The organism is Mycobacterium sp., assembly GCF_050700595.1.
Lineage (GTDB): Bacteria > Actinomycetota > Actinomycetes > Mycobacteriales > Mycobacteriaceae > Mycobacterium.
Map to the genome: position 1 here is coordinate 1 of NZ_JBOHHI010000127.1, position 43,212 is coordinate 43,212.

A 43,212-nucleotide genomic window follows, 5' to 3' on the forward strand; every position below is an offset into this window, starting at 1 on the left:
AGGTGGTGGCCGGCGAGGCCGCGCTGGGGGCGGTGATCAAGGAGGCCAAAGAACAGCTTCGGGCGCTGCCGGATGGTTTGACCTATGGGCTGCTGCGCTACCTGAACCTCGAGGTGGACCTGGCCGGACCTGACCCGGCGATCGGGTTCAACTATCTGGGGCGGCTGGGCGGCCCGGCGGCCCAGGTATCCGGTGATCTGTGGCGGATCAGCCAAGAAGGCGTGTCGTCAACCGACGCCACAGCTGCGGCGCCCGTGCCGCTGGCGCACACCGTGGAGCTGGACGCTGTCACCGTGGACACCGATGCCGGCCCGCGCCTGCACGCCGAGTGGACGTGGGCGCCCTCGGCCCTCGATCGCGCGGCGGTCAGCCGGCTGGGCCGGTTGTGGTTTGAGGCCCTTGCCGGTATCTGCGCGCATGTGCGGTGCGGTGGGGGTGGGTTGAGCCCGTCCGATATCGCCCTTGCCGGTCTTAGCCAGCGGCAGATCGACGAGCTCCAGCGCCAGTATGCGGATCGCTGATGTTTTGCCGCTGACCCCTCTCCAGCGGGGGCTGCTGTTTCATGCCAGCACCGCGCAGGGCAGCGACGATCTGTATGCGGTGCAGCTGGAAATCACCGTGACCGGCCCACTCGATCCACACCGGTTGCGCGATGCGGTACACGCGGTCATCAACCGGCATCCGAACTTGGTGGCCCGATTCTCCGAACAGTTCGACGAACCGGCGCAGATCATCCCGGCTGATCCCGTGGTGCCCTGGCGGTATGTCGAGCTGGACGTCGACGTCGATGTCGATGAGGAGATCCAGCGGGTGTGTGCTGCCGAACGCGCCGCGGTCTGCGACCTGGCCGAGCAACCAGCGTCTCGGGCGGCGTTGATCCGCACCGCAGCAGATCAGCACCGATTTGTGCTGACCTTTCACCACATCGTGCTTGATGGCTGGTCGATGCCGATCCTGTTGGGGGAAATCTTCGCCAGCTATCACGGGCAGCGACTGCCCGCGGCAGTGCCTTACCGCAGGTTTGTTACCTGGCTGGCCGATCGCGACCGTGAGGCCGCCCGCGCGGCCTGGCGTGAGGTGTTCGCCGGTTTTGACACCCCGACACTGGTGGGCTCGTCGGGCGGCGTGGGTCTGGGGCGGCGAGGCGTTGCATCGTTTCGGGTGCCTGAACAGACCACACAGGCCGTTAGTGAGCTGGCGCGCTCGCACCACACCACCGTCAACATCGTGTTGCAGGGCGCTTGGGCGCAGCTGCTGACCTCGCTGACCGGCCAGCATGATGTCGCCTTCGGTGTCACGGTCTCGGGTCGGCCCGACGAGGTGGCCGGCGCGGAATCGATGGTGGGCCTGTTGATCAACACGGTGCCGGTACGGGCGACCATCACGGCGGCAACCACCGTCGTCGACTTACTCGATCAACTGCACCGCGCCCACAACCACACGCTCGAGCACCAACACTTGGCGCTGAGTGAGATCCACCGCATCACCGGTCAGGAACAACTGTTCGACACCCTTTTCGTGTACGAAAGCTACCCAATCGACACCGCCACATTGTCGGGTGTCGACGGGTTGGCCATCACCGAGTTCACCAACCGCGAATACAACCACTACCCGCTCGCGGTGCAAGCCCTGCCGGGCAGCGAACTGGGCCTGCGCGTCGAATTCGACACTGATGTGTTCGACGTGGCCGGTGTTGAGGCGTTGATAGGGCGGTTGCAGCGGGTGTTGGTGGCGATGACGGCTGATCCGGGGCGGCGGTTGTCGTCGGTGGATGTGCTGGATGCCGGTGAGCACGCCCGGTTGGAGGGGTGGGGTAACCGGGCGGTGCTAAGCGCGCCGGCACCCACGCCGGTGTCGGTTCCGGTGTTGTTCGCCGCGCAGGTGGCGCGCGTTCCGGAGGCGGTGGCGATCAGTTTTGAGGGCCGCTCGATGACTTATCGGGAGTTGGAGGAGGCCGCTAACCGGCTGGCGCACCGGTTGACCGCTCACGGTGCGGGCCCCGGGCAGTGTGTGGCGCTGCTGATGTCACGCTCGGCCGAGGCGATCGTGTCGATTTTGGCGGTGTTGAAGACCGGGGCGGCGTATTTGCCGATCGACCCGGCGGTGCCGGCGGCCCGGATCGAGTTCTTGCTTTCGGATGCCGGGCCGGTCGCCGCGGTGACCACGGCTGGGTTGGTTGATCGGTTGGATGGGCGTGATCTGGTGGTCATCGATGTCGATGACCCCCGCATTGATGCCCAGCCCGTCACGGCGTTGTCGGCGCCGGCTGCCGAGGACATCGCGTATTTGATCTATACCTCGGGCACTACCGGTGTGCCCAAGGGGGTGGCGATTACCCACCGCAATGTGGTCGAGCTGCTGGAGGCTGCGGGCGAGGACCTGGAGTTGGCCGGGCAGGTGTGGTCGCAGTGGCATTCGTTGGCCTTTGACGTCTCGGTGTGGGAGATGTGGGGGGCGTTGTTGCATGGTGGGCGGCTGGTGGTGGTGCCCGAGTCGGTGGCGCGTTCGCCAGAAGAGTTCCATGCGTTGTTGGTTGCTGAGCAGGTCAGTGTGTTAAGTCAGACTCCGTCGGGGTTTTATGCGTTGCAAACCGCCGATGCGCTTGCACCTGAGTTGGGTCAGCAGCTCAAGCTGCAGACGGTGGTGTTTGCCGGTGAAGCGCTAGAGCCCCGGCGTCTTGAGACGTGGCTGGATCATCATCCGGGGTTGCCGCGGCTGATCAACATGTATGGCACCACCGAGACGACGGTGCACGCCTCGTTGAGGGAGATCGTCAACGGCGACGTCGACAGCACTGTGAGCCCTGTCGGGGTGCCGTTGGCGCAGCTTGGTTTTTTTGTGCTGGATGGGTGGTTGCGTCCGGTGCCGGCCGAGGTGGTCGGTGAGTTGTATGTGGCCGGTGCCGGGCTGGGGTATGGGTATTGGCGTCGGGCTGGTTTGACCGCGTCGCGGTTTGTGGCGTGTCCGTTCGGCGGTGCGGGAGCGCGGATGTATCGCACCGGGGATCTGGTGCGGTGGCGGGCCGATGGGCAGCTGGATTATCTGGGGCGCGGTGATGACCAGGTCAAGATCCGTGGGTATCGCATCGAGTTGGGTGAAGTCGCGGCGGCGTTGGCCGGCCTGGATGGGGTGGGTCAGGCGGTGGTGATCGCCCGCGAGGACCGTCCCGGGGATAAGCGGTTGGTGGGTTATGTCACCGGGACCGTGGACGCGGCCACGGCGCGCGTGAAGCTGGCCGAGCGGCTGCCGGCGTATATGGTGCCGGCGGCGGTGGTGGGGCTCGAGGCGCGGCCGTTGACGGTCAACGGCAAACTCGACAAACGGGCTTTGCCGGCTCCGGAGTATCAGGATGTCGGTGGTTATCGGGCTCCGGCCACTCTCACCGAGGAGATTGTGGCCGGTATCTATGCCCAGGTGCTGGGGCTGGAGCGGGTCGGGGTCGATGAGTCGTTCTTCGATTTGGGGGGGGATTCGCTGTTGGCGATGCGGGTGATCGCCGCGGTCAACAAGTCGTTGGATGCCGGTGTTTCGGTGCGCGCCGTGTTCGAGGCGCCCACGGTTGCCCAGTTGGCGCCGCGTATCGGTGCCGGTGGGGGTGGGCTGGAGCCGTTGGTGGCCGGCCCGCGGCCGGCGGTGGTTCCGTTGTCGTTTGCCCCGAACCGGTTGTGGTTTTTGGATCAGTTGCAGGGGCCTTCTGCTGTGTACAACATGGCGGTGGCGTTGCGGCTGGACGGGCGGTTGGATGCCGAGGCGTTGGGTGTCGCGCTGGCCGATGTGGTGGGTCGTCACGAGAGTCTGCGCACCCTGTTTGTGGCGCCCGACGGGGTCCCTCAGCAGGTGGTGATGGCGGTTGAGCGGGCCGACTTGGGTTGGCAGGTCATCGATGCCAGCGGCTGGTCGGCGGCCCGGTTGGAGGAGGCCGTCGGCGCGGCCGCACGTCACACCTTTGATCTGGCGACCGAGATCCCGTTGCGGGCACGGCTTTTCCGCATCGCCGAGGACGAGCATGTGCTGGTGGCCGCGGTGCACCATATCGCCGCCGACGGCTGGTCGGTGGCTCCGCTGGCGCGTGATCTGGGTGTGGCTTATGCCAGCCGGTGCGTGGGACAAGCCCCCGGGTGGTTGCCGTTGGCGGTGCAGTATGTCGATTACACGCTATGGCAGCGCGCGCAATTCGGTGAGTTCGACGACAGCCGCAGTCGCATCGCCGGACAGCTGGCCTATTGGGAGGATGCGCTGGCCGGGATGCCCGAGCACTTGCAGCTGCCCACCGATCGGCCCTACCCGGCGGTTGGCGATTACCGGGGCGCCCGTGTGGCGGTGGAGTGGCCGGCGGAGTTGCAGGCGCAGGTGCGCGGGTTGGCCGGTGAGCACAATGCGACCAGTTTCATGGTGGCCCAGGCCGGGTTGGCGGTGTTGTTGTCCAGGCTCGGCGCCAGTCCCGATGTGGCGGTGGGGTTCCCGATCGCCGGGCGCCGCGATCCCGCGCTGGATGAGCTGGTGGGGTCTTTCGTCAACACCTTGGTGTTGCGGGTTGACCTGGCCGGGGATCCCACCATTGCCGAGTTGCTGGCGCAGGTGCGGCAGCGCAGCCTGGCCGCCTACGAACACCAAGACGTGCCCTTTGAGGTGCTCGTCGAGCGGCTCAACCCCGTCCGAAGCCGGGCCCATCATCCGCTGGTCCAGGTGTTGTTGGCCTGGCAGAACAATGAGCCCGCGACGCTGAGTTTGGGTGATCTGCAGGCCACGCCGATGCCGGTGGACACCCACACCGCCCGCATGGACCTGGTGTTGTCCCTGGCCGAACGCTGGACCGAAGCCGGCGAGCCCGCCGGGATCGGCGGGGAAGTCGAATTTCGCACCGACATTTTCGACGCGGCCAGCATCGAGGCGCTGATCGAGCGGTTGCGGCGGGTGTTGATGGCAATTGCCGCAGACCCGACACGGCGGTTGTCGTCGATGAATCTGGTTGACGAGGATGAGCAAGCCCGCCTGGATGGGTGGGGCAACCGGGGGGTGTTGGCCCAGCCGGTGACGGCGTCGGTGTCGATTCCGGCGTTGTTCGCCGCGCAGGTGGCGCGTGCCCCGGAGGCGGTGGCGCTGACCTTTGACGGCCGCTCCATGACTTACCGCGAGCTCGATGGGGCCGCCAACCGGTTGGCACACCTGTTGGCTGCACAGGGGGCGGGACCGGGACAGTCGGTGGCGCTGCTGTTTTCCCGGTCGGCCGAAGCGGTCATAGCGATTGCGGCGGTGCTGAAGACCGGGGCAGCCTACATGCCGATCGACCCCGCGCATCCAGATGCGCGGATCAGGTTCATGGTGGCCGATGCCACACCGATCGTGGCGATCACCACTGCCGTGCTCGCCGACCGGCTGCACGGATGTGACCTGCCGGTCATCGATGTCAACGACCCCGTTGTTGACACCCAGCCCGGCACCGCATTACCGGCACCCGCTCCGGACGACATTGCCCACATCATCTACACGTCCGGCACTACGGGTGTCCCCAAAGGGGTGGCGGTCACCCACCGCAACGTGATCCAGCTGCTGGAGGTAGTGGATACATATCTGCCGATGCCGAGGGTGTGGACGCAGTGTAATTCCTATGGATTCGACACGTCGGTCTGGGAGATCTGGGGTCCGCTCCTGAGCGGTGGGCGGGTGGTGGTGGTGCCCGAGTCAGTGGCGGCGTCACCGGATGACTTCCACGACTTACTAGCTACTGAAGGGGTCAGCCTCCTTACCTGGACGCCGTCTGCGGTTGCGACGTTGTTCCCGCAGGGTTTGAGATCGATGGCGTTGGTGGTAGCCGGTGAGGCTTGTCCGGCTGAGGTGGTGGATCGGTGGGCGCCGGGGCGGGTGATGCTCAACGCCTACGGTCCGACCGAGACGACGATGGTTGTGACGTTCAGTGCGCCGTTGGCAGCGGGATCGGACGTGCCAATCGGTCCGCCGGTGCCCGGGGCGGCGTTGTTTGTTCTGGATGGGTCGTTGCGGCCGGTGCCGGCCGGGGTGGTCGGGGAGTTGTATGCGGCCGGGCACGGCGTGGGTTGCGGGTATCTGCGCCGGGCGGGTTTGACGGCGTCGCGGTTTGTGGCGTGTCCGTTCGGCGGAGCGGAGGCGCCGGGAACACGGATGTATCGCACCGGGGATCTGGTGCGCTGGGGCCCTGATGGGCAGTTGCAGTACCTGGGGCGTGCCGATGAGCAGGTCAAGATCCGCGGGTATCGCATCGAACTGGGTGAGGTCCGCGCGGCGCTGGCCGGGCTGGATGGGGTGGATGACGCGGCGGTGATTGCGCGCGAGGACCGCTCCGGTGATAAGCGCCTGGTGGCTTACATCACGGGTATAGCGGACCCGGCCACGGCGCGTACCGCGCTGGCCGAGCGGCTACCGCCGTATATGGTGCCGGCCGCGGTGGTGGTGGTCGACGCCCTGCCGCTGACACCCAACGGCAAACTCGACACCCGCGCCCTGCCGGCACCGGAATACCAGGATGTCGATACTTACCGCGCTCCGACCAGCCCCCCCGAGGAGATCCTGGCCGGCATCTATGCCCAGGTGCTCGGGCTGCAGCGCGTTGGGGTCGATGATTCGTTCTTCGATCTGGGTGGGGATTCGTTGTCGGCGATGCGGGTCATCGCCGCGGCCAACAAGTCTTTGGATGCCGGCCTCTCGGTGCGCATCTTGTTCGAGGCGCCCACGGTTGCCCAGTTGGCGCCCCGTATGGGCGAAGATGTGCGTGGGCTGGAGCCGTTGGTGGCCGGTGAGCGACCTGCGGTGGTCCCGTTGTCGTTTGCCCAGAACCGGTTGTGGTTTTTAGGTCAGTTGCACGGGCCCTCACCGGTTTACAACATGGCGGTGGCGTTGCGGCTGGGCGGGCGGCTCGATGCCGAGGCGTTGGGTGCGGCGCTGGCCGATGTGGTGGACCGCCACGAAAGCCTGCACACCCTGTTTGTCGCGCCGGAGGGGATCCCTCAGCAGATGGTAGTGGTGGCGCCCGAGCGGGCCGATTTCGGCTGGCAGATCGTCGATGCCGCCGGCTGGTCGGGGGCCCGGTTACAGGAGGAGATCGAGGAAACGGCGCGCCACCTGTTTGATTTGGCTACCGAGATCCCTTTGCGGGCACGGCTTTTCCGCATCGCCGAGGACGGGCATGTGCTGGTGGCGGTGGTGCACCATATCGCCGCCGACGGGTTGTCGGTGACTCCGCTGGTGCGTGATCTGGGTGTGGCCTATGCCAGCCGGTGTGCGGGGCAAGCGCCCAGGTGGTTGCCGTTGGCGGTGCAGTATGTCGATTACGCGCTATGGCAGCGTGTGCAATTCGGTGAGCTCGACGATCCCAACAGCCCGATTGCCGCGCAGTTGGCCTACTGGGAAGATGCGCTGGCCGGGATGCCCGAGCGATTGCAGCTGCCCACCGATCGGCCCTATCCGCCGGTTGCCGATCAGCGGGGGGCCACTGTGGCGGTGGACTGGCCGGCGGAGCTGCAGCATCGGGTGCGCCAGCTGGCCGGTGAGCACAATGCGACCAGCTTCATGGTGATCCAGGCGGCTTTGGCGGTGTTGTTGTCGAAGATCAGTGCCAGTCCCGATGTGGCGGTAGGGTTCCCGATCGCCGGGCGGCGCGACCCGGCGTTGGATGAGTTGGTGGGGTTTTTCGTCAACACCTTGGTGCTGCGGGTCGATTTGGCTCGGGATCCTAGTGTTGCAGAGCTACTCGCGCAGGTGCGAGCACGCAGCCTGGCCGCCTATGAGCATCAGGATGTGCCGTTTGAGGTGCTGGTGGAGCGGCTCAACCCGACCCGATCGTTGGCTCATCACCCGCTGGTGCAGGTCATGTTGGCCTGGCAGAACTGGCAGGACAATGATCCCGCGGCCGGGGTGGCGTTGGGTGATCTGCAGGTTACGCCGATGCGGGCGGACACCCATACCGCCCGTACGGATCTGACGTTTTCGTTGGCTGAACGCTGGAGCGAGGCCGGTGAGCCCGCCGGAATCGGCGGGGCGGTGGAGTTTCGCACTGATGTGTTCGACGCGGCCAGCATCGAGGCGCTGATCGGGCGGTTGCAGCGGGTGTTGGTGGCGATGGCCGCTGATCCGGGGCGGCGGTTGTCGTCGGTGGATGTGCTGGATGCCGGTGAGCATGCCCGGTTGGAGGGGTGGGGTAATCGGGCGGTGTTGGCGCGGCCGGTGGCCACATCGGTGTCGATTCCGGTGTTGTTTGCCGCGCAGGTGGCGCGCGTTCCGGAGGCGGTGGCGATCAGTTTTGAGGGCCGCTCGATGACTTACCGCGAGGTGGATGAGGCGGCGAACCGGTTGGCGCACCTTTTGGTCGCTCGCGGGGCGGGCCCGGGTGAGCGTGTCGCGGTGCTGCTTTCGCGGTCGGCCGAGGCGATCGCGTCGATTTTGGCGGTGTTGAAGACCGGGGCGGCTTATCTGCCGATCGACCCGGCGGTGCCGGCGGCCCGGATCGAGTTCTTGCTTTCTGATGCCGTGCCGGTCGCCGCGGTTACCACGGCTGGGTTGGTTGATCGGTTGGATGGGCGTGATCTGGTGGTCATCGATGTCGATGACCCTGGTATTCAGGCCTATCCATGTACGGGTTTGTCGGCGCCGGCGGCGGAAGACGTTGCTTACCTCATCTACACCTCGGGCACTACCGGTGTGCCCAAGGGGGTGGCGATTACCCACCGCAATGTGATCGAGCTGCTGGAGGCTGCGGGCGAAGACCTGGAGCTGGCCGGTCAGGTGTGGTCGCAGTGGCATTCGTTGGCCTTTGACGTCTCGGTGTGGGAGATGTGGGGTGCGCTGTTGCATGGTGGGCGGCTGGTGGTGGTGCCCGAGTCGGTGGCGCGCTCGCCAGAAGAGTTCCATGCGTTGCTAGTTGCTGAGCAGGTCAGTGTGTTGAGCCAGACTCCGTCGGGGTTTTATGCGTTGCAAACCGCCGATGCGCTTGCACCTGAGCGGGGAGATCAGCTCAAGCTGCAGACGGTGGTGTTTGCCGGTGAAGCGCTAGAACCTCAGCGTCTTGAGACGTGGCTGGATCATCACCCGGGGTTGCCGCGGCTGATCAATATGTATGGCACCACCGAGACGACGGTGCATGCCTCGTTGAGGGAAATTGTCGGCAGTGATGCTGTCAGCACGGTGAGCCCTGTTGGGGGGCCGTTGGCGCATCTTGGTTTTTTTGTGCTGGATGGGTGGTTGCGGCCGGTGCCGGCCGGTGTGGTCGCTGAGTTGTATGTGGCCGGTGCCGGGCTGGGGTATGGGTATTGGCGTCGGGCTGGTTTGACCGGGTCGCGGTTTGTGGCGTGTCCGTTCGGCAGCGCGGGAGCGCCGGGAACGCGGATGTATCGCACCGGGGATTTGGTGTGTTGGGGTCCTGATGGGCAGCTGGACTATCTGGGGCGCGCCGATGACCAGGTCAAGATCCGCGGGTATCGCATCGAGTTGGGTGAAGTCGCGGCGGCGTTGGCCGGCCTGGATGGGGTGGGTCAGGCGGTGGTGATCGCCCGCGAGGACCGCCCCGGTGACAAACGCCTCGTGGGCTATGTGACCGGCACCGCCGACACGGCCCAGATCCGCGCCGCGCTGGCCGAGCGGCTCCCGGCCTACATGGTGCCGGCCGCGGTGGTGGTGCTCGAGGCGCTGCCGTTGACGGTCAACGGCAAACTCGACAAACGGGCCCTGCCGGCTCCGGAGTATCAGGATGTCGGTGGTTATCGCGCCCCGGCCACTCTCACGGAGGAGATTGTGGCCGGTATCTATGCCCAGGTGCTGGGGCTGGAGCGGGTCGGGGTCGATGAGTCGTTTTTCGATTTGGGTGGGGATTCGCTGTTGGCGATGCGGGTGATCGCCGCGGTCAACAAGTCGTTGGATGCCGGCGTTTCGGTGCGTGCCGTGTTCGAGGCGCCCACGGTTGCCCAGTTGGCGCCGCGTATTGGTGCCGAGGGGGGTGGGCTTGCGCCGTTGGTGGCCGGTGAGCGGCCGGCGGTGGTTCCGTTGTCGTTTGCCCAGAACCGGTTGTGGTTTTTGGATCAGTTGCAGGGGCCTTCTGCTGTGTACAACATGGCGGTGGCGTTGCGGCTGGACGGGCGGCTGGATGCTGGGGTGTTGGGTGCGGCGCTGGCCGATGTGGTGGGCCGCCACGAGAGTCTGCGCACCCTGTTTGTGGCGCCCGACGGGGTCCCCCAGCAGGTGGTGATGGCGGTTGAGCGGGCCGACTTTGGCTGGCAGGTCATCGATGCCAGCGGCTGGCCGGCGGCCCGGTTGGAGGAGGCCGTCGGTGCGGCCGCACGTCACACCTTTGATCTCGCGTCCGAGATCCCGTTGCGGGCACGGCTTTTCCGGGTTGCCGATGACGAGTACGTGCTGGTGGCCGCGGTGCACCATATCGCCGCCGACGGCTGGTCGGTGAACCTGCTGGTGCGTGATCTGGGTGTGGCTTATGCCAGCCGGTGCGTGGGACAAGCTCCTGGGTGGTTGCCGTTGGCGGTGCAGTATGTCGATTACACGCTGTGGCAGCGCGCGCAGCTGGGTGAGCTGGCCGACAGCCACAGCCGTATCGCCGCGCAGCTGGCCTACTGGCAGGATGTGCTGGCAGGGATGCCCGAGCACTTGCAGCTGCCCACCGATCGGCCCTATCCGGCGGTTGCCGATTACCGCGGCGCCACTGTGGCGGTGGAGTGGCCGGCCGAGCTGCAGGCGCGGGTGCGCGGGTTGGCCGGTGAGCACAATGCGACCAGTTTCATGGTGGTCCAGGCCGGCTTGGCGGTGTTGTTGTCCAGGCTCAGCGCCAGCAGTGATGTGGCGGTGGGGTTCCCGATCGCCGGGCGCCGCGATCCCGCGCTGAATGAGCTGGTGGGATTTTTCGTCAACACCTTGGTGCTACGCGTCGACCTGGCCGGGGATCCCACCATTGCCGAGTTGCTGGCCCAGGTGCGGCAGCGCAGCCTGGCCGCCTACGAACACCAAGACGTGCCCTTTGATGTGCTCGTCGAGCGGCTCAACCCCACCCGAAACCTAGCCCATCATCCGCTGGTCCAGGTGGCGTTAACCTGGCAGAACCTCGCCGGACAGGACAACGACCCCGCCTTGACCTTGGGTGATCTGCAGGCCACGCCGATGCCGGTGGACACCCACACCGCCCGCATGGACCTGGTGTTTTCCCTGGCCGAACGCTGGACCGAAGCCGGCGAGCCCGCCGGGATCGACGGGGAGGTCGAATTTCGCACCGACATTTTCGACGCTGCCAGCATCGAGGCACTGATCGAGCGGTTACGGCGGGTGTTGATGGCAATGACCGATGATGTGGACGGGCAGCCATGACCGCCCGTTCGGGGCAGCGGTTGTCGTCGATCGACCTGCTTGACGACGATGAGCAAACCCAGCTGGACGGGTGGGGCAACCGGGCGGTCTTGACCCAGCCGGCGAGGCCCGCGGTGTCGATTCCGACGTTGTTCGCCGCGCAAGTAGCGCGAGCCCCGGAGGCGGTGGCGCTGACCTTTGACGGCCGCTCCATGACTTACAGCGAGCTCGATGAGGCCGCCAACCGGTTGGCGTATCTTTTGGCTGCACAGGGGGTGGGACCGGGACAGTCGGTGGCGCTGCTGTTTTCCCGGTCGGCCGAAGCGGTCATAGCGATTGCGGCGGTGCTGAAGACCGGGGCAGCCTACCTGCCGATCGACCCGATGGTGCCGGCGGCCCGGCTGGAGTTCATCATTCAAGACGCCGCGCCGGTGGCCGCGATCACCACGGCGGACCTACGGTCGCGGCTGGACGGATGCGACTTGCCGGTCATCGATGTCAGCGACCCTCGCACTGATACCCAGCCCAACATCGCATTGCCGGCACCGGCCCCCGATGACATTGCTTACCTGATCTACACCTCGGGTACTACCGGTGTGCCCAAAGGCGTGGCCATCACACACCACAACGTCACCGAGCTCTTGGCGTCGTTGGATGCCGGCCTGCCGGTTCCGGGGGTGTGGCCGCTGTGCCATTCACTGGGTTTCGACGTTTCGGTGTGGGAAATCTTCGGTGCGCTGTTGCGCGGTGGGCGGCTGGTGGTGGTGCCGGAGTCGGTGGCGAGCTCACCAGAAGACTTCCACGCCCTGCTGGTGACCGAACAGATCAGCGTGTTCACTCAAACCCCTTCCGCCATGGGCGTGCTATCGCCTGAGGGGTTGGACTCGATGGCTTTGGTGATGGCCGGTGAGGCCTGTCCGGCTGAGGTGGTGGATCGGTGGGCGCCGGGGCGGGTGATGGTCAACGCGTATGGTCCGACCGAGACGACGATGTGTGTGGCGATCAGTGCGCCGTTGGCAGCGGGGTCGGGGGTGCCGCCGATCGGCTCGCCGGTGCCAGGGGCGGCGTTGTTTGTGCTGGATGGGTCGTTGCGGCCGGCGCCGGCCGGGGTGGTCGGGGAATTGTATGTGGCCGGTGCCGGGGTGGGCTGTGGGGAGGGGGGCCGTCCCGGTTTGACGGCGTCGCGGTTTGTCGCGTGTCCGTTCGGCGGCGCGGGAGCGCCGGGAACACGGATGTATCGCACCGGGGATCGAGTGCGCTGGGGTCCTGATGGGCAGCTGCAATACCTGGGGCGCGCCGACGAGCAGGTCAAGATCCGCGGGTATCGCATCGAGGTCGGGGAGGTGCGCGCGGCGCTGGCCGGGCTGGATGGGGTGGATGACGTGGCGGTGATCGCCCGCGAGGACCGCCCCGGTGACAAACGCCTGGTGGGTTATGTCGCCGGGACCGCAGACCCGGACGAGATCCGGGCCGAGCTGGCAGAGCGGCTGCCGACCTACATGGTGCCGGCCGCGGTGATGGTGGTCGACACGCTGCCGCTGACACCCAACGGCAAACTCGACACCCGCGCCTTGCCGGCACCGGAATACACCGCGGGTGAGTATCGGGCCCCGAGCAGTCCGGTTGAAGAGGTCGTTGCCGGCATCTATGCCCAGGTGCTCGGACTTGAGCGGGTCGGGGTCGACGAGTCGTTCTTCGATCTGGGCGGGAACAGCATTTCGGCGATGCAGGTGATCGCCGCAATCAACACCGGTCTGGATGCCGGCCTTTCGGTACGTAGCGTGTTCGAGGCTCCCACGGTTGCCCAGCTGACGTCCCGCATCGGTGTGGGCGGGGATGGGCTGGAGCCGTTGGTAGCGGGTGAGCGGCCCGCGGTGGTTCCGTTGTCGTTTGCCCAGAGCCGGTTGTGGTTTTTGGACCAGTTGCACGGGCCCTCACCGGTTTACAACATAGCGGTGGCGTTGCGACTGGGCGGGCGGCTCGATGCCGAGGTGTTGGGTGCGGCGCTGGCCAATGTGGTGGGTCGTCATGAAAGCCTGCGCACGCTGTTTGCCGCGCCGGAGGGGATCCCTGAGCAGCTGGTGGTGGCGCCCGAGCAGGCCGACTTCGGCTGGCAGATCGTCGATGCCACCGGCTGGTCGCCAACCCGGCTGGGTGACGCCATCGACATCGCGGCGCGCGACCCATTTGATTTGGCTACCGAGATCCCTTTGCGGGCACGGCTTTTCCGCGTCGCCGAGGACGAGCATGTGCTGGTGGCGGTGGTGCACCATATCGCCGCCGACGGGTTGTCGGTGACTCCGCTGGTGCGTGATCTGGGTGTGGCCTATGCCAGCCGGTGTGCGGGGCAGGCTCCTGGGTGGGCCGCATTGGCGGTGCAGTATGTCGATTACACGCTATGGCAGCGCGCGCAATTCGGTGAGCTCGACGATCCCGACAGCCCGATTGCCGCGCAGTTGGCCTACTGGGAAGATGCGCTGGCCGGGATGCCCGAGCGGCTGCAGCTGCCCACCGATCGGCCCTACCCGGCGGTTGCCGATCACCGCGGCGCCAGTGTGGCCGTGGACTGGCCGGCGGAGCTGCAGCAGCGGGTGCGCCAGGTGGCCGGTGAGCACAATGCGACCAGCTTCATGGTGATCCAGGCGGCTTTGGCGGTGTTGTTGTCCGGGCTGAGCGCCAGTCCCGATGTGGCGGTGGGGTTCCCGATCGCCGGGCGCCGCGATCCCGCGCTGGATGAGTTGGTGGGGTTTTTCGTCAACACCTTGGTGCTGCGGGTTGACCTCGCCGCTGATCCCACCCTCGCCGAGTTGCTGACCCAGGTACGAGAGCGCAGCCTGGCCGCCTATGAGCATCAGGATGTGCCCTTTGAGGTGCTGGTGGAGCGGCTCAACCCGACCCGATCGTTGACTCATCACCCGCTGGTGCAGGTCATGTTGGCCTGGCAGAACAATGAGCCCGCGAGGCTGGGTTTGGGTGATCTGCAGGTCACACCGATGCCGGTGGACACCCATACCGCCCGTACGGATCTGACGTTTTCGTTGGCCGAACGCTGGAGCGAGGCCGGTGAGCCCGCCGGGATCGGCGGGGCGGTGGAGTTTCGCACCGACGTGTTCGACGCGACCGGCATCGAGGCGCTGATCGGGCGGTTGCAGCGGGTGTTGGTGGCGATGGCCACTGATCCGGGGCGGCGGTTGTCGTCGGTGGATGTGCTTGATGCCGGTGAGCACGCGCGGCTCGATGGGTGGGGTAACCGGGCGGTGTTAGCCCGGCCGGCGGCCACATCGGTGTCGATTCCGGTGTTGTTTGCCGCGCAGGTGGCGCGCGCCCCCGAGGCGGTGGCGATCACCTTCGATGGCCACTCGGTGACTTACCGCGAGGTGGATGAGGCGGCGAACCGGTTGGCGCACCTTTTGGTCGCTCACGGGGCGGGCCCGGGTGAGCGTGTCGCGGTGCTGCTTTCGCGGTCGGTCGAGGCGGTCGTGTCGATTTTGGCGGTTTTGAAGACCGGGGCGGCCTATTTGCCGATCGACCCGGCGGTGCCGGCGGGCCGGATCGAGTTCTTGCTCTCTGATGCTGCGCCGATCGCCGCGGTTACCACGGCTGGGTTGGTTGACCGGTTGGATGGGCGTGACCTGGTGGTCGTCGATGTGGAAGATCCCCGCGTCCACACCTATCCGTGCACGGCGATGGCGGCGCCGGCGGCGGAAGACGTTGCTTACCTCATCTACACCTCGGGCACCACCGGTGTACCCAAGGGGGTGGCCGTCACCCACCGCAACGTGACCCAGCTGCTGGAGTCGCTGGACGGCGAGCTGTCGCCGGGGCAGGTGTGGACACAGTGTCATTCCCTGGCCTTCGACTACTCGGTGTGGGAGATGTTCGGTGCACTGTTGCACGGTGGGCGCCTGGTGGTGGTGCCCGAGTCGGTGGTCCGCTCACCGGAAGACCTCCGTGCCTTGCTGGTCACGGAACAAGTCAGTGTGTTAAGTCAAACTCCGTCGGCGTTTTATGCGCTGCAAACGGCCGACGCGCTGCGACCTGAGCTGGGACAACAACTCAAGCTTGAGACTGTGGTGTTCGGCGGCGAATCGCTGGAACCACACCGTCTCCGGACGTGGCTGCACAACCACGCGGGGTTACCGCGACTGATCAACATGTATGGCATCACCGAGACGACGGTGCATGCCTCGTTTAGGGAGATCGTCGACGCCGACGTCGACAGCACTGTCAGCCCCATTGGGGGGCCGTTGGCGCATCTTGGCTTTTTTGCGCTCGATCGGTGGTTGCGGCCGGTGCCGGCCGGTGTGGTCGGTGAGTTGTATGTGGCCGGTGCCGGGCTGGCGTATGGGTATGTGGGCCGGGCCGAGTTGACCGCCTCGCGGTTTGTGGCCTGTCCGTTCGGTGGCGCGGGAGCACCGGGAACACGGATGTATCGCACCGGGGATCTGGTGCGGTGGCGTGCTGACGGGCAGCTGGATTATCTGGGGCGGGCCGATGACCAGGTCAAGATCCGCGGGTATCGCATCGAGCTCGGTGAAGTCCAGGCGGCGTTGGCCGGCCTGGACGGGGTCGAACAGGCCGCCGTGATCGCCCGCGAGGACCGTCCCGGTGACAAGCGACTGGTGGGCTATGTCACCGGGACAACAGACCCGGCCACCGCGCGTGCGAAGCTGACCGAGCGGCTCCCGGCCTACATGGTGCCGACCGCGGTGATGGTGCTCGACGCCCTGCCGCTGACGGTCAACGGCAAACTCGACACCCGCGCCCTGCCCGCACCGGAGTACCAGGAGGTCGATCATTACCGCGCTCCGGTCGGCAAGGTCGAGGAGACCTTGGCCGGCATCTACGCCCAGGTGCTGGGGCTGGAGCGGGTCGGCGTCGACGAGTCGTTCTTCGAGCGGGGTGGGGACAGCATTTTGTCGATGCAGGTGGTGGCCCTGGCGCATGCGGCCGGCCTGATGTGCCGGCCGCGCGAAATTTTCGTCGAGCAGACCGTGGCCCGGCTGGCCCGGGTGACTCGCGCGGCCCCGGTGGTTTTTGTGGCCATCGGCGCGAAGGCCATGGGTACGGGTCGCACGGTCGATGAGGGCGTCGAGCAGGCGGTGGCAACCCCGATCATGCGCTGGCTGCAGGGTGTGGATGGCCCAATTGAGCAGTTCAACCAGACGGTGGTGGTGCAGGCTCCCGCGGGGGTGACCGAGGCAGATGTGGTGGTGGTGTTGCAGGCCTTGCTGGATCGCCATGCCATGCTGCGGCTGCGCGTCTTCGACGACGGCCCCGGCGGTTGGTCGTTGACGGTGCCCGAGGTGGGATTGGTCCATGCGGGCCGGCACCTGCAAACCGTGGAGGTGCTCTCCGATGAGGCGGTGATGGATGCGCGGTCGAGGTTGAACCCGGCCACCGGGGTGATGCTCAGCGCGCTGTGGGTGGCCTCCACCGGCCAGTTGGTGTTGATCATTCACCATCTGGCCGTCGACGGGGTGTCGTGGCGGGTTCTACTGGCTGACTTGAACGTTGCCTGGGTTGAGCATCGCAGTGGGCAGCCGGTGGCGTTGTCCGCGGGGGGGACGTCGTTCGCCCGGTGGGCAGCACTGCTGGCTGAGTATGCGCGCCGCCCGGAAGTCGTGGCCCAGGCGGACACCTGGCGGCAGGTGGCGGCGGTCCCGGCCGCGCTACCGGCGGTGCAACCTGCGATGGATACATTTGCCACGGCCGGGCATCTGTCGGTGTCGCTGGATGTGGAGACGACCCGGATGCTGCTCGGTGAGGTGCCGGCGGCGTTTCATGCCGGCGTGCAAGACATATTGTTGATCGCGTTCGGGTTGGCGTGGGCACAGTTCTTGGGTAGCGGCCGCGCGCCGATCGGCATCGATGTGGAGGGCCACGGGCGCCACGAGGAGCTGGCCCCCGATCTTGACCTGTCGCGCACCGTGGGGTGGTTCACGGCCATATACCCGGTGTCGTTGGCGATCGGTGGGGTCTCCTGGGCGCAGGTGCGGGCCGGTGAGGCCGCGTTGGCCGCGGTGATCAAGGACGCCAAAGAGCAGCTTCGTGCTCTCCCGGATCCCCTGACCTACGGTGTGCTGCGCTACCTGAACACCGATGTGGAGCTGGCCGGGCCAGATCCGCCGATCGGGTTTAACTATCTGGGGCGGCTGGGCGCAGCGTCGGCCGAGGTCTCCGAAGATTTCTGGCGGGTCTGCCACGACGACGGTGCGGTTACCGGCGTCAGCGCGGCGATACCCATGCCGCTGCCGCACACTGTGGAACTCAACGCCGCTACCGTCGACACCGACACCGGCCCGCACCTGCACGCCAACTGGACATGGGCGCAATCGGCACTTGATAGCACCCAGGTCAGCCAGCTGAGCCGGTTGTGGTTTGAGGCCCTGGCCGGCATCTGCGTACATGTGCGCCGCGGTGGGGGCGGGCTGACGCCATCTGATATCGCGCCTGCCCGCTTGAGCCAGCAGCAGATTGACGAACTGCAGCGGCAATACCGGATCGCTGACATTTTGCCGCTGGCCCCCCTGCAGCAGGGGCTGCTGTTTCACGCCGGCGCCGCGCAGGGATCAGGCGACGATGTGTATGCGGTGCAGCTGGATATCACCATCACCGGTGCCCTCGACCAGCACCGGTTGCGCGATGCGGTGCACACGGTGGTCAACCGGTACCCGAACCTGGTGGCCCGATTCTGCGCGCAATTCGACGAGCCGGTGCAGATCATCCCGGCCGATCCCGTAGCGGCGTGGCGGTATGTCGAACTGGACGCCGGCAGCGTCGATGTCGCTGAGCAGGTCCAGTGGCTCTGCGTTGCCGAACGCGCCGCGGTCTGCGATTTCGCCAACCCGCCGGCCTTTCGGGTGGCGTTGATCCGTACCGCGGAAGATCGGCACCGGTTGGTGCTGACGAATCACCACATCGTGATGGATGGCTGGTCGCTGCAGATTCTGCTGCGGGAAATCTTCGCCAGCTACTACGGGCATCGCCTGCCCGCGGCCGTGTCGTATCGCAAGTTTGTTGACTGGCTGGGCGGTCAGGATCGCGGTGCCGCTCAAGCCGCCTGGCATGAGGTGTTGGCCGGCTTTGACACCCCTACCTTGGTAGGTCCGCCGGATCGGTTAGGGCTGGGGGAACGAGACGCCGAATCGTTTCGGGTTTCGGCCGAGACCACGCACGCCGTTAGCGAGCTGGCGCGCTCGCACCACACCACCGTCAGCACCGTGTTGCAGGGTGCGTGGGCGCAGCTGCTGATCTGGCTGACCGGTCAGCATGATGTCGCCTTCGGCGCTGTCGTTTCGGGGAGGCCAACCGAGGTCGCCGGCGCGGGCTCGATGGTGGGGCTGTTGATCAACACCGTGCCGGTCCGGGCGAACATCACGCCCGCAACCACCATCGCCGACCTGCTGGATCAGCTGCAACGTGCTCACAACGACACCCTGGAGCATCAGCACTTGGCGCTCAGCGACATTCACCGCATCACCGGTCAGAAAAGATTGTTCGACACGGTTTTCGTTTACGAAAACTACCCGACCGACACCGCCGCTTTGCTGGGCGGCGCCCACGAGTTGGTCGTCACCGACTTCCGCGACTACTACCACTACCCGCTGACGATCCAAGCCGTGCCGGGCCACGAACTGGAGCTTCGCGTTCAATATCGGGCAGATCTTTTCGACGCGGCCACCATCGAAGCGTTGATCGAGCGGATGAAGCAGGTGTTGGTGGCCATGACAGCCGATCCCACCCGGCGAGTGTCGTCGATCGATCTGGGCAACCGGGCGGTGTCGACCCAGCCGGTGACTACGGCGGCGTCGGCGCCCGAATACCACGACACCGATGGTGATTATCGTGCTCCGGATAACCTGGTCGAGCAGATCGTGGCCGACATCTACGCTCAGGTGCTGGGGGTAAACCGCGTCGGGGTCGATGAGTCGTTTTTCGACCTGGGCGGGGATTCGCTGTCCGCGATGCGGGCGATCGCCGCGATCAACACAGCCCTTGACATCCACCTTGCGGTGCGCACCTTATTCGACGCGCCGTCCGTTAGAAGCTTGAGCCGGCAATTGGACAGGTATGCGGGCTCGGTGGCGGAAGTTCCCGCCGTGAGCCCGGCCAGCGATCTGTAAGACGCCGACGACGGCGAGGCCGAGCGAAAGCCCGGGCGCTAAGCCGGCACGTCGCTGTCAGGCGGCTTCCGTGGGCGCCAGCTTTTCGCACAACAGTCCCGCCAAACCACGAATGGTGCCAACGGCGCTGACGTCGCCGGGACTTATGCGTACTCCCGTTTCGCTTTCGATACGGGTACGCAGTTCGAGGGCGCCCAGCGAGTCAACGCCGTACTCTGAGAGCGGCCGGTCTGGATCGACCTTGCGATGCAGGATCAAGCTGACCTGGTCGGAGATCAGGTGCCGCAGCCGGGAGGGCCACTCATCCACGGGCAGCTCGTTGAGCTCGGCACGCAGTTTGATTGTGCCCGTTGGGTTTTGCCCGTTAGAGCGGAACGCTTCGGCGAAGGGGCTGCGTTGCGCGAAGGCGGTTAACCACGCAGTGTCCATCGTCGCGTAGCCGGTGTAGGCGCGGTCGTGGCGCAGCAACGCTTCAAACGCGTAAGCGCCGTCGTCGGGAGCGATAGCAGCAACGTAGGCGACGTAGGCGTCCTCCGTCACGGCGGTAATGCGTCCGATCTCGGCCCAGATTCCCCACGCGATCGCGGTCGCCGGCAGACCCTGAGCCCGGCGCCACCGGGTGAAGGCGTCCAGCCAGCCGTTGGCCGCGGCGTAGGCACCCTCTCCGCCCAAGCCCACCAGCGCGGCCGCCGAAGTAAACACGCAGAACCAATCCAGTTGCTCGGCAGCCGTGGCCTGATGCAAATTCCAGGCACCGTAAACCTTTGGTGCCCAGTCATGTTCGATGAGCTCATCGGTGATGTTGGTCAGTGTGGCGGCCTCGAACGCCCCCGCCGCATGAAGCACACCGCGCACCGGCAGCCCGGTGGCGGTCGCCACTGCCACCAACCGCTGAGCCGTACCGGCTTCGGCGATATCGCCGCACTCCACCACGACGTCGGCACCGACCGCACGGATACGCTCGATCGTCTCCAGCGCCTCGAGCGTTGGCTGCGAACGCGAGGACAGCACGATACGCCCGCAACCGGCGGCGGCCATCTTCTCCGCCAAGAATAGCCCCAGGCCCCCCAGGCCGCCGGTGATGATGTAGGCGCCGTCGCGGCGGAAGACCGGGGCTTGTGCCGGCGGCACGATCACCCGGCTGCGACCGGTGTGCGGGACGTCCAGCACGAGTTTGCCGGTGTGCTGGGCACCGCTCATCAGCCGAATGGCGGTGGCGGCGTCGGCAAGCGGGTAGTGTGTGCTCCCCGGCATCGGCAGCGAGCCGTCTGCGGTGAGCTGGTAGACCGTGTTCAACAAGTCTTGGAGCCGGTCGGGATGGCTGTACGACAGCAACCCTAGGTCCACGCCGTAGAAGGCGAGGTTGCGCCGGAACGGGAAAAGCCCCAACCGGGTGTCGGCATAGATGTCGCGTTTGCCGATCTCGACGAATCGTCCACCAAGCGCGAGCAATTCGAGACCCGCGCGCTGAGCGGCGCCGATAGCCGAGTTGAGCACGATGTCGACGCCGTACCCTTCGGTGTCACGGCGTATCAGGTCGGCGAACTCGACGCTGCGCGAGTCGTAGACATGTTCGATGCCCATGTCGCGCAGCAATTGCCGACGCTGTTCATTGCCCGCGGTGGCGAAGATTTCGGCACCCGCGGCATGTGCGATGGCGATCGCTGCCTGGCCGACCCCACCGGTCGCGGAATGGATCAACACCTTGTCGCCGCTCTTGATGCGGGCCAGCTCGTGTAGGCCGTACCACGCGGTGGCGTGTGCGGTGGTGACCGCCGCGGCCTGCTCGTCGGAAAGTCCAGCCGGCAGGGTGACCGCCAGGCGCGCGTCGCAGGTGATGAACGTGCCCCAACTGCCGTCGGCGCATAGGCCCCCGACACGATCGCCCACCTTGTGGTCGGTCACGTCCGGTCCGACCGCGGTTACCACTCCGGCGAAATCTGTCCCCAGTTGTGGTAGTCGCCCCTCGAAGGCGGGATAACGGCCGAACGCGACCAGCACGTCGGCGAAGTTGATGCTGGACGCGCTGACGGCGACCTCGATCTGGCCCGGAGCCGGCGGAACCCGTTCGCAGGCAATGAGTTCCATCGACTCCAGATCACCGGGTACGCGTATCTGCAGGCGCATACCGTCGTGCTCATGGTCGGCGACGATAGTTTTCCGCTCCTCGGGGCGCAGGGGAGTGGGGCACAACCGCGCGGTGTACCACGCTCCGCTTCGCCACGCGGTCTCGTCCTCTTCGGACCCGCTGAGCAGTTGCCGCGCCAGTTGTTCGGCGTCCGTGTCGGGGTCCACATCGATCTGGGTGGCACGCAAGTGCGGATGTTCGGCGCCGATCACCCGTATCAAACCCCGCAATCCGGCCTGCTCCAGATTGGCCACGTCACCGGCTACTACAGTCTGGACGTTTTGCGTCACGACGTATAGGCGCGGGAACTCGCCTGGAACGTCCGTCAATTCGCGCGTGATACGCACCAGATGTTGCACATGCTCGCAGCCCAGTAGCGGGGACTGGTCGTCGGCGTCACGGGTTTTCGGTCCCGTGAGGATCACCACACTGGTGAACCCACCGGCACGCAGATGATTTCCGAGCTGTTCCACGTTCGAGGTGTGGTCGGTGTGCTGCGGCCAGGACATGGTGGTGCAGTGCGCGCCATGGTTTTTCAAAACGTCGCTCAACGTGGCGGCCAGCACATCCGCGGTGTTGGTGGTGCTGATCAACAGCCAGGCGCCGGCGTCGGCGTGGTCCGCCTCTGGCAATTCTCGTTGCTGCCATTCGATGGTCACCAGCCGCTCGTTCAGTACACGATCTTTGCGGGCGTTCTCGGAGACTCCGGTGCCCAATCGCAACCCCTGTACGGCGAGCAGGACGGCCCCGTGTTCGTCGAGCATGTCGATGTCGGCCTCGATGCCGGAAGTGCCGACTTTGGTCACCCGGGTGTAGCAGTAGTGGGTGTTGCGGGTCGAACTGTACGCGCGTAGCCGCCGGACACCCAGCGGCAACGCCAGTACGTCCCCGCCGAGGGCCTGAACCTCCGGATGAGCTGCAACGGACTGAAAACAGACATCAAGCAGTGCCGGGTGCACGCCGTAAGCATCTTGTTGCGAGCGGATTTGGCGGGGTAAGGCGACCTCGGCCAGCACGGTGCCGGTTGCCTCCTCGCCGGTGTGCAGAGCGCCGAGACCGGTGAATGCCGGACCGTACTGAATACCACGCAGGTCCATGCGCTCGCGCACTTCAGCGCCATCCTCGCGACGCGGATGGGCGGCAAGTAGCGCGGACATGTCCTGGGCGGGAGGCTGGTCATCCTCTGCGGCATGAAGAACTGCACTGGCTTGCCGCGCTTGTTCACCCCCCTGATTGGTCTCCACGGTGAAGTCGGCGACGCCCGGCGATGACAACGACGCCGAGGCGCCGACCGTGGTCTGCTCATCCAGCAGCAGGGCCTGCTCGAAGCGGATGTCCCGAACCTCGGAGGCCTCGCCCAACACGACGTGCGCGGCCGTCAGCGCCATCTCGCAGTAAGCCGCCCCCGGAAGCACCGCCACATTGCGGATCCGGTGGTCGGCAAGCCAGGGCTGGGCGGCGGTGCCGACCTCGCCTTGCCAGACGTGGCGTTCCGGTTCCTCCTGCAAGCGCACATGCGGGCCCAACAGCGGATGCGCTGAGACGGTGCACCCGCCATGTGTTGGGGATTCCTGGCTGCCGCCGCTCAACCACAGCCGACGGTGCGTCCAGCTCGGTAGCGGCGCATCCACCAGCCGCCCGTTCGGGTAGAGCACGGAGAAGTCGACCGCGGCGCCCGCATTGTGCAGATCCGCCATAAATTCACGCAGTCCGTGCGGCAGCGCTTGTCCGCGGCGCATACCGGCCAGGGCGGCCAGCGGCATGTCCAGACTGCGGGCGGTTTGCTCGAGAGCGTGGGTAAGCAGCGGGTGCGGCGCCAACTCGGCAAAGACCCGGTAGCCGTCCTCCAAAGCGGCCTGCACCGCCGTGGCGAACCGCACCATGCGGCGCATGTTGTCCGCCCAATAGCGGCCATCGCACACCGGTTGCTCGCGTGGGTCAAACAGGGTCGACGAGTAGTAGGGAATTTCCGGCGTCATCGGGTTGAGCTCTGCGAGGGCTTCCTTCAGGTCGCCGAGGATCGGATCGACTTGAGGCGAATGAAAGGCGACATCGGTGGGGACCTCGCGGGCCATCACGTCACGCTGCTCCCAGGCCGCGACCAGATCGCGAACCGTCTGGGCGGCACCGGCAATCACCGTGGACTGCGGCGAGGCCACGGTCGCCACCACGACGTCGGTGATGCCGCGGGCCGTCAGCTCCGAAAGGATTTGCTGAGCAGGCAATTCCACCGATGCCGTAGCACCGGCGCCGGCGATGCGCGACATCAGCCGCGAGCGGCGGCAGATAACACGCAGCCCGTCTTCCAGCGACAGCGCGCCCGCGACGACAGCTGCTGCGGCCTCACCGAGGGAGTGCCCGATGACCGCGGCCGGACGCACCCCGTATGCCATCATGGTGGCGGCCAGGGCGACCTGCATGGTGAACAGCGTCGGCTGGACCTGGTCTTGATCCGTCACGATCTGCGGCGCCGACATCGCGTCGGTCACCGAGAACCCGGACTCGCGGGCGATCACCGGTTCCGCCTCCGCGACGGTCGCTGCGAACACGGGTTCGGTGGCGAGCAAGTCTGCGCCCATCGCCGCCCACTGCGAACCCTGCCCGGAGAACACCCACACCGGTCCCCGGTCGTCTTGGCCGACCGCCGCCTGATACGGAGTGTCGTCGTCGGCGACCTCACGTAAGGCCTCGGTGAGCTCTTGTCGGCTGCTCGCAAAGACGGTGGTGCGTACCGGGCGGTGCGCGCGCCGACGCGCCAGGGTGTAGGCCAGATCCGGCAATTCGACGTCATCATGTGCCTGCACCCAGTCGGCCAGTCGGCCGGCGGTGCGGCGCAGCTCATCGGCCGACGTGGATGAGACCGGGAACACCAGTGGTGCCGTCATCGCCGCTTCGGCTGAGATACGCTCGGGCGCAGCGGCTTCGGGAGCCCGTTCTGGTGCTTGTTCCACGATGGCATGCACGTTGGTTCCTGACACCCCATACGACGACACCGCCGCGCGGCGTGGATGCTGGCTATGTGTGGGCCACTCTGTGAGCTCTTGCGGCACAAAGAGTTTCGTGTCAATTCGGGCAAGCTCATCGGGTAGGTGGGTGAAATGCAGATTCCGCGGAACCACACCGTGCTGCAACGCGAGGATGGCCTTCATCAGCCCGAGAGTTCCGGAGGCCGCCTGGGCATGGCCGAAGTTGGTCTTCACCGACGCCAGTGCGCAGGGGCCCTCGACGCCGTATATCTTGGCCAGGCTGGCGTATTCGATGGGGTCACCCACCGGAGTGCCGGTGCCGTGCGCCTCGACCATGCCGACCGTGCCGGGATCGACGTCGGCCGCGGTCAACGCCGTCCGGTACACCGCGGCCTGCGCGGTCGGTGACGGTGTCGCAATGTTCGGGGTATGACCGTCCTGGTTGGCGGCTGTGCTGCGGACCACCGCCAGGATCCGATCACCATCCCTTAGCGCGTCGGGCAACCGCTTGAGCAGCATTACAACGCAACCCTCCGACGACACGAACCCGTCGGCCGCGGCATCGAAGGCATGGCAGCGTCCGGTCGGCGACAGCATCCCCTCCGCTGATCCCGCAGCGAACTTCCGCGGGTCCAACGCCACCGTGGCGCCGCCGGCCAGGGCAAGGTCGCTTTCGCGCTCGTGCAGGCTGCGACAGGCCAGGTGCACCGCAGTCAGGCCGGAAGAACATGCGGTGTCCACCGTCAGCGCGGGACCATGGAGTCCCAGGGCGTAGGCCACCCGTCCGGACGCCAGGCTGAAGTTGTTGCCGGCAAACCCGTAGGGTCCCTCGACGGTGTGCGCATCGGCGGCCAGCAGCTGGTAGTCGGCGTGAGTCAAGCCCACGAATACGCCGGTCAGCGAGTCGGCCAATGTCTCCCGGGTGAGACCGGCATGCTCCATGGCCTCCCAGGAGGTTTCCAGCAACAAGCGGTGCTGCGGGTCGATCGCACCGGCCTCGCGCTCGTTGATCGCGAAGAACTCCGAATCGAAGCCGGCTACGTCGTCCAGGAATGAGCCCCACTTCGACACCGACCGACCCGGCACCCCGGGCTCGGGGTCGTAGTATTCGTCGGCATTCCAGCGGTCGGATGGAACCTCGGTGACCAGGTCATCGCCGCGCAGCAACGCCTCCCACAGCTGCTCCGGGGAGTCGATACCTCCGGGAAGCCGGCAAGCCATGCCGATGACAGCAACCGGGGTGACAGGTGTGGCGCCGGCCGGGGACGAAGAAGAAGCCGAAGCCGAGCGCTGCACCCGACCATCGATCCCCCGGGATGTAGTCATTCCCCCTCCTACCAGCAACGACTAAGTAGCGTTGCCGCCAGCCTGACTCGAGGTGTCACACCTCCTCGACTAATGAGGGTACCTATGTCTGCGCCAATTGAGGCGTTGTCCGTAGCAGGAGTTCTCATGCAGGTCAGCGGCGCACGTACCAGGGGCGATGATATTTAGCACTTGCGAAACATATCGCTAATCGATGGGGACCGTTACCCGATCGTGATGGATTGCCTCGGTCAGCACGGTGGGGGCGAGCGACGGTCAAAGTGATCTGTTTGTCCGGACGGCCGCTGACAGCGGCCAACTTAGCTGTTCCGGAGATACGGCGGCGATACGGTAACGTCAAGCAGGTGACTGAGACGTCCGTTCTGGCTTTGCTGTGCGACCGTGCCAGCCTGCAGCCAGACGACACGGCGTTCACCTTCATCGATTACGACCAGGACTGGGCCGGGGTTGCGGAAAGCCTGACCTGGTCGCAGCTGTATCGCCGGATGCGCAATGTCGCAGAGGTGCTTCGACGCGGCGGGTCGCCCGGCGACCGCGCTGTGATATTGGCGCCGCAGGGGCTTGACTACATCGTTGCGTTTTTCGGCGCATTGCAGGCGGGGCAGATCGCGGTACCGCTTGCGGTTCCGCTGGGTGGCGTCAGCGATGAGCGTGTTAATTCGGTGCTGCATGATGCGTCGCCGTCGGTCATTCTTACGACGTCCGCTGTCGTGGACAAAGTCACCGAGTATGTCGGGCAGCCCGGGGAATCCGCTCGATCGGTCGTCGAGGTCGATCTGCTGGACCCGGACTCGCGGCAAGGATCCAGTGCCGGGGCACCCGATAGCCCGAGCACGGCGTATTTGCAATACACGTCCGGGTCGACCCGTCAACCGGCGGGTGTCATGATGTCGCACAGAAACCTTCTGGCCAATTTCGGACAGTTGATGTCCGACTACTTTGCGGATTACGGAGGAATTCCCCCGGCAGACGGCACTCTTGTGTCCTGGCTGCCCTTCTATCACGACATGGGCTTGTTTCTGGGGGTGTGCGCGCCGATCATGGCGGGAGTTCAGGCTGTGCTCACGAGTCCGGTGGCGTTTCTGCAGCGGCCGGTCCGGTGGATGCACCTGCTGGCAAGCAATAGTCACGCGTTCTCAGCAGCACCGAACTTCGCCTTCGAATTAGCGGTGCGAAAAACGTCAGACGAAGATATGGCCGGCCATGACCTTGGGGGGGTGCTGGGCATCCTCAGCGGAGCCGAACGGGTGCACCCTGCGACGCTGCGACGCTTTACCCAGCGGTTCGCCCGCTTCAATCTGGGCGACTCGGTGATACGACCATCGTATGGGCTCGCGGAGGCAACGGTGTTTGTGGCGACCCGCGCACTGGGTCAACCACCGGCTATCGTGCGCTTTGAATCCGAGAAGCTGACCGCCGGCAGGGCGCAGCGCTGCGAAAGCGCAGGTGGTACAGCGCTGGTCAGCTACGGGAGTCCGCGGTCCCCGTCGGTCCGCATCGTTGATCCCGAGACATGTACCGAGTGTCCGGCGGGAAGCGTCGGGGAGATCTGGGTGCACGGCGACAACGTCGCCATGGGCTATTGGGGAAAACCCCGCGAGACCGAAAATACATTCGCTGGACGGCTAGCGGCTCCGTCGGCCGGCACCCCGGAGGGGCCATGGCTGAGAACGGGAGATCTGGGCTTCTTCTTCGATGACGAGCTGTTCATCATCGGCCGCATCAAGGATCTTTTGATCGTCTACGGGCGTAACCACTCTCCCGATGACATCGAGGCGACGGTCCAGGAGATCAGCGGCGGTCGGTGCGCGGCGATAGCGGTTCCCGACCAGGGCACGGAAAAGCTTGTTGTGATCATCGAAGCCAAAAAGCGTGGCGGTTCTGACGAGGAGGCAGCAGACAAGCTCGCCGGTATCAAGCGTGAAGTCACCTCGGCGATCTCGAACTCGCACGGCCTTAGCGTCGCAGATCTGGTTCTGGTGCCGCCCGGTTCGATACCGATCACCACAAGCGGCAAAGTCAGGCGGGCGACCTGCGTCGAGCAGTACCGACACGATCAATTCACCCGCGTCGACGCTTAGGCGCCACCGCCCGGACGTAGGACTACCCACCGCGAGCTTGGATCATCGCCGACCGGTTGACTTTGGTTGCGGCGGTGCGGGGGATCTGCTCGACGAATTCGACCGTCTTGGGAACCTTGTACGGGGCAAGCCGGCTCTTCGCGTACTGGATCACCTGCCCCTCGCTCAGCGGTTTCGCAGTGTCGTCAAGTTGCACCACGGCGTGCACCCGGCGCCCCCACTGCGGGTCAGCGAGCCCGATGACGACGACGTCGGCGATCGCGTGATGTTCGGCCAGCGCGGACTCTACTTCTGCCGGAAAGACATTGGCGCCACCGGTGATGATCATGTCGGCACGGCGATCGGCAACGTAGAGATAACCGTCCGCATCCAGGTGTCCTATATCGCCGGCCGACCGGAACCCGTCGGGTGTCGCTGGCAACGGCGGCGCCCCGCCCAGATAGCGATATCCGGCGCTCATCGGCGCGCGCAGGTAGATCTCGCCGCGCTCGCCCGGCCCGAGCGGATTGCCCTGTGGGTCGAGAATCCGGATCTCGGTGTCGCGGAAACCGCGTCCGACGCTGCCGGGATGGGCCAGCCATTCGTCGCCGCGCAGCGCGGTCAACCCGAGGTTCTCGGTCATACCGTAGGCCATCAGCACTTGTTCCGGACTGAGCAGGTCGAACCAGGTGTGCAGCAGCGCGGGTGGCATCACCGCGGCGCCCTGCAGGATCCACATCACGCTGGAGAAATTGCGCCGGCGGATGTCGGGTAATGCGGCGATGCGCCCAAGCATCGTCGGTGTGGCGGTGAAGTTGGTGATCCGATACCGCTCGATGACATCGACAAACACTGCGGCGTCGAACTTTTCGAGCACCACCAACCGATCGCCGCCCAATAGATTGTTGAAGGTGGCGAATCCGTTGGTGTGATAGATCGGCGCCGGCACCAGAATCGTCTGGGGCTGCGGAACCGGTGTCCACTGGGCCATGAACGGCACGCTGTGCTCGGGTGTCCAGAGCGCCTGCGCGAGGCTGAGGATCACTTTGGGCAGGCCGGTTGAGCCACTGCTGCATATCCCGTTGACCATAGGCGAAACCACAAGGGGCAGCACGCTGTCCGACTGACTTGCGGCACTGGCGGCCAGTTCGGATCGGTGCTCCTCGTCGAGGACGACGACGGGGTCGATCACCTCGAGCACCCGGTTCCGTTCCCAGTCCGGCAGATCCCAGCGCATCGGGACCGGAACGGCACCTATCTTCCAGCACCCCAACGCAGCCAAGACCAGATGTTCGGAATTGGGAACCGCCAGCGCGACACGCGAACCCAGCTCAGCACCGGCTGCGGCCAGTGCGCGGCCCCATTGGTTTGCCCGGGCGTCGAGTTCGGCAAAGGTCAGCGAATGCGTGCTGGCATCCGGCGCCACGGCGACGACGGCGAGTTCGTCACCGTATTCGCGAGCCAGCTCCTGCAGCCGCACGCCGAACGGGACACCGCCGTCGTCCCGCCCGACGGGTACTCCGGCTGCGATCGATCCGGCGCGGCTCACGCCGGCTCAGTAACCGAGAACAGTGTCTGCAGATGTCCGCTTCGCACGTCGGGCATCAACCGCTGTGCGAGCACTTCGGAGCTGACCGGCAGCCGGATGAGCGGTTGGGTGTGCCGGTCGAGCACGCTGACGTCGGACTCGTCGCAAAAGCCGAGTGCACCGAGCAGCTGGTGCGAGGTTCGCAATACCTGCCGGGCGGTGTCGGCGGCCTTGAGCCGCAGAACCAGCGTATCCGCCGAATGGACTTGCGCCGCTGTGGAGTTGAGTCGCCAGATGGTGTACTTCGCGAGCTCGTCAAGTCCGCGCACAGCGACCGCCGCATCGGCGATCGCGAAGCGGACAGCCTGAAAGTCGGCCAGCGGCTTGCCGAATTGTATCCGGGCGCTGACGTGCTCTGCGGCGATCGTCAGTAACTGCTGCACGGCGCCCAGGATTCGCCACGATCCCAGCGCCAGGTGCACGTCGACGTCGGCGGTGGGCACGGTGCCGTCGGGTCCGGTCACGGTGGCCGGCACCAGAAACGGCCCGAGCTTGGCGTTGGTTCGCGACAACGGCCGTGGGTGGTAGCGCATGCCGTCGAGGTCGGCGGCGATCCACCCGCCGGGCAGGTCGCCGTGATCGATCCGCGGTGCGGCCGGATTGACCAGGGCCAGTCGGACGCCGTTGATGGCCGTCAACTCTTCGACAACCGGATAAGGCAACGCCGCGGCGCCGGCGGCCTGGCAGAGCACCGCGGCTGCCAGCAGATCGTCTGGCCCCGAACGCACCTCGAGGTCGAACGCACCGAGGTCGCTCAGCGCACGTCGGGCCTCGCCACGGATGCTGTCGTCGGTTTCGGCGCGCAACGCGGCCTGCGGCCCGCCGAATCTGGCGAACCGCTTGGCCGCGACGGCCGCGAACTCGGCGATGTCTTCCGGCAGAGCGGTGTTCACCGGTGTTCTCCCAAGACGTCTCGTGCGACGAGCACGCGCTGTACCTCGATGGTTCCAGACGCCACGGTGGCGGCCTGAGCGTAACGCCAATGGTCTTCGGCTGCCCCGTGCAGCCGCGCAGCGGAGCCGCTGTCCAGTGCCGACGGGCCGAGAGCATCGAACAGCAGCTCGGCGACCTGCTGATCGCAGGTGGTGGTTGCGATGCGCGCGGCGCTGGCCGCGGCGCCCGCTGACGGGTCGTCCTGCAGCGACACCGCCCGGTAGGCCAGCAGCCGGGCGACCCGCAAGTCGACCAGGGCCCGCACCCAGCGGGCGCGGATCGACTCGGGCAACTGGTCCCAGTCGTCGCCGAGCTCGGTCTGCATCCGCATCAGCAGCGATTCGCAGCGCGCATACCGGGCGATCCCGACCCGCTCGAACGCGAGGGCTTCACGCATGACCCGCCAGCCGTCCCCGACCTCGCCGAGCACATCGTCGCGAAACACCCGGACCTCGTCGAGGAAAACCTCGTTGAGATGGTGCGGCCCCAACATCGACCGGATCGGGCGCACGGTGATACCGGGTCGATCCATCGGCACGAGAAAAAGCGTGAGCCGCTTGGGTTTCGGAGCATCCGGATCGGTGCAGGCGGCCAGTACACACCACGATGCCATCTGCGCGTAGGATGTCCAGACCTTCTGGCCGGTGACGCGCCAGCCGTCGCCGTCGGATACGGCGCGGGTGCGCAGCGACGCGAGATCGGTTCCGGCTTCCGGTTCGGAAAAGCCTTGGCACCAAATCACTTCACCGGCGGCGATAGCGGACAAATGACGGGCTTTCTGTTCGGCTGTCCCGTGGCGCATCACCGCCGGCCCCACCCAGTTGATACCCATGTATTGCGCACCGCGGGGCTCATGGTGGGCCCACATCTCCTCGCGCAGCACGGTCTGCTGCCAGATCGAACCGCCACCGCCACCGTGCTCTTTCGGCCAGGCCAATGCCAGCAGTCCGTCGGAAGCCAGCAATTTGCAGAACGACTCGGTGGTGGCCAGATCACGCGGGTCGTCGGTGCAGGCTCCCAAGAAGCCGTCGGGGATATGCGCGGAAATCAGCTCGCGCAAGCGCTGTCTGAGATCGGCGGCGTCGGGGCCGAGGTCGTAATCCATCGTCATTCCTTCGGAAGTCCGAGCAGCCGCTCGGCGATGATGTTGCGCTGGATTTCGGACGTCCCACCGTAAATGGTCGCGGCCAGGGCATCCTGACGTTCGAACAGCAGGTCCGGATCGCCGATCGACCCCGGTCCGGCCGCGGCGGCGCTCAACTCCCAAACCCGTTGCAGGGTGACCGAACCGAGAAGTTTGAGGATGTCGGCTTCCGGGCTCGGCCGGTTGGCGAGTTCGTTGTGCAGTGCCCGGTACCCGGTGGCCCGCAGCGACTCGGCGTCGGCGAGCAGTGAACCGAGTTCGGTGAAGACGTCGTCGCCTTCGGCGCCTCCTTGCGCGAGCGTGCGTGTTTGTACAGTTCCACTCGGCGTGTCGACGCGCAAACACGCACCCTCGCGGACACTTTCCAGGCCGCGTCGGATCTCAACCCAGTTCATGATCCAAATCATCTGGCGCTCGTGCTGCAGCGACGCCAATGCCACCTGCCACCCGCCGTTGCACGGACCCAACAGATTGGCCACCGGCACCTCGACGTCGTCGAGCAAGACCTCGCAGAACGTCTCATCGGACACCGACGCCATGCGGATGGGTTCGATGTGCACCCCGGATGAGTGCAGATCAAGGATGAGGCAGGAGATGCCGCGGTGTTTCGGCGCGGCCGGATCGGTGCGCGCATACAGCGTGCACCACCGCGACAGGTGTGCCTGGGTGGTCCAGATTTTCCTTCCGTTGACTCGGTATACGTCGCCGTGGCGCTCCGCACGGGTACGAAGTCCGGCAAAATCGGATCCGGCCTCCGGCTCGGACATGCCCAGCGCCCACCACTCGTCGCCGCGCAGCAGCGGCACCAGCAGTCGGTCGATCTGCTCCGGGGTGCCGAATTGGCGAATCGCGGGCGCGGCGACGTTGGGGCCGGCGATGTTGGGCAGCTTGGGCGCCGACCGCAGCGCGGCCTGCAGCCGGATCTCCATCGCTGCCCGCAGGTCCAGCGAGCGCCCGCCGTGCTCGCGCGACCAGGTCGGCTGCAGCCAACCGGCCTCGAACGCCGCCCGCTGATAGTCGCGGCGCAGCGTCAGATCCCAGCGGTACTCGCGATAGTGCTCGGTGTAGTCGTTCGGCAGGAAATCCGTTAACCAGCCGGCGAACTCGGCGACCACGTCAGTCATGCTGCACCTCCGGCGACGCGGCGGCCGACGGCGTGGTAGAGCGCGCGGCTGTCGCCCAGCGCCGCCGCGCTTTGCCACGCGCGCCGCAGATACAGATGGATGTCGTGCTCCCAGGTCTGCGCGATGGCACCGTGCACCTGAACCGCGGTGCGCGAGCAGTTGACCGCGGCGTCGCCCGCGGCCGCCTTGGCCAGCGCGGCAGCGGTCCAGCCGGCGGCGGGCGTGGTGGCGGGATCATCGAGGCGGGCGGCCGCCGCGTAGGTGAGGCTGCGGGCACGTTCGAGGCCGACGTAGTTGTCGGCCAGGGCGTGCTTGACGCCCTGGAAGGCGCCGATCGGTTTGCCGAACTGCCGGCGTGCTTTCGCATGCTCGACGGAGCGGGCCAGGGCAGCGCTGGCCACGCCGACCAAATCTGCGGCGGCGGCCATCAGCGGCGACGCCAACGCGGATTCGACGTCAACCGGCGCGGTGACCACCGGCGTCGTGTCGATCTCGACGTCGGCGACCGGCTGGGCGGGATTGATGCACTCGACCGGTTCCACGGTGACGCCGTCGCCGGTGCGTGCGGCCGCGACGACGACTCCGCCGTCACACGCGGCCAGCGTGACGACCAGTTCCGCGCGGGCGAGGTCGGCAACGGCGACCGCCCGTCCACGCAGCCGGCCATGTCGCAGCGTCATCGGAACCCCGGGCAGCCTTGCCGCGGGCGAATGGACGGCCAGCGCGGCGACGACACCACCGCCGATGTCGCGCAGCACATCGTCGACGGCCGATCCGGCGGCACGCAGCACACCCGCCGCGAGACCGACGCTGGACAGCAACGGGATCGGCGCGATGGCGGCCCCGCACTCTTCGGCCACCACGGCCAGATCGATGGATCCGAAGTCGCCTCTGCCGGGCGTGGCGAGTTCGGCCCAACCCAGGTCGACGACGGTCTTCCACACGGTGCGCCAGCGTTCCGGGTCCGTCATCGCCTGGCGGGCAATGCCGGGTGGGCACTCGGTGCGCAGGACGTCGCGCACGTTGTCGCGCAGCGTCAGCTGCCCGGAATTCAGTCCGGCGTCCATAAGGCTCTAACATAGCAAAAATAGCAAACTAGCTGAACACGCGTCAGTGGCTCCACCGGCGGCGCAGGTGGCTCCGTATGGTGATCTGCTATGGCCGACTGGTATCTGTTCCTGCCACAAGTGCGGTTGCCGATCGCCGACATCGTCGAACGCGCGCGCCACGCCGAGGCCAGCGGCTTCGACGGAATCGCGTTCATCGATCACCTCGAGGCGCCCGGGTTACCCGACGAAAACATCTGGGAGGCAATGGCGGTCGCCACCTGGGTGGCCGCTAAAACCGAACGGTTGCGCATCGGCCATTTGGTGCTCTGCGACGCGTTTCGGCATCCGGCGGTGCTGGCCAAGCAGGCCGTCACACTCTCGGCGGCCTCGCACGGCAGGTTCGAGCTCGGCCTCGGCTCCGGTTCGTGGCCGGCCGAGTTCACCAGATTCGATGTCGGCCAGCAGGATCCGATCGCCAGGGTCGAGCAGCTCGAGCGGCATCTGGATTTGCTCGGACAGTACTGGGGGCGGGGCGAAGATCCCGACCGATGCCAACACCCGCTACCGGAGCATCCGATACCGTTGATCCTCGGCGGCACCGGGCGCCGGACGATGGAACTCGTTCGCCGCTACGCGGATTGGTGGAACGTGCCCGCCAACCACATCGATCGGCTGCCGCGGCTGGCCCCCGCCGCGTCGCCGGCGCGGGTGTCCGTGCAGCAAATGGTGGGTTTCGCGCGCAACGGCACCGACCCGGCCGCGGTACGGGAAGTGAGCACTCGGCGGTTCGGCTACCTGGGTCCGGGCCTGGTCTGCGGCGACGCCGAGGAGTTGATCGGGTATTTCGGCGGCCTGACCGCCCAGGGTGTCGAGCGTTTCTACGTCTGGTTCGCCGACTTCGCTGCTCCGGAATCCCTAAGCGAATTCGGTGAGTCGGTGATCAACGCCGTTTCGGCCCTGCCCGGCGGCGGGCCTCGGTAGGCACCACCGGTTCGCGGGCGAACGGACCCCGGCGCACCGCGTTCAGCCGAATTTCCGGCAGATCCACCGACGGGTCGACGGTGTCGAGCCACGCGACGGCCTCGGCGACATCGGCGACCTGAATCGCATACATCTCGAACGGAACATCCTGCAGCATCTCGGTTTCCACCGGTCCCGGTGTGACGATGTGAACACTGATGCCGTCCCGGTCGACTTCGAGCGCCAGTGCCCGGGCGAACGCGTTCATCCCGGCCTTGGACGCGGAGTAGGCGGTGCGGGCCATCATCGGCTCGTGGGCCGCCGACGAGGAGATGAACACCAGCCGCGAGCCGGCCCGCATCCGCGGCAGCACGGCGGCGGTCACCACGAAGCAGGAGTCCAGGTTGGCCGAGATAATCGCCTGCCACTGCTCGAAGGTCTGCTTGCGCGCGTAGGTGCCGCCCAGTGTTCCGGCCGCATGCACCAGCAGGTCGATCGTCCCCAGCGGGCGGATCGCGTGTTCGAAGCCGACCGGATCGGCGGCGTCGGCCACGATGTAACGTGCACCGATCTCCTCGGCGGCCGCCCGCAGCGGGGCATCACGTCGCGCCGACAACACCACGTCGTAGCCACTTCCGCACAGCTTGGCGGCGCAGGCTTTGCCGATTCCGCCGCTACCGCCGGTGACCAGTGCGGTTCGCGCGGACGCCTCAGAGATGGCGGCTCTCCCGCGGGCGGGACAGAGCCTGGGGCGAGAGCGCATAAATCCGTTGATCGTTCCGACCGGACAGCACATGGGTCTGGGTGTCGGCGACGTGCCGCGCAGCGATGCGACGGGCCCGGTCGACATCGCCCGCTTCGATCGACTCCGTCAGTTTGACGTGCGTGTTGAGCACGGCGCGGCGCTTGGCCAGCGACGGATAGGTTCCCCGCGCAGCGCTCTCGTCGGCCCACTGCTGCTCATGGCTGGTCCACAGCGTCTCCAGGCTGCCGACCACCGCGAGCATGGTGTGGTTTCCGCAGCCGCGAACCAGGAGATTGTGGAACTGGCGACCGATTTCGGTGAATTGGCCGCCGTCGTCGAGATGGGTGGCCATCGCGTCGTTGACTTGCTTCAGTTCGGGCACCAAGGTGTCGGCCCGGTCGGGCCGTTGGGCGGCCAATGCCGCGCATACCGGTTCGAGCTCACGTAGCGCCGCACCCAGGTCGGCGAGACCGACGTTCTCGCTCTGCAGCAGCAGGCCCAGCATGTACGCGGCGCTGGTTTTCGCCGGCGCGTGCACGACGGCACCGCCCCGGTTGCCGCGCCGCACCGACACGAGACCCTCAGTCTCCAAAATCCGCAGCGCTTCGCGCAGCGAGACCAGGCTGACGTTGAACTGCTCGACGAGCACCTCCTGGCGCGGCAGCAGGTCACCGTCCGTCAATTCGCCGTCGATGATCTGGCGTCGCAACTCGTCGGCGACGATCTCGGCGATCCTGGGCGCCGACAACCGGCGTCGGGCCTCAGGGCCAATTCCCAGCGCTGTCATACGATTCCAAGAGCGAAAGATCGGACAGAGCACGCAGCCGCTACCCCGCGAACTCCATTGGATGCAATCTTAGCAGTAATGGCACAATAGCCACGTGAACGAGGTGCCGGACCGCCGACCGACACCGCTGCACGACGTGCGTGTCGTCGAGATCAGTAATCGGATTGCCGGCAGCTACTGCGGGAAGCTGCTGATCGACGCCGGCGCGGATGTCCGGAAAATCGAACCGCCCCAAGGCGATCCGCTGCGGCGATTCAGCGCCAGCCGCTCGCAACTGCCGGACGGGACGGATTCGCCGCTGTTCGGCTACCTCAACGCCGGCAAGCGCAGCCTGATGCTGTCACCGGCCGACGAGCGCTACCGCAGTGAGCTCGCGGGCGCCGACATCGTGGTGCTGACCGCCACCCGGTCGCAGGCGAACGAGCTGGGTATCGATCCGCAGAGTTTGCTGGCCGAGTGTCCGCAAGCCGTTGTGGTCACCATTTCCGACTTCGGGTGGAGCGGCCCCTACGCCGACCGCGCCGCCAGCGAGTTCACTTTGCAGGCCTGGGCCGGGTCGACCGGCTTCCGCGGCGATCCGGCCGGACCGCCGATCGCGATCGGCGGTGACCTGGGGGAGTACCTGGGCGGGGTGTTCGCCGCGTTCGGTGCGCTGGCGGTGCGCCGCCGGGTCGAGCATGGCGGACCCGGTGAGCACCTCGACCTGTCGATGCTCGAAGCGATGACGCTGATGCAGAGCGGCGAGTGGCTGCATTCGCAGCTGCTGCGGGTGCCACCGGTCACCCGCACCGTCGAGGTCCCCTCGATCGAAGCGGCCAGGGACGGCTACGTCGGAATCACCATGGTCACCGGCCAACAGTGGCTCGACTTCGCTGCGATGGTGGACCGCCCGGAGCTGACCGAGATTCCCCAGCTGCGTTTCCAGATCGGCCGCTGGGAATACCGCGATTTCATTCGCGAGCGGATCGGGCCGTGGTTGGCCGAGCGCGGCGTCGACGAGATCGTCGAACTCGGACAGCTGTTCCGGTTGCCGATCGCCGCACTGGGCAACGGCTCGACCATCCCTGACATGGCCTACATGGCGCAGCGTGGGGTTTTCGTGCGCAACCCGGCCGGCTTTCATCAGCCGCGCACTCCATGGTTGATGTCGCGGTGCCGACCGGCGTCGGTGCGCGGTGCGCCTGCGCTCGGGGAGGCTAACCATGAATCGCCTTGGCCCAAGCGCGAACCCGGCCCGCGGCAGGCGGATCACGGACTGCCGCTCGACAGTGTCCGCGTCGTCGATCTGACCGCGTTCTGGGCCGGGCCGGCCGCGACGCATCTGCTGGCCGCGTTCGGCGCCGACGTCGTCAAGGTGGAGTCGATCCAGCGTCCGGACGGCATCCGTTACTCGGGCGGGATGCGCACCGACGTCGAGGACTGGTGGGAGTACGGCTGGGTGTTCCACGCGGTGAACACCAACAAGCGTTCGGTGACAATGGATCTCGGGTCCGATGAGGGCCGTCGCCTGTTCACCTCGCTGGTGGCGGGCGCCGACGTCGTGATCGAGAACTTCTCGCCGCGGGTGATGGATCACTTCGGACTGACCGCGGATGCACTGCTGGCGGTCAACCCGCGACTGGTCGTCGCCCGGATGCCGGCATTCGGGCTGGATGGTCCGTGGCGCGACCGGGTCGGTTTCGCGCCCACTATGGAACAAATCGCCGGGCTGGCGTGGGTGACCGGGCTGCCGGAGGGTCCGCCCGTCGCGCCGCGGGGCGCCTGTGATCCGCTGGCCGGCATCCACGCCGCCTTCGCCGTGCTGGCGGCCGTGGAGTTCGCTGAACGCACCGGCGACGGCCAACTCATCGAGTTGCCGATGATCGAAGCGGTGTTGAACGCCACCGCGATTCAGCCGATGGAAGCCGAGGTGTTCGGCGTGACGCTGAGCCGCCAGGGCAACCGTGGGCACGGCTGGGCCCTCCAGAATGTGTACCGTTGCGCCGGCCACGACAATTGGATCGCGGTCACCGTGGGCACCGACGGGCAGTGGCGGGCGCTGGTTGAGCGGATGGGCCGACCGTCCTGGTGCGACGACCCGCGCCTGGCCGCGGTTGCGGGTCGACGAGAGCAGGGCGACGACGTCGATCGCCGGCTGGCCGACTGGTTCGCCGGTCAGGAGCTGAGCTTTGCAGTGGATAGCCTTGCCGCGGCGGGTATTCCCGCCGCGCCGGTCGTGTCGCCGTCGTTGGTGACCGAGAACCCGCAACTGATCGAGCGGGGATTCTTCGAGTTGCTAGACCATCCGCGCACCGGTGTCGGCTGGTATCCGCGTCCGCCGTTCGCCCCGCTGGCCGGGCGGTCCCGTTGGCTGCTGCGCCCTCCGCCGACGCTCGGCGAGCACAATGAAGAGATATTGCGCTCACGGTGTGGACTCACCGAGGCAGACTTCACCCGCCTGGCGTCGGCCGGCGTGATCGGGACGAGACCCAAGGGACTTTGACGCAGCCGAAACGGTGCAACGGCAGACAACCGTCTGTGACGGTTGTCGGGTCGATACGCCCTCTGCACCAACAGAGTTCCGCAAGAACAGCGCCGAGCAGGCGACCGGCCTTAGCCACCGGCCCGACCCCACCAACCCGCCCCAACCACCCAAACGCGGACGACCCGTCAAAACCCGCTGACCAGCACAAACAGAAATTACACCCACATCAACGCAAAGGAGTGCTTAATCTGGCCGTGCTGGGCGGCGACGGTTTCCCAGGCCTTGCTCTTGCCGTTAGGGCGTTTGCGCCGCACCCCGCCAATCACCGCGATCAACAGCTCGTCGGTCAACTGCGCTGCGCAGCCATCGCGGTCGACCCGCACGAGCGCGCCGTCTCCACATACCGGCGCACCGTCTTACGGTCAGTACCCGATAGCCGGGCCACTTCCCGCAACCCTCGACCCTCCAGCCACGGGCGCAGAATCTCCCTGATCTCGATCACAGGCACCTCCCGGTAGCTCATTCGGCCAATACAGCGGCCGAGCGACCGGAAGCCCCGTAGCCACCCTGGGTGGGGGCAAAACAGGTAGCCAGCTAGCCAATCCCACAGACATCCATTACTGAGCTATGTCAGGAGTACCGACCATAGCCTTGTCAAAAATCACTTCCGGGATACATCCGGAATCAGTACTGTGAAAAGCTACCGTGGGCGCTTGCCGATCAATCTGGAGACCGCAGTGGACGTAAGCCGTGCTGGCAGCCTGTTTATCCGCGCAATGGAGCCGATGCTCCATGGCGATGACATGGCACTCGTTGTGAAATTCCGTCACAATTACGATCCCGATCGTTTGTGGGCCTCCTACGATTCTCTAGTGCGGCAAAACCCGGCCTTACAGGTAGTCTTCAGATCCTTTGGTCAATCTTTTTCATGGGTGCCGATCGATTCTGCAGAGCTGAACATCGCTCTCGACCGCCAGCGTGAGCGTTTTTCCCAGTTATTCTCTTTTGAGGAGTTACTTTCGCCCGCTCATGCTCTCATGCCCCCCCTTCCCGTCCGGATTTCGCAGATGGGGGACAGGGAAGTCTGCTTCCAGATGAGTCACGCTTTGTCCAACGGTCGCGGCGCCGTGCAGTGGATTATGTACTGGCTCGCTGCCGCTAACGGTGAATCTGTTCCGGTTAGCCAGACTGCGGGCCGTTTCGATTCCACCGCACCGCTAACCGGAATTGCTCTGCTGCCGTTGTATATCCTCGGCTATTTGGCACAGGCAGGTCTGAAGCAAGCCCGCAAAACAGTCGACCTCACCCACGGCAAGACGCCGATTCCCCACGATAACGGCTATGCGTCCCGGACGTATTCCTTCTCCGAGCCGGAGACCAATCGGATCCTCGCCAAAGCTCGGGCCCTTGACTTCTCGCTTCAGCAGTACATGTGCCTCACGGTCGCGGAAGCAATGCTGTCCGCCCAACCCGAAAAGTCGCGCGTCTCTATTGCGGTCCCCACTGATCTCGCCCGTTATTTGCCCGGTTTGCCTCGCGTTGCGCCCGGCAACTACACCGGCAGCATGGTGGTGCAATTGCGGCGCGGAGTACCACTGCAATCGCAGATCGCCCGTCAATTCGGCTGGTTTCGCCTTGGCATCGATTACTGGCTCGCCCGGCTCGCCGCTGCCCTTTCCCGCAACGAGCAGAGATTCTTAAATAATTTAGTCCGGATTGCGTCGCTTCCCGTCCACCGCCGCGGGCCGTTTCAGAATATTTCCTGCGTGGTGTCGAACGTCGGTGTTGTCGCAACTCCCGCTAACTGGGGAATCGAGTCCAGTTACGGCACCACCAAAACCCAAACTATTTTCTTCACAGTCTGGATATTAAACGGCCGCCTTAGCGCCAACGTCACGTTCGCCCGCGACCTCTACGACCCTGAAGAAGTGTTCCCCGTTGCCGATGCTGCCATGGCAAATCTTGGCCGCTAGCCGCTCGAGGATCGACTTCTGACCATTTGTTCGGGACGTGGAATGGCTGACTTGTGCTGAAGCATCGCGCGGATAGCGGTGTTTCGATGGCAAGATCATTGAAGAGCGCCTGGATGTCGATGCGGATTCGTTCGTCGACGCCGCACCGGGTGGGGTAACGGACCGTCATCCGCCGTCCGTAGCGCCCGCAGGTAGCCAGACCTTGCAGCAACGCGGTTCCGTCACGGAGTGTGACCGGTGGCGCGATCTTTGCTGTGTGTGCGGTGGCGTTGCCAGCAGCAGCTTCTGATTTATGACATCGCGACCGCGGCGAAGTCAGACCCAAAGCATTCCCGATCGACAATCTATTGTCGATGTGGGCCGGATGCGGTCTGGAGTTTCTCCAGCGGGCTAGAGCAGTCCGAGCAGTTGCAAGTCAGTGACGTATTTAATGATGATCGGTGCCGAGACGTGCGGGATATCGTTGTCAGGGCCAATTTTCGCTTCTTGCACCGCAGCACGGAATCGGTTGGTCGGCGCTAAGGACCCGCGGATCGGCTCTGCGGGCTGTAAATGTAAATGATTGGAATTGTGCAACGGCAACGCCCGCAGCGGCGAATGCTGGCGCTGTCGATCCGGCAGGGCATGCAGGGCGGTCTCAAACCGCTGCAACCACTCCCCAAAGTCATCGATGCGCTGGATCGGGTAGCCGGCCTCGATCAGCCAGTCGGCGTACTCGTCGAGCCCGATCCCGTCGTCGTGCGGGTTCATCACGTGGTAGGTCTCGAACCCGTCGACCACCTGGGCACTCAGCGTGGCGATCGCCTCGGCGACGAATTCGACGGGCAGGGCGTCGAAGTGGGCGCGCTGCCGGTTGCCGTCGGCGTCGAGCTGATAGAACGAGCCGGGCGCGATGCCGGTGGCCACCACGCTCAGCACCATCCGGGTGAACAAATCCGACACGTTGAGCTGGCCCACGTATGTGGTGTCGGCCAGGATCATGTCGCAGCGAAACACCGCGACCGGCAGCCCGCACAGGTCGTTGGCCTCGCGCAGCAGCACCTCGCCGGCCCACTTGCTGTTGCCGTAGCCGTTGACGTAGCTGCCGTCGTTGGCGCGGGTGGGGCTGATGACCCGGATGTCGACATCCTCGGTGAACGCCGACGGCTCAATCTGGTCGCCCACGTTGGCAGTCGACACGTAAGCGTAGGGCTTGAGCTTCGTGGTGAGCGCCAACCGGATCAGTTCGGCGGTGCCCACCACGTTGGGCCCGAACAGCTCGCTGTAGGGCAGGACGCCGTTGACCAGGGCTGCGGGATCGACTATCAGATCGACGGTGTCGGCGAGCCGCTGCCAGGTCTGGTCGTCCAGGTCGAGGTTGGGCTCGCTCTTGTCGCCGGCGATAACCTCCAGACGATCGGCGGCCAGTTCCTGGAACCGCCGCAGCAGTTCCGGGTCGCCGCTGTCGAAGGTCTTGGCGAGGCGGCGCCGCGCATCCTCGTCGGACTTTGCCCGCACGAGGCAGATCAGCGTGCCGTCGACCAGGTCCATCCGCTCCAGCCATTCCAGGGCCAGGTACCGCCCAAGGAAACCGGTCACCCCGGTCAGCAGGACCGTCCGCACCTCGGCGCTCGCGCCTGGCAACGTCGGGGCAGCGTCCAGCGTCGTGGTATCGATGAACTTATCCAGTGTGAGATCACCGGCGTGCACCTCGGTAGTGTCGCGGCCGTGCACGGACGCGAAGCTGGGCCCAGTGGCCCCAGGCTTTCGGTCAGCCCCGATGTCGTCGGCGTGGTCTTCCACCGCACTGGCATATCTGCTCAACTGCTGACTCAAGCGTCTCACGGATGGCGCCTCGAACACGGCGCGCACCCCAAGGCCGGCGTCTAGGCTGGTGTTGATGGCGGCGATCAGCCGCATCGCCGACAGGGAATCGCCACCCAGCTCGAAAAACGAGTCGTCGACCCCGACCCGCTCGGTTCCCAGCACCCGGGCGTAAATGGCGGCCAAGACCTCCTCGACCGGGTTGGCCGGGGCGCGGTACCGATCGGTGTCCTGGTATTAGGGTGCCGGCAGGGCCCGGGTGTCGAGTTTGCCGTTGGGTGTCAGCTGCAACCCGTCAAGCGCCACCACCGCGTCCGGCACCATGTAGGCCGGCAGCCGCTCGCCCAGCGCGGCACGCAGCGTGGCCGGGTCGGCTATCCCGGTCACATAACCCACCAGACGCTTATCGCCGGGGCGGTCCTCGCGGGCGATCACCACCGCCTGCTTGACCCCGTCCAGCCCGGCCAGGGCGGCCTGCACCTCGCCGAGCTCGATGCGATACCCGCGGATCTTGACCTGCTCATCGGCGCGCCCCAGATAATCCAGCTGCCCATCAGCGCCCCACCGCACCAGATCCCCGGTGCGATACATCCGCCCCCCCGGCCCCCCAAACGGGCACGCCACAAACCGCGACCCGGTCAACCCCGCCCGCCGCCAATACCCACACCCCAGCCCGGCACCGGCCACATACAACTCCCCGACCACACCCGCCGGCACCGCCCG

Annotated in this window: 15 protein-coding genes and 2 pseudogenes; 7 read left to right on the forward strand and 10 right to left on the reverse strand. The window is 66.1% G+C overall.

Features of this window, described 5'->3' with window-relative positions; genetic code table 11:
• The 3 genes and pseudogenes from ACRDTL_RS12480 to ACRDTL_RS12490 all read left to right on the forward strand — a co-directional run.
• A pseudogene (locus tag ACRDTL_RS12480) lies at positions 1–521 on the forward strand (non-ribosomal peptide synthetase); the annotation flags it as partial.
• Positions 508–11,334, forward strand: coding sequence for an amino acid adenylation domain-containing protein (locus ACRDTL_RS12485; protein ID WP_431507019.1), 10,827 nt, complete (start codon positions 508–510; stop codon positions 11,332–11,334). The pseudogene ACRDTL_RS12480 and the gene ACRDTL_RS12485, both read left to right, overlap by 14 nt.
• Entirely contained in the window at positions 11,331–19,439 is an 8,109-nt protein-coding gene (locus ACRDTL_RS12490; protein ID WP_431507020.1) for an amino acid adenylation domain-containing protein, read from the forward strand. Before ACRDTL_RS12485 ends, ACRDTL_RS12490 begins: the two co-directional genes overlap by 4 nt.
• A gap of 57 nt (positions 19,440–19,496) precedes the next feature.
• On the opposite strand, the gene pks2 is transcribed toward ACRDTL_RS12490, so the two are convergent.
• Positions 19,497–25,859, reverse strand: a complete 6,363-nt coding sequence (gene pks2, locus ACRDTL_RS12495) for a sulfolipid-1 biosynthesis phthioceranic/hydroxyphthioceranic acid synthase (protein WP_431507021.1) — start codon at positions 25,857–25,859, stop codon at positions 19,497–19,499.
• 344 nt (positions 25,860–26,203) lie between these two features.
• On the opposite strand from pks2, the gene ACRDTL_RS12500 reads away from it, so the two are divergent.
• Positions 26,204–27,940 carry an AMP-binding protein gene (locus ACRDTL_RS12500; protein WP_431507022.1) on the forward strand — a complete coding sequence of 579 codons (1,737 nt, stop codon included), beginning with the start codon at positions 26,204–26,206 and terminating at the stop codon, positions 27,938–27,940.
• A gap of 22 nt (positions 27,941–27,962) precedes the next feature.
• Here ACRDTL_RS12500 and ACRDTL_RS12505 read toward each other — a convergent pair whose 3' ends face one another.
• The 5 genes from ACRDTL_RS12505 to ACRDTL_RS12525 are packed head-to-tail and all read right to left on the reverse strand — an operon-like array spanning position 27,963 to position 33,775.
• Positions 27,963–29,468, reverse strand: a complete 1,506-nt coding sequence (locus tag ACRDTL_RS12505) for a class I adenylate-forming enzyme family protein (RefSeq protein ID WP_431507023.1) — start codon at positions 29,466–29,468, stop codon at positions 27,963–27,965.
• Entirely contained in the window at positions 29,465–30,400 is a 936-nt protein-coding gene (locus tag ACRDTL_RS12510) for an acyl-CoA dehydrogenase family protein (RefSeq protein WP_431507024.1), read from the reverse strand. The genes ACRDTL_RS12505 and ACRDTL_RS12510 overlap by 4 nt, the downstream gene beginning before the upstream one ends.
• On the reverse strand, positions 30,397–31,545 hold the full coding sequence (locus ACRDTL_RS12515; RefSeq protein WP_431507025.1) for an acyl-CoA dehydrogenase family protein: 1,149 nt from the start codon (positions 31,543–31,545) through the stop codon (positions 30,397–30,399). The genes ACRDTL_RS12510 and ACRDTL_RS12515 overlap by 4 nt, the downstream gene beginning before the upstream one ends.
• Positions 31,546–31,547: 2 nt before the next feature.
• Entirely contained in the window at positions 31,548–32,708 is a 1,161-nt protein-coding gene (locus ACRDTL_RS12520) for an acyl-CoA dehydrogenase family protein (RefSeq protein ID WP_431507026.1), read from the reverse strand.
• On the reverse strand, positions 32,705–33,775 hold the full coding sequence (locus ACRDTL_RS12525; RefSeq protein WP_431507027.1) for an acyl-CoA dehydrogenase family protein: 1,071 nt from the start codon (positions 33,773–33,775) through the stop codon (positions 32,705–32,707). Before ACRDTL_RS12525 ends, ACRDTL_RS12520 begins: the two co-directional genes overlap by 4 nt.
• Positions 33,776–33,865: 90 nt before the next feature.
• Between ACRDTL_RS12525 and ACRDTL_RS12530 the strand changes: the two genes are divergently transcribed.
• Positions 33,866–34,738, forward strand: coding sequence for an LLM class flavin-dependent oxidoreductase (locus ACRDTL_RS12530; RefSeq protein WP_431507028.1), 873 nt, complete (start codon positions 33,866–33,868; stop codon positions 34,736–34,738).
• Here the strand turns inward: ACRDTL_RS12530 and ACRDTL_RS12535 are convergent.
• Complete coding sequence (locus ACRDTL_RS12535; RefSeq protein ID WP_431507029.1) at positions 34,698–35,480, reverse strand: SDR family oxidoreductase; 783 nt, start codon at positions 35,478–35,480, stop codon at positions 34,698–34,700. The two genes, ACRDTL_RS12530 and ACRDTL_RS12535, sit on opposite strands and share 41 nt — an antisense overlap.
• Entirely contained in the window at positions 35,428–36,249 is an 822-nt protein-coding gene (locus ACRDTL_RS12540) for a FadR/GntR family transcriptional regulator (protein WP_431507030.1), read from the reverse strand. Before ACRDTL_RS12540 ends, ACRDTL_RS12535 begins: the two co-directional genes overlap by 53 nt.
• A 94-nt stretch (positions 36,250–36,343) precedes the next feature.
• On the opposite strand from ACRDTL_RS12540, the gene ACRDTL_RS12545 reads away from it, so the two are divergent.
• Positions 36,344–38,731 carry a CoA transferase gene (locus ACRDTL_RS12545; RefSeq protein ID WP_431507031.1) on the forward strand — a complete coding sequence of 796 codons (2,388 nt, stop codon included), beginning with the start codon at positions 36,344–36,346 and terminating at the stop codon, positions 38,729–38,731.
• A 197-nt stretch (positions 38,732–38,928) separates the two neighbouring features.
• Here the strand turns inward: ACRDTL_RS12545 and ACRDTL_RS12550 are convergent, their stop codons facing one another.
• Positions 38,929–39,096: a hypothetical protein gene (locus ACRDTL_RS12550; protein WP_431507032.1), complete on the reverse strand. Its 168-nt coding sequence runs from the start codon at positions 39,094–39,096 to the stop codon at positions 38,929–38,931.
• 330 nt (positions 39,097–39,426) lie between these two features.
• Between ACRDTL_RS12550 and ACRDTL_RS12555 the strand changes: the two genes are divergently transcribed.
• The gene (locus ACRDTL_RS12555) at positions 39,427–40,686 is read left to right on the forward strand and encodes a hypothetical protein (RefSeq protein ID WP_431507033.1); all 1,260 of its coding nucleotides are present in this window, start codon (positions 39,427–39,429) and stop codon (positions 40,684–40,686) included.
• Between the two features lie 390 nt (positions 40,687–41,076).
• On the opposite strand, the pseudogene ACRDTL_RS12560 reads toward ACRDTL_RS12555, so the two are convergent.
• Positions 41,077–43,212, reverse strand: a pseudogene (locus ACRDTL_RS12560) (thioester reductase domain-containing protein); the annotation flags it as partial.

Coding starts and splice junctions, on each gene's coding strand:
- ACRDTL_RS12540 (WP_431507030.1), bottom strand. CDS start 36,249: ATGACAGCGCTGGGAATTGGCCCTGAGGCCCGACGCCGGTTGTCGGCG.
- ACRDTL_RS12520 (WP_431507026.1), bottom strand. CDS start 32,708: ATGACTGACGTGGTCGCCGAGTTCGCCGGCTGGTTAACGGATTTCCTG.
- ACRDTL_RS12485 (WP_431507019.1), top strand. CDS start 508: ATGCGGATCGCTGATGTTTTGCCGCTGACCCCTCTCCAGCGGGGGCTG.
- ACRDTL_RS12530 (WP_431507028.1), top strand. CDS start 33,866: ATGGCCGACTGGTATCTGTTCCTGCCACAAGTGCGGTTGCCGATCGCC.
- ACRDTL_RS12490 (WP_431507020.1), top strand. CDS start 11,331: ATGACCGCCCGTTCGGGGCAGCGGTTGTCGTCGATCGACCTGCTTGAC.
- ACRDTL_RS12525 (WP_431507027.1), bottom strand. CDS start 33,775: ATGGACGCCGGACTGAATTCCGGGCAGCTGACGCTGCGCGACAACGTG.
- ACRDTL_RS12535 (WP_431507029.1), bottom strand. CDS start 35,480: ATGCGCTCTCGCCCCAGGCTCTGTCCCGCCCGCGGGAGAGCCGCCATC.
- ACRDTL_RS12515 (WP_431507025.1), bottom strand. CDS start 31,545: ATGGATTACGACCTCGGCCCCGACGCCGCCGATCTCAGACAGCGCTTG.
- pks2 (WP_431507021.1), bottom strand. CDS start 25,859: ATGACTACATCCCGGGGGATCGATGGTCGGGTGCAGCGCTCGGCTTCG.